Here is a 57,671-nt window from a genome sequence, read left to right on the forward strand (position 1 = left end):
AACAAGTGGAGACTGGCTGAAGGTCAACTATGCCGGAGGAACGGCATATGTATCCGGCGATTATGTACAAAAGCCTGATAGTGCCTCGGATAACTCCGGCAACTCGGATTCGTCAGGTACACAAACAACAGAAACCAGTGGGTTAATCACTACTGGAGTAAATTTCCGTCAAGGACCGGGAACATCATATAAGAGCTATGAAGTATTAAAGGCAGGAACACTTGTTGAAATACTTGCTGATGCTCCTGACGGATGGGTTAAGGTCAGTTATAACGGTCAAGACGGTTATGTATACGGGGACTATGTAAAAAAAGAAACAACAACAACCATTCAAGACGGTAATGCTGCATATATCACAACAAATTATTCAATTTCATTCGGTCAGGCACTGGCGGAAGAACAGAATGTAAACAGCAGTTCTTCTCTGGCTCAATACTTAAACCCGAAGAATTTTTCAAAGGGAAGTATAGAATATTACCAATTCTTACAGCTTTCCTCATTGGCCAATATTTCGCTTAGTGATATGAACACGATGCTGAAGGGCAAGGGGATTTTGGCCGGACAAGGTGCGGCTTTTATAAATGCGGCAAATGAGAGCAAAGTAAACGAGGTATATCTTGTTTCCCACGCGCTGCTTGAGACAGGAAACGGTAGTTCGACACTTGCTAATGGCGTCAACTATAATGGTACGACGGTCTATAATATGTTCGGCATCGGCGCTTACGACGGAAGTGCGGTGAACAGTGGAGCAAAGTATGCTTACGAACAAGGCTGGACAACGCCTGAAAAGGCAATCAAAGGCGGGGCTGCTTGGATCGCAAAATATTACGTTTATAATGCTACCTACCGCCAGGATACATTGTACAAAATGCGCTGGAATCCGGAAGCACTTGTTATGGGCAGTGCTGCTCATCAATATGCGACCGACGTCGCCTGGGCTGTGAAACAGACGCCAATGATCGATACATTGTACAGTGTGGTTTCTAAATATAACTTGATTTTTGATATTCCGGAATATGCGAACTAATCGATTGAAAAATAAAAAGGGCCGGAGAGATTTCTCTCCGGCTCTTTTTATACACTTAAGAAGATAATAGATAGTTATTAGAAGATCAGATAAAGCGCAAAAACCGCTGCGAGAATAAAACGATAAACGGCAAACGGTACAAGGGTAAAGCGGCGCAATAATTTAAGGAAAAAGACAATGGCGAGCATGGCTACAATAAATGCCGTAACAAAACCGACTACAAAGAGCGGAATGTCGCTGACATGCAGAAAATCGAGACTTTTGTAGAAGTCGTAGCCGCTTGCGCCGATCATCATCGGAACAGCAAGAATAAATGAAAATTCAGCCGCGGTTTTCCGTTCAACGCCTGCAATAAGTCCTCCGGCGATAGTTGATCCGGAACGGGAAAATCCGGACCAGAGCGACAAGCATTGGAACAGGCCGATGACAAAGGCCTGTCCATAGGACAATTCCTTTGTGCCTGCTCCTCCGCGATTTGCGGCGATTCGTTCAGCAATGATCATCAGGATGCCGCCGACAACAAGTGCAATTAATACACTTTGAGGCGAGAAAAGAACATTTTTAATAAAATCGCGCAAAAGCACGCCGAGGATGATGGCCGGAATGCCTGCGACAATGATGTGTAAAAGATTCAGATGTTCAGGGCCGTTCTTCGGTTCGTTCCGATAAAAACCGAAGAGACTCCACAGTCTTTTCCAGTAGAGGACAACCACAGCCATAATTGACCCAAGCTGAATAATGACTTCAAATGTTTTTGCGGTATCCCCATTAAAGTGAAGCAAGTCAGCCACGAGGATTAAGTGTCCTGTTGACGAAACCGGAGCAAATTCAGTCAATCCCTCAACGGCACCAAGAATAACCGCGATTAATAAATGAATCAAGAAGTTCACCAACCTTAAATAAGGAGTATTTTCGTTATTGAACAAGCTTTTTCATTATAGCATATTCACATTTCGCCACCCTAGATTCATCATTGGGGGCCGAAGAATAAACTATAAAAATTTTTTACTTCTATAGAGGAATGCTGCTGAATATATTGTTTGAGTAATCAGCTGCATTTTTATTTAATTAAAATTAAAATAAGGGTTGACTTATTAGTTGAGCAATGTATAATAAGTATCACACAAGTTAGAAATAACTAAAAATTGCTTATTGAAAATCGGTGAAGAAGAGAGTAACAGTAGAGCAATGCTTAAGCGAGCCGGGTTGGTGAGAGCCGGTGCAAGTAATACTGCGAACCGCACTTCGGAGATGACGGTCTGAATCACAGGTAGGATTGTCCGGGAACTCCCGTTACAGAGTCTCAAGCAGATTCCCTTTTTTGAACATTTTAATTTGGGAATAATCAGAGTGGTACCGCGGGCATAGTGATCAACGCTCGTCTCTTTTCAAATGAAAAGAGGCGGGCGTTTTTAATTTTCCGCAGAAAACATCTTTTGGGGATCAGTACTACTCTTTTGATTTAACTATCTGAAGTGTTAATGAGACACCGAACGAAAATATAACAAATTATTGGAGGCTTTCAGGTGAAGGCAGGTATTGTTGGGGCGAACGGGTACAGCGGCGTTGAATTGATCCGTTTGCTTCTGAATCATCCGCAAATCAAATTGGAGATGCTGGTTGCGCATACAACCGCGGGCACGGATATCCAGAGCATCTATCCTCATCTTGACGGTATTATTGAAAGAACATTGGAGGATTTTGATGCGGATGAGTTGGCGGCCAGGGTTGATGCTGTTTTCTTTGCAACGCCCGCCGGCATCAGCAAAGATCTGCTTCCCGAATGCTTGAAACGCGGTCTGATCTGTATCGATCTTTCCGGCGATTATCGCTTGAAAAATCCGCAGGACTATGCGGAATGGTATCATTTGGATCCTGCTGATCAGACATTGCTGAATGACGCAGTGTATGGACTGGCGGAGATTAACCGAAGGCAGATCGAGGGCGCAACCTTCATTTCAAATCCCGGATGCTATCCAACTGCTGCGTTGCTTGGCCTTGCACCGGTGCTGAAAAATGATGTGATCGATTTGACATCCATTATTATTGACGGAAAATCAGGAGTTTCCGGATCGGGAAAGAAAGCGGCGCTTGGCAATTTGTTTTGCGAAGTCAATGAGAACGTGAGGGCTTACAAGCTGGGTCAGCACCAGCACACACCGGAAATTGAACAGATGATCGCGCAGGAGAGCGGAGAACAGACCGCAATAACTTTTACCACTCATCTGATTCCGATGACACGCGGATTGATGTGCACGACGTATGCGAACTTGAAACAAGGCTTCTCAACACGAGAGCTGCTGGAACACTACGAAAATTATTACGAAAAATCGCCTTTTGTTCGGATCAGGCCCATTGGAACTTGGCCGGCTACAAAAGAAGTACTCGGCTCAAATTATTGCGACATTGGATTACATGTCGATGGCAGGACGAGGCGACTCACCATTGTTTCCGTCATCGACAATGTCGTCAAGGGCGCAGCCGGTCAGGCGGTCCAGAATTTGAATATTATCAAGGGCTGGGATGAACAGACAGGACTAGGGTTCACTCCGATCTATCCGTGAGAGGGCGAGATTAGTGGAAAAAACATATAATCAAACAGCAATTATTCCTATAGAAAACGGCAGTGTCGGGTCGCCCAAGGGCTTTCTTGCTGGAGGACAGAATATCGGACTCCGAATCGGCAGGCCGGATATGGGTTGGATTTATTCAGAGACTCCGGCCTCCGCGGCAGGGGTTTATACGACGAACGTGTTTCAAGCAGCACCACTGCAAGTGACACAGGATAGTATTGCTGAAGAAAAGAAACTTCAGGCGATTTTAGTGAATACGGTGAGTGCGAACTCATGCACAGGCCAAGAAGGCACTGACAATGCTTATACAACAAGAAAGTGGATGGCGGAGCACCTAAGCATCGCCGATCACCTCGTAGGTGTTGCTTCAACAGGTGTTATCGGCATGCAGCTTCCGATGGAAAAGATGGAAAAAGGCATTGCGGCCATTGAACTCGATGATGTGAAGGCACCTTTTGAAGAAGCGATTCTCACGACGGATACGAAGCCGAAGCATCTGGCTGTTCAAGTCGAAATTGATGGCAAAACAGTAACCATCGGCGGCGCGTGCAAGGGTTCAGGCATGATACACCCGAACATGGCGACAATGCTCGGATTTGTCACAACAGATGCCGCTGTTGCTCCTGATTCTCTCAGTCTTGCGCTGAAATCAGTGATTAATAAATCATTCAATTGCATTACCGTCGACGGTGATACAAGTACCAACGATATGGTCCTGCTTCTGGCAAATGGGCAAGCTGAAAATCAGTTGTTGAGTGAGCAGCATCCGGAATGGCAAACCTTCTTGAATGGACTGGAAATTGTCTGTCAAGGTCTTGCAAAGTTCATTGCCGGCGATGGCGAGGGAGCGACAAAGCTGATCGAAGTTCAAGTGAGCGGAGCTAAAGATGATCATTCCGCTGAAGTGATCAGTAAATCAATTGTCGGTTCGAGCCTTGTAAAGACAGCGGTATTCGGAAGTGATGCGAATTGGGGCAGAGTTGTTTGTGCCATGGGATACAGCGGAGAACGCTTCGATCCAAGTAAAGTGTCAATGGCGCTTGGCGACATAACTCTCTTTAAGAATGGTGTTCCGATTGACTTTGATGAGGAAAAAGCAAAGAACTATTTAGATGGTAACACCATTGTGATTAAAACAATCCTTGGCGAGGGGAACGGTCACGCGGTTGCCTGGGGCTGTGATTTAACTTATGACTACGTGAAAATAAACGCTTCTTATCGTTCGTGAGAAAAAGATGATGTCAGGAGGACAACAATGAACCGTTATCTGGTGATTAAATGTGGAGGAAGCGTCTTTGATAAACTGACTCCGGCCTTTTTTAACAGCATACAGGCGATTCAGGCAGAAGGCGAGTGGCTGCCGGTCATCGTACATGGCGGCGGTCCGGCAATTTCACAGATGCTGGAGAAAATGGCTATTCCGACTGTTTTTCACCACGGGCTTCGTGTGACAACTCAGGAAGTGCTTGACGTAGCGGAGATGGTGCTCAGCGGGACGATGAATAAACAAATTGTTTCCAAGATCAGCGCGTCCGGCGGTAAGGCATTTGGACTAAGCGGCATTGATGGCGGATTGTTTCATGCAAAGCCGCTTGCACTTTCCAAACTCGGCTATGTCGGTGAAATTACGGCTGTTGATCCGTCCGTGATTACCAATTTGTGCGGTCAAGGTTATATTCCTGTCATCTCTCCTATATCCATGGACGATAAGGGACAGCATTACAATATCAACGCTGATCAAGCGGCTGCGGCCATTGCTGCGACACTTAATGGAAAATTGTGCTTCATCAGTGATGTTCCTGGGATTCTTGTTGAAAAGGATGGAGAACTGACACGGCTGAAGCAGGTCTCCGATCTGGAAATTGAACGGTTGATTGAACTGAAGAAAATCAGCGGCGGCATGATTCCAAAAGCGAAGGCAGCAGTGGACAGTTTAAAGAAAAACGTTCAGGAAGTTGTCATTGTGAACGGTATGATGCCGGAATGTCTGGTTGATTATACTAAGGGCATTGAAGTCGGGACAAAAATTTTCCTTGAGGAGGAAGTACTCCATGCTTAACACAAAATCAGAAGAAACAATCGCGCCGGTTATGGCTGCATACGGACGCTTTCCAATAACTATTGAAAAAGGCAAGGGCAGTTATGTTTGGGACAGTGAAGGAACAAAATACTTGGATTTTACAGCCGGTATCGCAGTACTAGCACTTGGTCATGTACCGGATTCAGTAGAAGCAGCTTTGAAAAAGCAACTCGATACCCTTTGGCATTGTTCCAATTTGTATCATATTGGACCACAAGAGAAGCTTGCGAAAATGCTGACGGATCTCACATGCTGTGATCAAGTTTTCTTTGGGAACAGCGGGGCAGAAGCGAACGAAGGAGCCATTAAATTGGCGCGCCGGTACGCGAACTTAGTCCTGCATAAACCGGAGGGGCATATTGTTACCTTTGATCATTCCTTCCACGGCAGGACACTCGCAACAATGGCAGCAACGGCACAGGAAAAAATACACAACGGTTTTGGCTCTCTTGTTCCCGGATTTAAATACCTTCCTTATAATGATGCAGCAGATATCGAGGCTATCGCAGCTGATGAAGAATGTATTGCTGTCATGCTGGAAATGGTTCAAGGCGAAGGCGGAGTGATTCCCGCAGATAAAGTTTGGGTGCAGAAGCTCGCATCTGTGTGCAAGGAAAAAGGTATCCCAATGATTGTCGATGAAGTACAGTCGGGCATGGGCAGAACCGGTACGCTTTTTGCTTATGAGCAATATGGCATTGAACCGGACATTCTGACAGTAGCCAAAGCACTTGGTTCTGGGATCCCAATCGGCGCTTTCCTAGCAAAAAAACATATTTCCCAATTGCTGACACCGGGAACTCATGGATCGACATTCGGAGGCAATCCGTTCTCGACCGCAGCAGGGGTAGCTACCATTGAAGCATTTGAAAAACAAAATGTGATTGCGCAATGTGTGAAGAATGCAGATTATTTAAATCAAAAATTGAACGACCTTAAAGAAAAATACGCAAATCAATTAATCGATGTTCGAGGCCTGGGATTGTTAATCGGTGTTGAGACCACGGCACCCGCTATTGACATTGTCAACCAATTGAGAGAAAAACACCAAGTGCTGATCTTGACAGCCGGCAAGCATGTGCTGCGCATTTTGCCTCCGCTCGTCACGAATGAAACAGAAATTGATACATTTATTGCAGCACTTGACGATGTATTAAAGGAAAAATAATTAGGAGGCTGCTGATGATGAAAAAAGGATACTTGCTTCTGGAGTCGGGCCAATTATTCTCAGGCGTGCGCGTTGGCGCTCCTTCCTCAGTGATGGGCGAACTTGTCTTCAACACCAGCATGACCGGATACCAGGAAATCATGACCGATCCGTCTTATGCAGGTCAAATCATGACCTTTTGCTATCCTCTGATTGGGAATTACGGGGTCAATGCGAAAGATAATGAAAACGCCAAGATTCAAATGCAAGGCGTGCTTTTCAGTAATCTTTGCGAACTGCCAAGTCATTATCAATCAATTAAAACGGTAGATCAATGGTTAAAGCAGTCAGATGTGCCGGGTCTTGCCAACATAGACACGCGTGCTGTTGTCAAGGCAGTGCGCAAGAGCGGTACGATGAAGGCGATCATCAGCGATTCTCCTGATTTTTCACTGATCGATTGGAGTCAACCGCTGGATCAGGATATGGTTGCCAAGGTTTCTGCTAAGACAATGACCACCTATGAGGGAAAAGGGCCACATGTTGTTCTGATTGATTATGGATATAAGAAGTCAATGCTGAAGGCACTGCTCGATGAAGGCTGCAAGGTAACGGTTGTTCCTTATAACACCAACTCAGACGCTGTTGCTGCGTTGCATCCCGATGGTGTCATGCTCAGCAACGGCCCTGGGGACCCGATCCAGCTGCAGCCGCTGTTCGGCGAAATTAAAAAAATAGCATCTGCCTATCCGACTTTGGGCATCTGCCTTGGTCATCAGCTGATTGCACTTGCTTACGGAGCGAAAACTGGCAAATTGCTTTTCGGTCATCGCGGTGCCAACCATCCGGTCAAAGAATTAACCACCGGAAAAGTGTGGATGACCTCGCAAAATCATAGTTATGTGGTTGAAAAAGACAGCATCGATACGGAACAATTTTCGATCAGCTATCTTAATGTAAACGATCAATCAGTAGAAGGATTAAGCCATAATGACCTTCCGATTGAAACGGTTCAATTTCATCCGGAAGCCCATCCGGGTCCGGACGATACACATCCGATTTTCTTGAACTTTATGAATATGATTAAACAGAACAAAGGTGAAGTGACTCATGCCGTTACGTACTGACATTAAAAAAGTGCTTGTCATAGGTTCCGGCCCGATCGTGATTGGTCAGGCGGCTGAATTCGATTATGCCGGTACGCAGGCCTGCCTTGCTCTCAAAGAAGAGGGCATTGAGGTTGTCCTCATTAACAATAATCCGGCGACGATCATGACCGACGACCAGATTGCCGACCGAACCTATATCGAGCCTTTAACCATTGAAACAATAGAAAAAATTCTTATAAAAGAACGCCCTGACGGGATCATTGGCACACTGGGCGGACAAACCGGTCTAAACCTTGCTGTTGCTCTTTATGAGCAAGGAGTTCTGGAAAAATATGGTGTTGAGCTTCTTGGTACATCCGTTGATTCAATTCAGCATGGAGAGGATCGGGAGTTATTCAAGGATCTGATGCTTGAAATCAAGGAACCGATTCCCGATTCCAAAATTATTCGCTCTTATGAAGATGGTTTAGCCTTTATAAAGGAAGTCGGATATCCGGTCATCATTCGGCCGGCCTATACCCTCGGCGGATCCGGCGGAGGCTTTGCCTACAACGAAAAAGAATTAAATTTGGTCCTCCATCGAGGGTTAAAGCTCAGTCCGATTCACGAAGTCCTGATCGAGAAAAGCATCAAGGGTTGGAAAGAAATTGAGTATGAGGTCATGCGTGACGCAAACGATACATGCATTATCGTTTGCAACATGGAAAACATGGATCCCGTGGGTGTGCATACCGGAGACAGTATTGTAGTAGCACCTTCGCAGACCTTGTCTGATGTGCAGTACCAAATGCTCCGCAACGCATCGTTAAAAATCATTCGTGCTTTGAAGATTGTCGGAGGGTGCAACATTCAGTTCGCACTCAACCCGGCATCAGATGAATATGCCATTATTGAAGTTAATCCGCGTGTGAGCCGTTCATCAGCGCTTGCGTCCAAAGCGACCGGTTATCCGATCGCCCGTGTCGCCGCCAAATGTGCGATCGGTTTCTGTCTTGATGAAATTTTAAATCCGATTACGGGTACGACCTATGCATCCTTTGAACCGGCAATTGATTATATAGTCGTTAAAATTCCACGTTTTCCATTCGATAAATTTACGGAAGCTGACCGGAGTCTTGGAACACAGATGAAAGCGACCGGAGAAGTCATGGCTATTGACCGCACCTTTGAAGGCGCGCTGAATAAGGGCGTTCGTTCCATGGAAATGGGCTTTACCGGACTTGAAAGCAAGATGCTCGCTGCACAGCCGGACGATGTTCTGGAAGATCATTTGAAAAATACGACCGATTTGCGTCTGTTCGCAATCAGTGAACTGTTTCGAAGAGGGCGTACGGTTGCGGACGTTCATCAGGCAACCGAAATTGATTATTGGTTTCTCAACGCAATCTTTGGAATTGTTGCCTTTGAGAAAATGATCAAAGGAAAAAGCTTAGCGGAGTTATCCGATGCACAAATCGAACATGCGAAATGGATGAATATTGGTAATCAGCGGCTGGCTCAACTGCTCAATAGCTCTCTGAACGACATCGATGCTCGCGTTCGTGCCGCCGGTCTCGCTCCTTCCTATCATCTTGTTGATACGTGTGCGGGGGAATTCGAAGCCCAAACGCCTTATTATTATTCGACTTGGTTTGGTGCTGATGAGGCACCTGCAAGTGATAAGCCGAAAATTCTAATCATCGGTTCGGGTCCGATTCGTATCGGACAGGGGATTGAGTTCGATTATTGTTCCGTTCAGGCGACAATGGCAGTGAAGAAGAACGGTTTTGAAGCCATTGTGATTAACAACAACCCTGAAACCGTCAGCACCGATTATTCCATCGCCGATCGGTTATACTTCGAGCCGTTGGCAATTGAAGATATTTTGCATGTTGCGGAGAAGGAAAAGGTTCAAGGCGCGCTCGTTCAATTCGGCGGACAGACGGCAGTGAATGTAGCAAAGGCACTGGAACAAGCAGGAATCAAGGTGCTCGGCACGTCCACCGAGAGCATTGATCGAGTTGAAGATCGTGAACAATTTTATGAGCTTCTGCACTCGCTTGGTATTCCACATATTCAAGGCCGTACCGTTCATTGTCTTGAAGATTTGCCGGTCGCAGGAGAGAAACTCGGTTATCCGATTCTTGTTCGTCCGTCCTACGTCATTGGCGGTCAATCGATGTTCTTATTCCATCATCCTGAAGAACTTGATGCCTATATAAACAGTGAACGAAATCTGAATGAGCAATCTTTTCCTTTACTAGTTGACCGCTACATGCCGGGTATTGAATGCGAGGTGGATGCGATCAGCGACGGAGATGTGACCGCAATTCCGGGCATCTTTCAGCACATTGAACGTGCAGGCGTTCATTCAGGTGACAGCATTGCTGTATTTCCATCGTTCAGTCTTGATCAAGCAGCAAAGGATGAGATTGAAGAGGATACGCGCAAAATATGCCGCGCCTTGAATGTGAAGGGTTTGATCAACATTCAGTTTGTGATTGCCTCCGGAAAGGTGTTTGTTCTCGAGGTGAACCCGCGTGCTTCGCGAACAGTTCCAATCATCAGCAAAGTAACGGGAATGTCAATGGTTGAAAAGGCGGTAGGCGTTCAGCTCGGAAAAAGCCTGCCGGAACAAAATCTCAATGACGGCTACTGTCCTCGCCCGGGCTTTTATGCAGTAAAAGCGCCTGTATTTTCCTTCACGAAGCTGAAGGGTGTTGACCCTGTGCTCGGTCCGGAAATGAAATCGACAGGCGAGCAGCTCGGCTTGGGACAGTCTGTATCCGAGGCCTTTATGAAAGGTGTTTATCTGAATAAATCAAATCCGTTTTCAGCGATGTCGAAGAAGAAAGCAGTATTTTGCTCGATCACTTCAAATCAGAGAGACGAGAGCTTGAAACTCATCAAGAAGCTTGTAAAATTGGGATTCGACATTTTGGCAACACCGGGCACGGCGGATGAGTACACAAAAGCGGGTATTCCAGCGACAAGGGTGAACGAAGAAGAGGCTGACGTGGCTGCTCAAATGGCGAGTGGAAAAATTGCTGCCGTGTTCAACATTCCGACGGCGGGGCGCAACAGGAAGTCCTTTGGTTTCAAGATCAGAGAACTCGCGCTGCGCTATCAAGTGCCTGTGTATACATGTGTTGATACGCTTGAAGCGACGCTCTCATCAGCTAAGGGAGAACCTTCACCGGACGTGCACACATTGAATGAATATCGAGATTTAAGCTATATGACGAATAAAGGGAAGTGACTCATTTGACAAGTGAAACGGCATCAACATTACAAGGCAGAGATTTTCTAACCATTGCCGAATTTACGGAAGACGAGCTGAAAACGTTCTTACAGACGGCTGTTGCTCTGAAGGCAATGCAAAAGCAAGGCGTTACACACCATTTCTTAGAAGGACAGACGCTTGCAATGATTTTCGAGAAAGCATCGACTCGGACGCGCGTCGCATTCGAAGTAGGTATGTACCACCTCGGCGGTTCTGCGCTATACTTGAGCAGCAAGGATATCCAAATCGGTCGAGGCGAAACGATCGCTGATACGGCGAAAGTGCTCTCACGATTTGTCGATGGTATTATGATTCGTACGTTTGGCCACGAAGTGGTTGAGGAATTGGCGGCGAACGCTGATGTTCCGGTTATTAACGGCCTCACGGATACGCATCATCCGACACAGGTCATTGCCGATTTGTTGACCATTTTCGAGCACAAAGGCAAGCTTGGCGGCTTAAAAGCATGCTTCATCGGCGATGGCTATAACAATATGGCGCATTCACTGATGGAAGGCGCCGCGGCAGTCAGCATGGACATGACGGTCGCCAGTCCTGAAGGCTACGAGCCTGATGCGGCGATTCTCGAAGCCGCGAAAGCAAGAGGAGCGAAGAATGGTTGCACCATTGCATTCACCAATTCGCCTCAAGAGGCGGCTGAAGGCTGCGATGTCGTGATCACCGATACATGGCTGAGCATGGGCGATGAAGATGAAAAGGAAAAGCGACTGCATGATTTTCAAGGGTTCCAAGTTGACGATGCACTTGTCGCTTTAGCAAAACCGGATCATATCTTCATGCATTGTCTGCCTGCTCACCGCGGTGAAGAGGTCACGGAAAGCGTGATTGACGGTGCCCATTCCGTTGTGTTTGATGAAGCGGAAAACCGTCTGCACGCACATAAAGCAATTCTGAAATGCTTGATGGAAAAGAACGCATAAAAAACATACTCATTCTCAGGAGGGTTCACTAATGGCAAAAGAAAAAATCGTTTTAGCATATTCCGGCGGTCTTGATACTTCGGTCTGCATTAAGTATCTGCAAGACAAGTACAATTACGATGTTATCGCACTCAGCATTGATGTCGGCGAAGAAGGCAAAGACCTAGATAAAGTGAAGCAAAAGGCACTGGATGTCGGCGCAATCAAATCGTATGTCGTTGACGCAAAAGAATTGCTTGCTGAAGGATACCTTGCTCCGGCTCTCCAAGCAAACGCATTGTACGAGGGCGTTTACCCGCTTTCTTCAGGACTTTCACGTCCACTTATCGGCAAGTTGCTCGTTGACGTAGCACATAAAGAAGGCGCGACGGCAGTTGCCCATGGCTGCACCGGAAAAGGAAACGATCAAGTCCGCTTTGAAGTAGCCATTCAAGCGCTTGATCCTTCACTTAAAGTCGTCGCTCCGGTTCGTGAATGGGGCATGACGCGTGACGAGGAAATCAAATACGCAGCTAAGCATGGTATTCCGATTCCGGTAGATCTCGACAACCCATTCTCGATTGACGCGAATATTTGGGGACGCGCGTGCGAAGCCGGCGTTTTGGAAAACCCATGGAACGAAGCACCTGAAGAAGCGTTCGCTTGGACGAATCCGATCGAAAAAACTCCGGATGTACCGGAATATGTAGAAATCGAATTTGAAAAAGGTCTTCCGGTTGCTTTAAACGGAGTTAAAAAACCATTTATTGAAATTATTAAAGAACTGAACGCGCTTGGCGGACTTCACGGAGTCGGACGAATTGATCATATTGAAAACCGTCTTGTAGGCATCAAGTCGCGGGAAGTTTATGAAAATCCGGCTGCACTCATTCTGATCAATGCCCATCAGGGGCTTGAAACCATTACACTGACCAAGGAAGTTTCTAAGTTCAAGCCGTTGATCGACAAAGAAATTTCTCAAGTGATCTATGACGGTCTCTGGTACTCACCGATCCGGGAAGCACTGATGGCTTTTGTTAAGCAGACTCAGGAAGTCGTTACCGGGAAAGTTCGCGTGAAATTATTCAAGGGGAATCATGTTGTCGTCGGACGTGCATCGGAAAACAGCTTGTACAATGAAAAGTTAGCGACCTATACAACGGGCGACGCTTTTGATCACAACGCAGCCGTAGGTTTCATCAAGCTGTGGGGACTCCCGACCAAAGTGAATGCAGAAGTGCATAAGGAGGCAGATCATGGCGAAGCTGTGGGGCGGCCGGTTTACGAAGTCAACCAATAAACTGGTTGATGAATACACCGCGTCTATTTCTTACGATCAAGAACTAGCGAAAGAAGATATCGAGGGCAGTTTAGCACATGTCCAAATGCTCGGTGAATGCGGCGTTGTCACAGAAGAAGAGGCAAAGACCATTCAACAGGGGCTTCGAACCATTCTGAAAAAGATAGAGAACGGTGAAGCACATTTTTCGACAGACATGGAAGATATTCACATGAACATCGAGAAGATGCTCATTGATGAAATCGGCGCGGTCGGAGGCAAGCTCCATACCGGACGCAGCCGGAACGACCAGGTCGCAACGGATATGCATCTGTACATGCGGAAGAAGACTCAGGTTCTGATCGACTTGCTCGAAGATGTGCAATTTGCCCTTCTTGAGCAAGCTAAGATCAATGTGGACACGATCCTTCCCGGATATACACATCTTCAGCGTGCGCAGCCGATCTCCTTTGCCCACCACTTGCTCGCCTATTTTTGGATGTTTGAGCGGGATAAAGGGCGGTTGCGGGACAGTGTAAAGCGCATTAACATTTTACCGCTTGGCGCCGGTGCGTTGGCGGGAACAACCTTTCCGATCAATCGCCGTCGCGTTGCCGAACTGCTTGATTTCGATGATGTTTACCCGAACAGCATGGATGCCGTCAGCGACCGTGACTTTGTCGTCGAAGCACTTGCAGACTGCTCGCTGATCATGGTTCATCTCTCACGCTTGTCTGAAGAAATGGTGCTTTGGAGCAGCCAGGAATTCCAGTTTATTGAATTGGACGATGCATTTTGCACAGGTTCCAGCATCATGCCGCAGAAGAAAAATCCGGATGTATCCGAACTGCTGCGCGGTAAAACCGGACGCGTGTTTGGACATTTGGTCGGCTTGCTGACCGTGCTCAAGGGTCTTCCGCTTGCCTACAACAAAGACATGCAGGAAGATAAAGAAGGCATTTTCGACACCGTAAAAACGTTGGAAGGGGCGCTGAAATTACTTGCCCCAATCCTTGAAACGATGACGGTCAAGAAAGACCGGATGCGTCACGCTGTTGAAAAAGACTATTCAAATGCTACCGATATTGCAGATTACTTGGCAAAAAAAGGATTGCCGTTCCGTGATGCACATGCAGTCACCGGAAAAATGGTCCTTTATGCCATTGAAAATAAAAAGTATTTGCTTGATCTTAATCTGGAAGAGTACAAGCAATTCAGTCCTCTTTTTGAAGAGGATATCTTTACGGCTTTGCTCCCTGAAAATGTGATGCGTGCCCGGGAAAGTGAAGGCGGCACCGCGCCGCACCAAATTGAGAAACAATTGAAACTTGCGGAAACAAGACTGCATCAGAATGGATCATTCTGATCGGCTGTTTCATATAATCCTTGAGAATACCATAAAAGGTATTCTTACGCATAAGGTTTATTACCCCCTAAATTAGCTTATTATTTTAACTTGAAGCACCGGATACGTGTCATGCGTATCCGAATTTTTTTTAAATAGAATAGAGAGGAGTGCTCACCATGTATTCTGTTTATGTAGACGGCCAATATGGGACCACAGGTTTGAAAATCAGAGACTATTTGTCAAAGCATGACCATATTCGGCTTCTGAACATCGCGTATGAGGAAAGACGCGATATGGAGTTGCGGAAGAAGTGCATGAATGAAGCAGATATCGTTTTCTTGTGCCTTCCTGATCAAGCTGCCGAGGAAGCAGTAAAAATGGTTGAAAATGATAAGACCAAGGTCATTGATGCGAGTACAGCACACAGAATTGATGAAGAATGGACTTATGGAATTCCTGAACTGTTCCCACATCAGCGGGCTAAAATAAGAAATTCCAAACGTGTCAGTGTTCCCGGCTGTCATGCGACCGCAGCGTTGCTGGCCCTTGCTCCTTTAGTCGGTAAGGGAATCGTGCCTGCTAATTATCCTGTATCTATTTATTCAGTTACAGGGTACAGCGGGGGCGGCAAAAAGGTCATTGCAGATTATGAAAATAAGAAACGTGCCCCATTCTTTGCTGTTCCAAGACCTTATGCTCTGCAATTAGATCATAAGCATTTACCTGAATTGACGAAATATGCGGGACTCAAGGAGAAGCCGATTTTACTTCCGGTTATCTGTGACTATTACAAAGGATTGGCGGTCAGTATTCCGCTATATACAAATAAGCTGTCCGAGTACAAATCGCCTGAGGAGATCCGCCGCTTTTTAGTAAATTATTATTCCGAAGAACCATTTGTGAACATTATGTCTAATGAGACGGAAGGTCTTTTTGAAGATGGCAGCTTTGATATTACCGGGTGCAACGATACTAATAGAGCAGATCTATTCGTTTTGGGAAATGAAGACCGGATCGTGCTGATGACCCGATTAGATAATCTGGGCAAGGGGGCATCCGGTGCGGCGATTCAATGCATGAATATCATGCTTGGAGTCCCTGAACAGACGGGCCTTAATTAAGATTTTCTAATCAGTAATTTTAACTTAATGATTACAGCACTGAACGTCCTTATGAGCAAAGCTTCAGGTAAACGGATCTTTTTTCTGCTATGATAACGTCAGACACTTTAAAAGAGAATTTTTTGAGATGAGAAAGGCTGATTTAAAAGTGAAAGCTGCACAAACAGATTTAATGACGCGTCAAAGCAAAGGCGGCTATGTTCGTTTTGTACTCGTACTGGGAGCGCTCGGCGCGTTCGGTCCGCTTTCAATGGATATGTATCTTCCGTCATTGCCGTCTCTGACTCGGGATTTGCAAACGACAACATCTCTGGCACAATTAAGCATCACTGCATGCCTGATCGGACTCGCGGCGGGACAGCTTATTCTTGGGCCGCTCAGTGATAAATTCGGACGAAAGATTCCTCTGCTTTCCGGTTTGATTTTATTTACCCTGACCTCTTTTCTTTGCGCGATCACAACATCGATTGGCTTGCTTGTCATTCTGCGACTGATCCAGGGGATTGCTGGGGCAGCGGGTATGGTGATTTCACGAGCGATTGCTCGTGATTTGTATTCGGGATCAAAGTTGACAAAATTTTTCTCGATGCTGATGGCAGTCAACGGTATTTTTCCTATCTTGGCACCGATATTAGGCGGCTTTGTGCTTCGGTTTACGTCCTGGCACGGTGTTTTCGTTGTCCTTTGCGTGATTGGTTTTTTATTGTTTTTAAGTGCATTATTCTATATTCCCGAAACGCTCCCTGTTGAAAAACGTATTTCAGGCGGGCTTGGTACAACCATGTCGGCAATGGGACATATTTTCCGAGACAGCCGGTTCGTCGGTTACGCGCTTGTCCTTGGTCTCGTGATGGGTGCCATGTTCTGTTACATTTCGGCATCCTCTTTCGTGCTGCAAGATATGTTTGACGTATCGCCCCAGGGATTCAGTCTATTTTTTGCCACGAACGGTTTAGGTATTGTCTTGATGTCGCAGCTTGCCGGACTTCTTGCCGGACGTGTAGACGCACGGAAAATCATGCGAACCGGAATAGTTATAGCAGCGATTGGCAGTATTGCGCTTTTTGCCAGCTTGATGCTCGAACCGCCGCGCCTTGTCGCAATCATGATCCCGCTTTTTCTTGTTGTTTCAATGGTTGGTCTCGTCAATTCAACAGCCTTTTCACTGGCGATGCAAAGCCAGGCGAAGGCGGCCGGAAGCGCCTCAGCGATTCTGGGACTCGGCATGAATACAATTGGAGCACTTTTTTCGCCGCTCGTCGGATTAGGAGGCAGCCATACCTATTTCCCAATGGCGCTGATGATCCTATTCTGTGATGTTGGCGCACTTGTCGTCTATGTTCTTTTTATCAGGAAGAAAGCGCTGAAAATTGTTAAATGAAAGAAGATTGATGAAATGAAATCATTTTTAATGGACTTATACCAAATCCGTCCGAGCCAGCTATACTTAGATCAGGATAAAATTGATCGTCTCAAAGGCGTATTTGATCCGCTCAATGTACGCTTCAATGCGCCGCTTCCGATTAAGAAAAACGGGGGAGAAGCGTTTCTGACCGACGGCCATACGCGTGCGTTTCTCTATAGTGAGGAAAAAATATCGGTGATCCCTGTCTATTGGGATACAGATGATCTTGATATGGATCTCTACCAGACTTGTCTGAACTGGTGCCGACATGAGCGCGTAATGTTTATTGATGATTTGAAAGAGCGCATACTTCCACATGATCAATTTTTGCAAAAGTGGATGGATCGCTGCGAAGAAGCAATAAAAAAAGACAAATAAGGTACAAAAAAAGAACGGATGGCTTAGATGAGCCATCCGTTCTTTTTCACGAAATTATTAAGCGTTTAAGGTGAATTCAGCATCGACACTAATCTTAATTTTGTTGCCGACAACGAGATTGCCGTTTGCAAGCGATTGGCTCCAAACCAGACCGTAATCGCGGCGGTCAATGGCGAAATTGAGACTTGCAGCATTGCGCTTCAGGCCGTATGGATCATCGATCGGCGCACCAATTTCTGCTTCAAAGGTTACCGGTTTCTTCGTTTCTTTAATGGTGAGGTTGCCTTCGATGGTATAATCTCCACCATCTGCTGATGTTATTTTAGTTGATTCGAATTTAATTTCAGGATATTTTTCAGCATCGAAGAAGTCAGCGCTCTTCAAGTGAGCGTCACGATCTTTAATACGTGTTTCAATGCTTGCGACATCAATTGAAACGGCAACTGCCGTAATCTTTCCGCTTTCATCAGTTGTTACAGTACCTGAAGTTGTTTTGAAACTGCCCTTCACATTAGAAAGTCCCATGTGTTTTACAGAGAAACCTGTTTCTGTGTGTGCTGAATCGATTGTCCATTTTGCCATTTTCATCCACTCCCAATAAATTTTTCATGTATTTTTGAAATCAGCGTGGCAGAGCCATTGCCGATTTATTACCGCTTTTTCTTATTCCTTTTCTAAACTATTGATGTAACAAAAATAGTTACATCTAGATGTCAAAAAATCAAGCTTTATCAAAAAGCTGATGTAGGATGCCGTCGATTGTCTCACTGGATAGTTTGCGCTCTAATGCATCCTGAGCAGCGCCAAACGCTTCGTCCAGTGCGCGCCGAATACCTTTGCCAACCGGACAATGGGGATTCGGATTGCCGTGGACTGCAAAGAGATTGTCTTTAGGCTCAACCGCATGGAATACGTCGAGCAGCGAAATGTCGGCAGGATCACGTGTTAATGAGGCGCCAGCCTTGCCGGCAGTAGTCTGAATCAGTTCAGCTTTTTTCAGCATACCGAGCAGCCTTCGGATGACGACCGGATTGGTGTTCACACTTGATGCGATATAGTCCGACGTTAAATCATCATGAGGCTTGGAGGCGATTAAAGCAAGAATATGAACAGCAACTGCAACTCGAGTATTAATCATTTCCCTCACCTCTTGTAACCATTATAATTACAACTATACATCCTGTCAACCAAATAATTAAAAAAGAACACTATTTTTTGTGACTTAGCTAACTTACTAAGCATTAGAAGAGTACTGCGCAACATCGTATCAATTGAAAAAACACTTATAATATGAGAAAAGCTGAACCGAAGAGAAGGAGTTAGACCGAACGCTTGAAAATCTAGATCGAATCCATGGAAAGTTAGGCCAAATTCATAAAAAGTTAGACTGAAAAGCGGAGGTTTGGCCGAACCAATAAAAAATTAGACCGAACGCTCGAAAAGTTAGGCAGAATCCATGGAAAAATGGACCGAATCTAGTGAGAGTTAGACCGAATCTCCCCGTATTGCGCGGTCTGTCCTTACTGTGCAATATTAGAATAAACCCCCTATCTGCGCTTCAGATAGGGGGTTTAGGTGAGATTATTTGTTCAGAGTATCGGTATGTCCGTCGGGGTAGCCGACGATGACTTTGTCTGTCATACCGAGGAAAAGGCCGTGTTCGACGACTCCGGTGAGATGATCCAGTTCATTCGCCAATTGTTCGGGATTGGAAATGGACTGCAAGTGAAGGTCAAGAATGTAATGATGCGCATCGGTCACGTAAGGTTGTCCGTCCGCGGCGCATCGAAGTTCGGGGCGGTACCCTTTTTCAGACAGATAGGCATTGACATGCTTCCATCCGAAGGGAACGACTTCAACCGGTAGAGGAAAGGCGCCGAGCTGTTCAACCTTTTTCGTATTGTCGACGATCCAAATGCGGCGCGTGGATGCTTTGGCGACCAGCTTTTCATAGAGCAAAGCGCCGCCTCCGCCTTTGATCCCGTTTAATTCTGAATCTACTTCATCGGCTCCGTCGACCGTTACATCGATTTTTGCGACGTCATTCAACGCACGCATCGGAATTTTCCATTCGCTGGCAAGGTCAATGGTTTTTTGAGATGTCGCGACCCCGGTCATCGTAAATCCATTTGCTACTTTTTCAGCCAGTGCTTCAAGAAAGTAATAAACAGTTGATCCAGTACCAAGGCCGATGGTCATTCCCTCTTTAATTTCATCAACAGCGCCTCTGCCTGCTGATTGTTTTCCGTTCATACTCATCCCTCGTTTTCTATTCGATTAAGGCTCTGATTAGTTGTCCATTGAATGGTAACGTTCTCATTGTATTATAGCGAAAGTGCCGAGCAGTGCCAATGGTTCCGTGAGAACTTGCACCTTGCCCGACACTTCATTTCCGTATTATTTTGCGACCTTCTGAAAACTTTTCCGCAGGTCGAGAGCAGCCTCGGGATGATCGGTAATAATGGCGTCAAGACCCATTTCAAAAGCAAGCTGCATATTTTTCGGCTGATTGACTGTCCACGCGCGCACCTTGAGTCCGTGCTCTTGGAGCTGTGCTGCTGTCTCAGAAAAAGCAGTCGGCTGCCAGAGATGCTGAGCGGTCGCGCCGACCTGTTGGGTGTAGCGCCACGGTTCGACCAAACGCTCCCATAAAAGAAGTGCGATGTCTGCAGTTGGATTAATTTTCTTCAATCGGATCAACGATTCATGATTGAAGGATGAGTAGACAACGGGAAGATGCGGCCGATAATGATCGACGAGCTGCGCTACCCGCGCTTCGATACCGGGATAAACGTTGCGGTCGGTTTTAAACTCTATATTCAGAACGCCGGGATAATCGGCTAGAAGTTCAAGCACTTGAATAAGCGTAGGTACACGTGTTCCTTTGAATTTTGGCGAAAACCAAGATCCTGCGTCAAATTGCTTTAATTCTTCTAGAGTGTATGATTTAATCTGGCCCTTGCCATTAGTCGTTCGATCAATCTTTTCATCGTGCATAACCACGACCTGCTGATCCTTTGTCAAATGAACATCAAGCTCAATGCCATCGCTTCCGACACGCATCGCTTCTTCAAACGAATCAAGCGTATTCTCAGGACAATTGCATTTACTGCCGCGATGGGCATATACTGCTGTTTTCATAGATATCCTCCCTCATCCATAAAAAGAAAAACGGATTAGCTCCTCACATCTAATCATCGAAGGCATACATCTAAACCTGACTGTCGATAACTTAGCCTTTACCTAAAGTTTACCATGCACCGAGATTCCATTCATTCGTTACTTTATGATTCACCTGCTAAAGTAATGATGGAGATTATGCGGCGTATAAACCCAATAGCTCTCCATGATGAAACGACATAGCCGCCTTAAGGTTGAACGGCTGAATAAAGACGAACGCTTCTAAGAACATTCTCCAAAATATTCATACCTGCATTTTCTCCGAGGCTCATAATTGACTCGGGATGAAACTGGACAGCCGTGATCGGCAGGCTTCGATGCTCCACAGCCATAATGACATGATCGTCAGATTCTGCTGTAGCATTGAGCTCTGGCGGCAGCTGGTCGACATAAAGCGAGTGGTAGCGTCCTGCTTTAAAATTCCGAGGAACATTGTGAAATAAAGGACTGTCCTTGTGATGAATCACTGATGATTTGCCGTGCGTGGGTATTGGCAGGATTCCGAGTGATCCGCCAAAGTAATTGACAATACCCTGAAGGCCGAGACAGATGCCGAATAGTGGGAGCTGATGCTCCAAACAAAGGTCAATCGTTTCCTGCATGTTGAACCGTTCCGGACGACCCGGCCCGGGAGAAAGGACGACAAGATCAATGGGCTCGGACCCCGCTCGGATCATTTGCCGGGCTGCCGGACTTCGGCGAACGGTCACGATTGCGCCAAGCGATTGAAAATAGCCGGAAAGGGTATGCACAAAGGAATCTTCATGATCAACAAAAAGAACATGGAGAGGGTGCTGGTCCTCTTTTCCCGCGACTTGCTTAACAACGGACTCCTCTTTGGACGAGGATGGACGAAGTGCCTCAATTAATGCACCGGCTTTAGTCAATGTCTCTCTTTCTTCACTTTCCGGATCGGAATCATAGAGCAGCGTTGCACCGACTCGTATCTGGGCTTCCCCGTGCTGCAGCCGCAGGCAGCGCAGCGTAAGGCCTGTGTTCATGTCACCATTGAAACCGATCCAGCCGACCGCGCCGCCATACCAGCCGCGCGCGGTTTTTTCATGCTGTTCAATCCAGCGCATTGCCTCAAGCTTTGGTGCTCCTGTGATGGTGACCGCCCACATATGGCTGATAAAAGCATCGATGGCATCACAATCTTCCTTCAGCTGTCCTTTAATATGATCTACCGTATGAAAGAGATGGGAATACGTTTCGATCTGCCGTCTCCCGACCACTTCAACAGAACCGGGGATACAAATCCTCGATTTATCATTCCGATCGACATCGGTACACATCGTGAGTTCCGATTCTTCTTTTTTAGAACCAAGCAAGGTCTTGATTTGTTCGGCGTCTTCGATGACAGAGCCTTTTCTGCGGATCGTCCCAGAGATCGGGCATGTCTCCACTGTCGCGCCATCGACACGTACGTACATTTCCGGAGAGCAACCAATCAGAAACTCTTCATTATTTAAATGGATGAGGAAACCATAGGGGCTTGGATTAATGCACTGCAGTCGCTGAAAAACATGTGAAGGCCGACTTGAACAGTGCTGAGTCAGAACACGGCTTGGCACGACTTCAAACAGGTCGCCTTTTTTAAATGCTGCTTTTGCTTTGCGTACAAGTGCGGCATAATCCCCTTTTTGATCAGCGACACCGGATGAAGCACTCGATTTTTTGTCGAACCGGGCAACTGCACCGAAATGCGGTTTGTTTTCGGTAGAAAGCTTTCCGTAAGCAAATTCATAGGTTAATTGATACGCGTTGTTTTTCTCCCGATCAACAACAATCAGCTCATCGGGAAGGTAAAGCTGCAGATCATTTTGTTCCGAATTTCGATCTTTATTCAGAGTGTAGTGCTCAAACTGGAGGACAAGATCGAAACCAAAAGCACCATAAAGGCCGAGAAAATCATCATCAATGTGAAAAAGTGTTTCAATTTCTCGAAGCAATGTGAACAGTGAAGAACGCTTTGTTCGATTCTCTTCTTGAATCAATGCTTCATCGGTCACACGGATGTTGCCGATCAGAGCAGATGAATGACGGGACGTTATTTCTAAATCAGGATGGGTTAAGCGATCAGTCAGAAAGGCAATCAGTACCTTCCCGCGTTCATTGAGTGCTTTAATTTGAAAGGAATGGTTCTTTGATGTCAGTTCAAGCGGCGGGTTCACAAACCCGATATCCCAGCGCGAATAACGGCCCGGAAAACGGTAGGTACTGGAGAACAGTGCGCCTTTGTGTTCATCAAGGCGTTCTGCAAGATTTAAAATAGCCGGTTCACCAGAGATCGGTACCTGGCTGCGGGTAATGATCATACCCTTGTCAGTGGTGTAAAGAGTGGATGCTTGTGATTTGTCAATTTGTGATAAGATACTCATCTTATCAACCTCCTGTATAAATAGATTTATACAGAAGAGCAACTCTGAATCAGAAAGAGACGTCGAATAAAAGCGGCCGTCTGCAAGTCACTAAAAAATGTACGATTCTGTTCTCAACTCTGCTCTTCTTTACTCTGCTTAACTGTGCTAAACTAAACTTCTTATATCATACATGGGAACTCGTTTCTATTCAACTGAGAACCGGTTGACGGTCTCATTATAATAAGATGTGACGAAGAACACAGAGAGGAAGAAAAAAGTGGCAGAACTTGTGCGGCGCTTTGCTGCCACACGATCTTGGCAGCGGTCGATCGGTATGATGCTCGTGCTCTGCGGTGCGACATTATGGGGTGTTTCTGGAAATGTTGCCCAGTATTTATTTGAAGCTCAGCACATCAATGCCGGGTGGCTGACTTCTGTTCGTATGCTGACGGCAGGCATACTGCTGCTCATCTTGACGCAATTTGGAAAAGAACGTCATCTGACCTGGTCTGTTTGGAAAAATGGAAAAACAGTGTCAGGTATGCTTATTTTTGGATTAATCGGGATGATTGGTGCTCAATATACGTATTTTGAAGCGATTGCCGCAGGTAATGCGGCTACGGCAACGCTGCTGCAGTATCTTAGTCCGGTCCTGATCATGCTCTACTTAATGATCCGTTGGCGCAAAAAACCGTCCGGAGTAGAATTAGCGGCAATTTTAATGGCATTGCTTGGTGTTTTTTTAATAGCGACAAAAGGGCATCCGGATCAGTTGTCGATTGCTCCGCTTGCCGTTTTTTGGGGACTGATGTCGGCACTGGGCGGTGCCATCTATGCGACACAGCCTGGAAAACTACTGAAACAATTCGGTCCCGGAGTTGTTGTCGGCTGGGGGATGGTCATTGGTGGAATCGCAATGAGCGTACTGTATCCACCTTGGCATTTCAACGGAAATCTTTCCGTTCAATTAATAATGGGCATTGCTTTTGTCATTCTTTTTGGCACACTGCTTGCATTTTACTTGTATTTGGCCAGCCTGAAGTATTTAAAACCAATAGAAACCAGTCTGCTTGGCTGCGCCGAACCGCTGTCTGCAGCCATTGTCAGTGTTGCTTGGATGCATGTTCCACTCACAGTGTTTGATTGGATGGGAGCGGCATGCATTATTGGTACAGTCGTCATGCTGTCACTGACACGAAAAAAGCTGCGGTAAACATGGAAATAAAGGGAAATGATGTCGCTTGCTGATTATTACCTGGGAAATGATGACGAATGATGCGCTTTTATTCTTAAACTGTTGATTTTTGTTTCATAAAATAATAAAGAGTAAAGATAAGATATTAATGGCGCTGCCTTTATTAAAAAATAATTCAACTTATAATAGATAAGAACTTCCAGTTTCTGCACCTGTTCAGTAGATGTCTAAGACGTATCATTACCAAATTTTTCTGTGTTGCTTCATTCAAAAATGAGGCATACAATCAATCTGCACAAATCGAAGGAGTATAACGCAATAGATCTTGTGGAAGATTGCCAAAAATCTATTCTCATTCACTTCAAAGAGTTAAGTAATACTGCATGAAGAAGGGGCACATTTATGTTAACGAAATTAAAACGGCTGCTGATCGGCAGGCCGCTTAAGTCAAATGAATCGCACAATCAAAAATTAAATAAATTCAAAGCCTTGGCTGTTCTGTCCTCTGATGCACTTTCTTCGGTTGCTTATGGACCTGAGCAGATCCTAATAGTTTTGATGGCAGCAGGAAGCAGTGCACTCTGGTTTTCCTTACCGATTTCTCTTGGCGTTCTCATTCTTTTAATTGCACTCGTTTTGTCGTATCGACAGATTATTTTTGCCTATCCGCAAGGCGGCGGAGCCTATATGGTTGCAAAAGAAAACCTTGGCACTAACTTTGGTCTTACTGCAGGAGGAGCACTGCTCGTTGACTATATTTTGACGGTAGCAGTTAGTGTTTCAGCAGGTACGGATGCGATTACTTCAGCATTTCCATCGCTCCATGAGCATGCCGTTTTGGTTGCTGTCATTATCGTCATTTTGATCACGATTCTGAATTTGCGCGGATTAACGGATTCGGCAACACTATTGTCTTATCCGGTTTATTTCTTTGTACTCATGATGCTGCTGGTCATTGGCGGCGGACTTTTTGCTGCATTGACCGGACATACTGTTCCCATGCATCAACATGCGGCATTGGGTACGCCGGTGATGGGAGTCAGCCTGTTTCTTTTGCTGCGTGCCTTCTCGTCAGGATGCTCTGCGCTGACTGGTGTCGAGGCAATTTCTAATGCTATTCCGAGCTTTAAGGATCCCGCACCCAAGAATGCTGCTCGGACGCTTCTCATGATGGGCGGCGTGCTTGCGGTACTTCTGGCCGGAATCGTTTATCTTTCCTATTGGTACGGCGTTCATCCGGAAAGTGATCAGACGGTGCTTTCTCAGCTGGCGGGCAACTTGTTCGGACGCAATATTTTTTATTACATTATTCAAGTGTCCACAGCATTAATCTTGATTCTCGCCGCGAATACCGGTTACTCAGCATTTCCGCTGCTCGCATTTAATTTAGCGAGGGATAAATATATGCCGAGACCGTTTAAGGTTAAGGGAGATCGATTGGGTTTCTCCAACGGTATTTTAACTTTAGGTGCTCTTTCGATTGTGCTCATTATTATTTTTAATGGAAGAACGGAAAATCTGATTCCACTCTATGCAGTTGGTGTTTTCATTCCGTTTTCACTCTCACAGACGGGTATGATTGTCCACTGGCTTAAGAAACGTCCAAAGGGCTGGCAGGGCAAGCTGATGATCAATTTGCTCGGAGCGTTAATTTGTTACCTGATTCTTGCCATTTTCTTTTTGACGAAATTTCCGCAAATCTGGCCGGTACTGATTTTTGTGCCGATTGTGGTTGCTGTTTTTCATAAAATCCATGAACATTATATGCTTGTTGCCGAACAGCTGCGGGTTGATTTTTCCGAACCTGTGCCAATCGTTCATGCGTCCGATAATATAATTGTTGTGCCGGTCGCCGGAATCACAAAAGTCGTTGAGCAATCATTGACGTACGCTAAATCACTATCCGGTAATGTCATTGCCGTATTTGTCGGCGACAGTCCGGAAGCGATCAATAAAATGAATCGGGAATGGAATGAATGGAATCCGGGTGTCAGACTGATTGCGCTTCATTCGCCCTATCGAAGCATTGTCAGTCCGCTTGATAAATTTATCACCACCGTAAAATACAGAGCAGATAAGCAGGGAGCAACAGTAACCGTGGTATTCCCGCAGTTCTACACAAAAGAATGGTGGCAGAGCCTGCTGCATAACCAATCCGGTGTTCTGATCAAGGCGAGTCTGATCCGTCACAAAGATGTTGTTATTGCAACGGTTCCCTATCATTTTAAAAAATAAATCATTGATTTCCTTGGCGCGGCAGCAAACCGCGTCAATTTTTTAATTAAATGTGTTCATCAATCAGCGTGATAGAATATTGCTATACTAAGCTTTTAAAGAGGAGGAAGAAAATGAGGTCAAGCCTAGCATTAAGCGGAAGAAACCTAGTTTTTATCATGATTTGCAGCGCCGGAGGCTTGATGCTTACTTTGGCAGGACTTTCAATCGGATGGATGATTGGAACCTTGATCATGGCAGGCGCGCTTTCACTGTTGAATCCAAGGTGGATCAGGCGGCTTTGTACTGAAAAAGGGATGGAGAGTTATTGGTTGAAGGCCGGCCAGCTCCTGCTTGGTGTGCAGATCGGAATGCAAGTCAATGGATCAATCCTGGATGCATTGCGCCATGGATGGCTGCCGATTATCATCATGATCTTAACCTCCATTGCTTTATCTCTTGCAAGCGGATTTACTTTATTTCATTTCAGTAAGACGGATCTCAGTACAAGTCTCTATGGAACAACACCCGGAGGATTGTCTTCGATGGTGGGCATTGCGGCAGACAGCGGGGCGAACATGGCAGTTGTCAGCATTATCCAGACAATGAGGGTGATCCTAGTTGAAAGCACAGTGCCAGTCCTTGTATCCATTTGGAATGCACCGGTTCAAGCAAAGCCGGCGGCTGCTGAAGTTGTGAAAACGCTGAATCCGGCAACCGCTGCAGGACTCTTTCTGCTCATCATAATCGCTGTAATAAGTGCTTGGTTGGGGAAAAAAATAAAAATGCCCGCCCCTTGGCTGCTCGGAAGCATGATCGGTGCCGGTGCAGCGCAGATCGTGTTTGGCGTGGCAACAGCGAATACTTTGCCCGTGTGGCAGCCGCATCTTCTTGTGATCGTGGCTCAAATCACGATTGGTGCATGTGTCGGCGCACGGCTGAAGCGAAGTATGTTTTTGGACGTTGCTCGGATTGCTTTTGTGGGACTTATGGGCTCAATCGGACTGACGGCAGCCATGTTCCTCTGCGCTTTGCTCGTGTCGGGTCTAACCGGAATTGACCCGGTTACATCGATTCTGGCCTTTGCACCGGGCGGCATTGACGTAATGGCGGTAACATCGGAGGCACTCCATGCCAATTCTACTTTTGTGGTTGCAGTGCAGGTATTGAGAGTGCTTGCCATCTGTACACTTCTTCCGCCGTTTTTCAATTTGTTGAACCGTCACCGCGCACAAACAGAGCTGTCATCAAAAGCCTCATCAGAATGAAGCTGCTTTTTCCATATGAGACACCAATAGGGCTGCCGAAACCAAAAGGAACTGCTCAAGCTAGGTCTGCCCTCAGTTGCACGTATGGTGCAAAACGCCGAATCGAATTTGAAGACTTTACTTAATTCCGAGCCGCTTGAATCGAATAGGTTCTTCAGGACACCTTTCTTTACAGGTGATAATTTTTATCGTTTTTTCTTGCCGGGTACGGCGAGTATGTGTCAAGCTTTTCTCGGAACTCTTTGCTAGAGAAGAACTTCTTAATCTTTAATTTGTACCCCTTAGGTGTTAAACCACACTTCTTCAGGCAAGCGTAAGCACTCTGTTCAGTTTTCCTACTGCACTCGAGGAGGAAGCGTTTATTCCGATTCGACCATGATGTGCACCGATAGAAGGAACCGTCGGTTCCTTCAACAAGGATGCAATACGTATTGTTTTCTTCGTTAGGCGTTCGATGCGTTTGGATGGGAGGAACGAAGAAAGATACGCTGCTCTTAGCGTCCCATTACGTATCCCTTGAATAACTTTAACCATGCCTTCTTCCGACTCACCCCAATGCATGCCACGCTTTTTCATGCGGAACGTCAAATGCCTTTGATTCGATTCCATCGCACCCAATCTCCCGGCATTTTCGGGAAGATTTTCTTTCGCCATACTCTCTCGCCAATCAAACAAACGATCCCAGTGTTCCATGAGATAGTGCTTGACCTTTTCAACCTGCTCAATGCGCCCACCCTCGTCTTGATTACTTTCAAACGTATCCAGCAACAGGATGACCTCTGCACGATCTTTTCTTTGAATCGCCTTTTGTATACGCGTGATCCAAGACTTATCACCATGTAGAGAACGAGTTAGGGATTGAGCGACATGAAACGCATCCAGTTGAACCCAAATGCGCTTGTGTGACCCACAAAAGGCATCTTTAAAATGCGTTTCGTCATAACCTACGCCTCCGTCGCTATTAGCGACAATTTGTGTCTGCCATAAGCGATAACGCTGTTCGACTACGGCTTCAACCTGTTCCCAGAAGGTATCGAGTCCCTTGCTTGTCATAACCGCGTAGGGCTCTTTCAGAAGCCGTCTTTTTCCGTTCTTCACCCAACCCTCATACAAAATAAAATGCTTGATTTCAATGTGTTGCCGTTTCTTCAATCCACGGACAAAGGTTCCATCAGCCTCCGCAAAGAGAAAATTCGGTTGTCGTGTTCCATCCAACTCTCCATTGGCTGCTTGGATCACGCGCTCTTGATCCTGCTTTTCTTGAGCTTCGCCGACTGCTCGAACACAGTGCATGACCGTGGTGTGACTCATTTGAACCTGAGTCCAAGTGGCTAAGGTTTTCACGACCTCCCGGCAAGTCATACGGCTCGCTAAGGTCGCTGTTTCATATTCAACATTTGGCGAATAACGCATGTGTTTTCTCAATTTAAGCAGGTGATCCAATGGATAACAGGCATGTCCTTCCGGGTTAATCATACGCGTATGAGAGAAAGTCACCGGTCCAAATAAGAATTGGAGAACACGCTGGTCCTTATGACTATCTACTTTCCAGCCCTCCGCCTGTTTTTCACGGGTAATCGCTTGGTCAAGCAAAGAAAACACTTGTTCAACGCTATGCCTCATGAACTGATACATATAGGCAGTAGCCTCTTCCTCAAATGCCAACAAGCTCGTTTGATTCTTCCAAATTCCTAATAAATCCTCTATACTATCCATTGAGAAGGCCTCTATTCCTGATGTATTCCGTGGTGGGTATACATTTAGAATAAGGAGCCTTCTCCTTTTCGTCCAGTCAAAAAGGGGATACCAAAAGCATAATTCGAGCAGAAAGAGCTGCATGCTGCTCCATCCTCAAGCACTCACATCAAATTTATCCCCCCGAGAAACATTTTACACATAGGTACGGCGATAAGGGCATAAGATTCGGTTGGACGATCAGGTTAGCGCTCAATCTGAGAAATAAACGGAAAAATTTCGCTTAATTAGAAAACAAATGAAAAAAATGCTGAAATAGACGGAGAAATTCCGCTTATCGAATCGAAAAACGTGAAAATGGTGGCTTTTTTCTGTGCATAAGCGGAAAAATTACCCTTATAAACCGGGAAAACCATCGCCATGATGCAAATAACCGGAAAATTTCCGCTTATTTTTACGTTACTTAATTTAGGACTATGTCGGTTCAAACACAAGGTTGATGACTCAAAATGGCATTTGGAGTAAAGGAGCGTTCGCTAACGATAGAAGAACTTTCGCGCTAACAGCAAAGGAACTTTCGTATGTAAGGAACTTTCGCTAAATACGCATACGTCCTGTATGCAACGCGAAAGCCACCGCATCCTGCGGAAGTAAAGACCGGGCGCTTTTTGCCCGGCTTTTCTATCCTTAAGCAAATTTTAAGAATCCCCCCTTAAACTGAAGTCCATAACAAAACATCTGAAGTAGCGAAGGGGTTTGGATAATGAAGAAGATCTGGATTTTGATCATTGTTGTAGTACTTGCTATTGGAGGGGGAGGTGCATTCTGGTATTTTACAAGGGACAAGTCTTCGGATAATCAAACCATGATTCCGACAACCACCGTTCAAAAAGGAACGATTTCCACAGACGTGAGCGGATCAGGAACGCTAACAACAACCGTTGATAAGGATGTGACGATTGACGCGGATGACGCATCGAAAACGGTTTACAGCGTTTCCGTTGCAAAAAATGATAAAGTGGAGAAAGGTGATAAGCTTCTTACCTTTACAGACGGCACGACGCTTACAGCTCCTAAGTCGGGTACCTTAACAAGTTTTACGGTGTATAAAGGCGATCGCGTAAATAACGGACAGACGGTCGCTCATTTAAAGAGCTATGATGATCTGAGCACGGTGCTTTCTATTGACGAATTGGACATTCCGAAGATTAAAACCGGACAATCCGTTTCCGTTGTCGTTGCTGCTTATCCGAAAAAAACGTTCAGTGGGAAAGTGACGTCAATTGCTAAGGAAGGCAGTGATACAAACGGAACCTCTTCTTTTGATGTAACGGTGCATTTATCCAAATCAACCGGACTTAAACCAGGCATGACAACGACGGCGAATATCGTCCTTGAAAAGAAAACGAATGTTCTATACTTGCCATCGGGTGCTGTACATCAAAGCGGTGACGGCTATTATGTATATTTGTCTTCCTCAAATTCAAATAGCAGCGGCGAGGAAGCATCGGGCCGATTCAGCAATGTGGAAACAACAAGAGGCAAGCAGCAAACGGTGACTGTCGGTATTCATAATGATCAGTATATTGAAATTAAATCCGGGCTTCAGGAAGGACAAACTGTCCAATTAAATGCGATCACCAAATCATCCGGAACCTCTTCATCATCAAGTAGTCAAAGTAGTCAAAGTAGTCAAACTCAAATGATGCCTTCTATGAATGGCGGCGGCTTCGGAGGCGGACAAGGCAGTGGCAGCTTTGGCGGAAATCGTGGTGGAAACGGTGGTGGAACGCAGCCATGAGTGAAGTCATGATCTCGATGAGCAAGATTGAGAAGACCTATAAATTAGGCGACAATATCGTTCATGCTCTGGATCATATCGATCTTACTATTGAAGAAGGTGCCTTTGTTTCCATTGTCGGACCTTCCGGATCGGGTAAATCCACACTCATGAATATGATGGGCTGTCTCGACAAACCAGATGCAGGCGAATACACTCTGGGCGGCAGTCACATTGATCGCCTCAAGGATCGCGATTTAGCAGAAATCAGGAATCGAAAAATCGGCTTTATTTTTCAGAACTTCAATCTTCTTGGAAAATTGACTGCTGTTGAAAATGTGGAAATGCCTTTGCTCTATCGCGGCGTTAAGGCAAAAATTAGACGAACCCGCGCCTTGGAATGCTTGAAACTGGTCGGGCTTGAAGATCGCGCAACGCATCTTCCCAACCAGCTTTCAGGCGGTCAGCAGCAACGTGTGGCCATTGCACGCGCACTCGCCGGTGAACCGCAAATTTTACTTGCTGACGAACCGACGGGGGCTCTGGACAGCAAGACCAGTGAAGATATTATGAAGCTGTTGACCACTCTGAATAATAGCGGACGCACAATTGTGCTGATCACCCATGATTTGAATGTGGCAAGAAAAGCAAAACGAACAGTCAGCATCCGTGACGGCAGGCTTCAGGAAGGTGAGCATATCTGATGAATCTTTTTACTTCGATAAAAATGGCTGCTCGCAATATCCAGGGAAATAAAATGCGTTCTTTTTTGACCATGCTTGGTATTATTATCGGCGTTTCCTCGGTTATCGCTTTACTAGCCATAGGACAGGGTTCCAGCAAGTCGGTTGCCGACAGTGTCAATAGTCTTGGAACTAATCTTATTACGGTGAACATTACGAATACGGATACCCATTTTACAATGGATAATTTGAAAGAAGTCAAGCAGGCTACCGGCGTGAAATCGGTGGCACCGGTACTAAGCGGGAGAAGTACGCTGCGCAACGGCAGCACAACATCCCAGGTCAGTGTGACCGGGACAACCTCCAGCTATTTATCGATCCGACAGCTTACCGTCAAACAGGGACGATTTGTTTCCTCATTGGATAATAAATTCCGTCAGAAGGTTGTCGTTCTGGGCAGCGATCTGGCGACGACCCTTTTTGAAAATGAATCGCCGATTGATAAAAAAGTGTTGATTGACGGTGAAAGCTATCTAGTTGTCGGTGTCCTGAACAGCAAAGGCGGATCAATGGGATCGAGCAGTGATGACGCGGCTTTTCTCCCATTCTCGACTGCGCAGCGGCTGATCGGTACGACTTATATTACACAGTTTTATGCACAAGCTGAGAGTCAGGATTCTGTAAATTGGGCAATGGCGGGCATTTCTCGCGTGTTGAGCCAAACATACAGCGATTCAGATGATTACAGTGTTGTCAATCAGCAAGATGTTATGGAAGCGATGAGCTCGGTCTCAAGTACGATGACGATGCTGCTTGCCGGAATCGCAGGTATCTCACTGCTTGTCGGCGGCATCGGCATCATGAATATCATGCTCGTATCGGTTACGGAACGCACACGGGAGATCGGCATACGCAAAGCGATCGGAGCGAAAAGAAAAGATATTATGCTTCAGTTCCTGATTGAAGCAGCCGTCCTCAGTATGCTCGGCGGACTTTGCGGTGTCGGCATCGGCGTTCTGGCTGCGAAGATTTATGCGCTGGCTGTAGGAGGAACCATTGTCTATTCACTGCCAATTATGGCAGCCGCATTCCTGTTCTCGGCAGTTGTCGGCATTGTGTTTGGCGTATTTCCGGCATATAAAGCGTCAAAGCTTAATCCGATTGAGGCCCTTCGTATGGAGTGAGCCATTTTCAATAAAGGTTTGTTATGTTGTACAATAAGTGCAGGAATGAGAAATGTGAGGTGTTGACGATGCGACTGCTGGTTGTTGAGGATAATCACTATCTGCTTCAAGAAATTGTCCGCCTGCTTGAGGAGGAGTATACGGTCGACTCGGCAGAGGACGGCGACGATGCACTGTATCTAGCGGAGCAGAATATATATGACGCGATTGTTCTTGATGTGATGCTTCCTGGGATGAATGGTTTTGAGGTCACTGAGCGGATTCGAAAAAAAGGAGTAGCGACGCCGATTATTTTTCTTACGGCGCGCGATGCCGTCGATGACCGTGTGAAGGGGCTGAACTTGGGCGGCGATGATTATATGATTAAGCCATTTCAGAACCAGGAACTAAAGGCACGGGTGGCCGCAGTCTTGCGCCGCAGTTCGCCGATGGCACTTGACCATATCCTTCGCTATAAGGGCATTGAGATTGACAACAAACGCAAACAAATTAAAGTCGATGGAGAAATTCTTTCGTTTACGACAAAACAATATGATTTACTTGAATATCTGGTACAGAACGAAGATCAAATATTGACCCGGGAGCAGATTTTCGACCGAATCTGGGGCTTTGATTCCGACACAACGGTTGGCATTGTTGAAGTTTATATCCATCAACTGCGAAAAAAATTGAAAAAGTATGCGTATGACGCCGATATCCAAACCGTTCGAGGCATCGGCTATATGTTGACGGATAAGTGATCGCGTATGACACTTTTTCGGAAGACACTTATCAGATTAACGATTTTGAATTCGGCTTTGCTGATTCTGCTGCTCAGCTTATTAGGTGGCACGATTTATTTCTATGAGCAAGGCGTGACCTTTCGGGATAGTAATAAAATTTTGAGGGGTGCGGCATCGGGAGAAGTAAAGCCGTTTAACAGTCCCGCGCTGGGTCAAGGCCAGGGAGCAATAGATCGGCCTCAGCGCAATAACCAACGACTGATCTGGGTTGCCACGAACAGCAGCAATGCACAAATTAGTTCAAACATGGATACTTATCTGGGAGATGAAGGGGCAAAAACGTTTTTTAAACCTTTTTTAAATGTAACTCCGGGCGATATCATTGAAAAAAAAGCTAATGGCGCCTATTATCATCTGCTGGCCCAAAAAGGCAAACTAGAAAATGGGAAAGCAGTAAAGATTATTTTTGGCGTTGATGTGACTCCGGAAAAAAATCTTTTAAACACGCTAAGTATGATCATTGTTTATGGGCTTATTGGCGGAGCAATTGTCTCTGTTATTGTCGGCTATTTCCTTGCGAGGTATGCGCTTCGTCCGGTAGAAAAGGCGTGGGATCGGCAAAATCGTTTTGTAGCCGATGCTTCTCATGAACTGCGCACACCGCTGTCGATCATCCAGTTGAAAATTGAAGGCTTGCTCAGGCAGCCGCGCCAAAAGGTTCAGGAGGTCGGCGAGGATATTGCGGTCATGCTTGATGAGACGCGCAGGCTGTCCAAACTTGTCGGAAATCTGCTGACCTTGGCGCGTTCGGACGCGAACAGGCTCGAAGTGAGTCTGGCTCCGCTTGACTTGAGCGCGGTCTTGAAAAAAGTAACCGAACCCTTCTCGGAAATGGCAGAGTTCGAAGAGAAATCCTTCAGACTTGACGGAGCAGGCGATCCCATTTACATTAATGGTGATGAACAACGTGTGCATCAGCTGCTCGTCATCCTTTTGGATAACGCGATGAAATTTACGCCAAAGGGTGGAAAGATTGCGGTTAACTGCACGAGAGAAAACAAGTATGCCCGGCTGACCGTATCCGACAGCGGATGCGGAATATCAGAACAAGATGCCAAACACATTTTCGATCGGTTCTATCAAGTGGACAGCGCGCGTACCGGTCAAAAAGGTACCGGTCTCGGTCTATCGATTGCCGAATGGATCGTGGCAAAGCATCGCGGGAAGATTGATGTAGAAAGCGAGCTCGGTAAGGGGACGACATTCAATGTGCGGCTTCCCTTGGTGAAAAATGAGCCGGAGCAGCAAGAGGGAGAAAAAGCAGATGACAGTAAATCTTGATACGGCGACCTTTGCCGGAGGATGCTTTTGGTGCATGGTTAAGCCGTTCGATACATTGCCGGGAATTGAAAAAGTCGTTTCCGGCTATACAGGCGGTACGGTTGAAAATCCGTCCTATGAGCAGGTGAAAACTGGAACAACCGGCCATATGGAAGCCATTCAGATACTTTTTGATCCTGAATTGTTTCCGTACGAAAAGCTTCTCGAATTATATTGGACTCAGGTCGATCCGACCGATGACGGCGGGCAGTTTTTTGATCGCGGCGACAACTATCGGACCGCGATTTTCTATCACAATGAGGCGCAAAAGAAGGCGGCAGAGCAATCCAAAGCAGATTTAGCCGTGAGCGGACGTTTTATCAAACCGATCGTGACTCGAATTCTTCCTGCGGCACCGTTTTATCCAGCGGAAGAGGAGCACCAGAAGTTCTACCAAAAGCACCCGGACCGTTACAAGGCTGAACGTGTGGAATCCGGCCGCGATGCGTTTATTCATGAAACATGGGAAAAACGTTAATTACGAACAATTATATAAAATGAAAGAAACCTTCCATGTCTTAATGACAGGAAGGTTTTTTACTGCAATTGCATTTAATTTAATTAATGTGAAGCGCATTTTCTTTCTCAAGCAGTTGTTTCACCAATTTTTTAATTATAGTGGCTGATTTAACACGTAAAGACAGGTCATCCGATATATGAATGGCATAGGCGCCATTGCCTATTGCTGCTTTAAGCTGATCAATCGTCGTGCAGTCATCGCGTAATGTGTTGATCACCGTTCCGTATTGCATGAATTGGTGAGTGTCGCTGCCCCCGGTTACGGGCAGACCAAGTGAACGCGCGAACGGATAAACTTTATTTTGGTTCTCTTCGATGCCCAGCGTATACAGATCTTTTCCATTCAGATCCAGAGCGTCGAGCCGCTTGAGCTGCTGCGGTGCATGCTGAGTCAGAGGGGTCGCCGGGCGAAACGGATGCCCACCGATTTTCAGTACGTTATACTGTTCAGCTAGATCCATCAGCTCACTGAATGGCAGGAACTTGTCCTTGCTTAAATGATGCTTCAGCGTTTGAAACATGGAACGAAGGTTTTCGCGGCGGCTGATTAAGAGGATATGGCCGACTTCGCGAACATCCACTTCCATCCCCGGGAAAATCTTCAGACCGTCCGCGTCATAATAATCTTGAACGTAATCATAGTTTTCGTCCAGGTAGTTGTAGACCGTCTCAAGACTGGATGTATTGAAGTGCTCGGTTAGTGCGATGGCGTCAAGCCCGGCAAGCTTTGCCTCATGAATCATTTCTTTAAAATAGTCCGGGGAAAAATCGGACTTCTTTGCAACTTTAACATGGGTATGAAAATCAATATTCACGTACTCGGCCTCCTAAAATTGAACATAATGACTTGAAATGAAGATCGACATTAAATACAGAACAGAAATTAGCAAAAAGAAATAATCGTTTTTACCGATCCTCAATTTTGCCAGCTTAAGTTTTTTCACTGCTGGATTTCTAAATGCATATTGACCGCCCTTGGTTTCCAGTGCTTCAACGGTTGTCCGCGCACGCTTGGCCATGCTGAGCAGCAGTGGATAGAAGGACTTGACCGCCAGTTTAATAAAATAGATCACTGTTCGAAAGTAGAAAAGTCCATGTTTTTCGGGACTTTTTCCACGCAGGCGATAGGACATGAAAATGTGATTATATTCTTCAAACAAGGTCGGCAGCATTCGGTAGCCGTAGGAGATACTGAACGATACCTGACCCGGTACGCCGATGCGAAGCAGGCCCTCACCTAATCGCTCAGGACTCATCGAACAGAATGCGGTGATACTGGCGAGTGAAATGACTGATAGTTTCATGGTCAACGTGAGGAGTGGGACAATAATCCCCAAGTTGCCTCCGAAAAAAAACGATGCAATAAGCAGGTAGCCGCTTTCGCCAAGTAATCCCATGATTAAGATGAAAATAATGAGCCGACTGACTTTAGTCATAATCGTTGTGCCAATCACAAAGACCAGCATGCCGGCGAGTATCATTTTGCTATAGATGAACCACGGAGCGATCCCAAAAAAGGTGTACCAAAGGAACAAGGTCCGCGGATCCAGCTTTGCGATCAGCGTTCGGTCATTGCCATAGGCTGTATTCAGCAACTCAATCTTAATCTGTTCGAAGCTTAATTTATCTGCGAAGCTTTTTGCAGCGGCCATTCTTCTGGCACCTCCTTAAATCGATTGATAAAGGAATCAACCGAATAGTCAACCGGATCGACGTTCAATGCGAGACTGAGCGTAACGATTTGCGGGGGGACAAGTCCGGCTTTATCCATCAGCGCCGGGTTTGAAAAGAGTTCCTCTTTGCCGCCGTCAAAAATGATCTGCCCATGATGGAGCACAATAACGCGCGTCGCCCATTCGCTGACAAGCTGCATGTCATGGGTGGCGATCATGACAAGATCGATCTGTTCCTTTAATTTCAAGATGAATTGTGTCAGGTGCTTTCGTGTTGCCATATCAAGGCTGGCAGTCGGTTCATCAAGCAGAATGACCGACGGATTCATGGCGGCACCGATTGCAAGTGATGCCCGGCGCTGTTGTCCGCCACTCATCAGACGGCTGTCTTTGTCCTGCAGGTCGACTAAATCGAACTGCTCCAAAATCTCATCAATTTTGTTTTCATAGTCCTTGATTTTTCTCGCCTTTGGGAAAAAGGCAACGTCTTTTTTTACTGAATCGTCAATGAACATCTGCTCAGGATTCTGATAGATATAGGCGACGTGATCCGCCATTTTTTCCGGTGTGCATGAAGCGACGGATTGCGAGCGGACGGTGAGCGTACCGCTTTCCGGTTTTTTGACGCCGGTGATCAGCCGGAGCAAGGTTGACTTGCCCGCACCGTTGTTGCCGACAATGGCGACCTGTTCGCCTTTGAATAGTGAAAGATTAATATTCTTTAAAACCTGCGCTTGTTTCTTATTCATCGATTTATAAGAAAAGCCGACCTGATCAAATCGGATGACCGGCTCTTCCTGAGCCTGTACGGGCTCAGGCTTTGTGACAGATGGCGTGCTTCGCGGAATCATTTCTTTGAAAAAAGCAACCGCTTCGTTTAAGGTGATCGGCACGTGATCGGCACCGAGCCGGCTGGCAGCCTGGGCTGCCTGAGGCGGGTAAATGTTCAATTCTGTTAATAGATCGACTTCAGACAGCGCTTGACGCATCGGCCGTTTCCAAATGACTGATCCCTTATTCAGCAGAAGAACCGTATCGCAGTATTCAGCGATAAATTCGGTATGGTGTTCAATCGATATGATTGTTTTTCCATACTGTTTATTCAACTTTTTCAAAACCTCATAGATCTCTTTGGCATGATAAGGGTCCAGTTGCGCCGTTGGCTCATCGATGACAATGATGTCTGGATTCATTGCCAGACAGCCGGCGAGTGCGAGCAAATGCTTTTGTCCGCCGCTCAGTTGCCAAACAAATTCATCCGCCAAATGGGCGAGCCCGACGAGTTCCAGTGCCCGGCGACCACGCTGCAAGTAATCCTCCATGCCGAAATTAAGCGGAGCGAACGAGGCATCTTCCAAAACACGCGCCTGAACAAGCTGATTTTCAAAGTCCTGGAATACATAGCCGACATGGCAGGATAGATCGGCGACGCTGCTGTTGAGTATATTCAATCCGTTTACAGTTACGGAGCCCTCAAAATCTCCGGTGTAAAAATGGGGAATCAACCCGTTAAAGAGCTTGCACAGGGTTGATTTTCCACTTCCGTTGCTGCCGATTACCGCAAGAAACTCGCCTTTTTCAACGGATAAGTTCATTTTTTTTAAAACCGGATGTTCGGCGCCTGGGTATTGAAAGGTCACGTTCTCCACATGAATGAGTTCATTCATTGGCCATACTGCGCTTCGCTTTGTTTTTTCCTGTAACAAGTACAATGATGGTGATCAGGGCAACGACAGCGGCTGCGGCCAGACTGATCCAAATTGCCGTGTCTCCAAATTCTGCTTCCCATTCAAAGATATCAATCCCGGCTTCAGACAGGAACTCGCATCCCATCGCGACAGCCGAAAGCAGGACACCGATGATGATGAAACGTGGTTTAAGGATGCCGCTGATCGGATATTTGGTCTTGTTATCGCGCGGCTTCATGCCGAGCAGCGGTTCGATTTTTCCATACAAACGCGGAACAAGGTAGAGCGTTGGTAGGAGGGCAAATAGGATCCCTGAGAACAGCACGTCATTCAGAAAGGAGAAGCCTTCGATGGCAACCACACTTTGAGGAAGACCGGAAACAGCTTCAAAGTCATCCACACCGATCCAGACCTTGGTGATATCTGAGATCATATTGAGAAATTGATGAATGATCACACCGGTCATTGCGGCGATACCGACCTGAACCTTGTTTTTAGGGTTATTGACGATAATTCCGGCAACATACATTGCCAAGGTGAAGATGACCAGTTTCTCTATTTCTCCGAAACCGCTGAACTGACCGAGCATCACTTCGCCGAAAATAACTTCACCGATAGATGCGCCGATTGCGGCATAGAAAGGATGGAACAGGATGCACAGCGTCAAAGGAATAAACGCGAAGTACTCAATTGAGAAATTAACGGGTCCGATATTTACTTCCGGTACAAGTTCGGTAATCATGTTGGATAATCCGTATAAAGACATCGACAAGATAAAGACCATCATTTTCTGGGGCTGGGTCAGCGTGTAGCGTTCTTTGATTTGCGTCATTGGTGTCCCTCCTGAATTTTAACTTCTCTTGTAGTATAGAAAATCACTGTTAATGAACCGTGGGAATCATGTGAATCTAATGTAAATAAATTATTATTTTCTATAATAATGTAATTTTATTTTCATAGAACTGCGAAATCAGCGATGCCAATGCTATGATGAAAGCAAAAAAAGGTGATCTCATGAGTCGCAGTCCCATTAATATCAGCCTGCTTTCGCCGACACATCTGAAAATTGCACAATGGCTGCAGCACAATGAATCGGCAGTCATGCTGCTGACTGAAAAAGAGATTTCACAAGAAGCAGGTGTCAGCATCGCATCGGTTTCTCGATTTTGGATGATGATCGGGTTTAAAAATTTGAAAGACTACAAGCGGAAATTAAGAGAAGATCTTGAAATTACTCCGGCAAAAAAAATGATGAACACCATTGGCGATTTTGAACATACCAAATTGCAGATTCATCATTTGAATAAGAGCGTCCAGCTCCTGCAAGTGACGTTGAATCACTTCAACAAGGCTTATTTCGAGCGTGCGGTTGCTTTGATTCAGGAAGCAAAGAAGCTCTACATTTACGCTCCGGGACCATCGATCGGCCTTGCGGAACTGCTGAATTACCGACTGGCCCGGTTTGGCGTAACAGTTGTTATCCTGCGCAAATGGGGGAGCGAGCTGCTCGAGGATTTGGTCCATATTGACAAAAATTGCGTCGTGCTGATTTTTGCTTTTTCGCGAATATTAAAGGAAGGAGACGTGCTGCTGGATTATGGCGCGTCGGCAGGCTATCGGACGATTGTCATCACCGATCAGCCGGTGCTTCGGACGCACCACGCCTTCGATGCTCTTTTATTTGCGAGTCGCGGAGAACAGGATGAATTTCACTCCATGATTGCAGCGACTTACCTGGTTGAGAATCTGATCTTGTCGCTCAGTGAGAGACAGCAAGACAAAAATATGCAGAGATTGGATCAATTGAGTGCTTTGAGAAAAAAGTATAAGGATGATCTGCCGAGATAAAAGTGACTGGACGCTGCAGCGTTTTCGTTCAATCAGCTGGGAAATGAAAGCTCAGGTCAGGATTGAACAGCTGCTTTTCGGTGCGAATAAGGCCTTGAAAAATTGGGCGCACTAGTGTACACTAATCAACAACTGAATGAGACATTTTGATTCTTATCAAGAGAAGCCGAGGGACTGGCCCGATGACGCTTCAGCAACCGTCGCTGATTTACGAATGGCGACAAGGTGCTAATTCCAGCAGGCTGCGAGCGGCCTGAGGGATAAGAAGATACCGGCAAACCAAGCCTTCTTCTTATTGCGAAGAAGGCTTTTTATTTTACCATTTTTTGAAGTGTATAAGCGCCTCACAATCCATCTGGTGAACTTAAATGTATTTGTTTTGAAGGGAGAATGGCGACATGGCATCGTATAAGACAGAAACAAAATTAACACAAATCGGGAATGGTTTTGATGAATTGGGTGCAGTCAACGCCCCAATCTATCTATCTACCGCCTATAAACATGAGGGAATCGGCATCTCAAAAGGCTATGACTATACGCGCACGGGCAATCCGACACGATCTATTTTGGAGAAGGCAATTGCCGATATAGAAGGCGGTCAGGAGGGCTTTGCCTGCAGCTCAGGAATGAGCGCTATTCAGCTCGCTTTTTCATTATTCAGCTCGGGGGATCATATTATTGCTTCAAGAGATCTCTATGGCGGTACCTTCCGCTTTTTTGAGATTCTGAGTAAGCAGTACCATCTCTCATTCTCTTATTGGGACGGCGAAAATCTGGGTGAATTAGCTGATCTTGTCTGTCCGGAGACAAAAGCAATTTTCATTGAAACACCAACCAATCCGTTGATGCACGAGGTTGATCTATCGGCAATCGCAAAGATTACGAAAAAAAATGAATTGCTGCTTATCGTTGACAATACATTTTACACACCGATTCTGCAACGCCCGATTGAACAGGGAGCCGACATTGTCGTGCACAGTGCAACAAAATATTTGGCCGGACATAATGATGTGCTTGCAGGTCTTGTGATCTCAAATCGAACAAAAGTCACTGAGAAACTGCGACTCTATCATAATTCATGTGGCGTGGTTCTTGATCCGTTTGATTCGTGGCTTCTGATACGTGGCTTGAAAACGCTCGCCCTGCGTATGCGCCAGCATCAGGAGAACGCACGCAAGATTGTTGCCTATCTCGAGAAGCAGTCGCTTGTGACCAAGGTGCTTTATCCAGGCAAAGGCGGAATGGTCAGCTTTGAATTAACCGCGCCGGATTATGTCGAACCTTTTCTCAAATCGCTGCACTTGATCACCTTTGCCGAAAGTCTCGGTGGTGTTGAAAGTCTGATTACCTATCCGGCAACGCAGACTCATGCAGATATTCCCGAAGCTCTGCGTCTTGAATACGGCCTGTCTAATTCATTGCTTCGTCTTTCGACCGGTATTGAGCACCCGGACGATTTGATTAGCGATTTGAATCAAGCATTTCAGACGTTAAAAGAAGAGGTGACCGCACATGAGTGAATCGATTCATTTTTCTACCAAACTAATAAAAGAAACGGTTGCTGTCGATCCGCAAACAGGGGCGGCAAATGTGCCCGTTTATTTATCATCAACCTTTCATCAGAAGGACTTTGATCATTACGGTAAGTATGACTATACACGTTCCGGAAACCCAACGCGTGAAGCGCTTGAAGATGCGATCGCTGCCTTGGAAGGCGGCGCGCGCGGGTTTGCATTCGCATCTGGAATGGCTGCGATTTCCACGGCATTTTTACTTCTTTCTGCGGGTGATCACGCCATTGTTCCGAAGAATGTGTATGGAGGTACCTTTCGGATTCTGACCCAGGTGCTCGGTCGTTTCGGAATTGATCATACCTTTGTCGATACAACAAACCTTGATGAGGTAGAGCAGGCAATCCGTCCAAATACAAAGGTGATTTATGTGGAAACACCGTCCAATCCGACGCTAGCCGTGACGGATATTCGAGCTGTTGTCAAACTAGCCAAAGCGCATCGATGTTTGACTTTCGTTGATAACACCTTTATGACCCCTGTATTCCAGCGACCGCTCGAACTCGGGGCGGATCTTGTCCTGCACAGTGCGACGAAATTTATTTCCGGGCACAGTGATGTCATCGCCGGTCTTGCCGTTGCACGCACGGAAGAGCTTGCAGATAAAGTCTATTTTCTTCAAAATGCGCTTGGCGCCGTTCTCGGTGTTCAGGACTCCTGGCTGCTCCTCAGAGGCCTGAAAACCCTTGACGTCCGTATTCGCAAATCAGCAGATTCAGCGCAGCGTGTTGCCGAATTTTTCACGACACAATCGGAAGTACGCAACGTATTTTATCCAGGCCTGTCCAATCATCCCGGATCCGAACTCCACGCTGAGCAGGCAGCCTCAGGCGGTGCGGTTCTGTCGTTTGAACTGGAAGACGAGGCAGCAGCGCGCACCTTTGTCAATCATGTACAGCTGCCGGTGTTCGCGGTCAGTCTCGGTGCGGTGGAATCGATTCTCTCGTATCCGCCAAAAATGTCGCATGCAGAGTTGAATGAGGAAGAACGTGAAAAGGCAGGCATCGGAAGCGGACTTTTGCGCTTATCAGTAGGCCTTGAGGATGCTGAAGATCTTATTCGCGATTTCAGCAATGCACTTGATTTTGTGCGAAATCAAGAGAAGGTGACCGTGAGGAGCGTAGATTAATGAAGCAATCGATTCGTGATGAATTAAAAAAACGAATTTTGATCGGTGACGGCGCGATGGGCACGCTGCTTTACTCGTATGGAATTGACCGATGTTTTGAGGAACTCAATGTCTCTCAGGCTGAAGAAGTGAAGCATGTTCATGAAGCGTATATTAATGCAGGCGCCGATGTGATCCAGACGAATACCTATGGAGCAAATCAAATCAAGCTCGACCGATATGGGCTGAAGCATGAAGTCGCTGCCTTTAATCGCGCGGCGGTACAACTCGCTAAGGAAGCGGCAAAACCAGAAACCTATGTACTTGGCACAATCGGCGGTATTCGCGGGTTCCAAAAACAATCGCTGGCTATCAAAGACATTCGCGCGGGATTTAGTGAACAAGCATATGCATTGCTTGATGAAGGTGTCGACGGACTTTTACTTGAGACTTATTACGACTTTGATGAACTGCGGGAAATGCTGAAGATTGCACGCAAGATGACCGATCAGCCGATCATTACGCATGTGTCGATGCAGGAGCCGGGCGTATTGTTAAACGGAATGGCACTTTCAGAAGCATTAAGTGAATTGGAAGCACTCGGCGCAGATGTTGTAGGCACGAACTGCAGGCTTGGCCCATTCCATATGATTGAAGCGCTGCGCGGTATTCCGCTGCCGAAAAAAGCATTCCTTTCTGCATATCCGAACAGCAGTCTTCCTGATTACCGCGAAGGCAAGCTGCATTATGAAAATGAGCCTGAGTATTTCAAAAAATACGCGGTCGATTTTCGTAATGAAGGTGTTCGGCTGCTTGGCGGCTGCTGCGGCACGACACCGGTGCAGATCCAAGCCTTCAAACAAGGCATTGCGGCGCTTGAACCTCTGGAGTCGAAACGGGTTGCAGAACGGCCTGAAGTAATTAAAGTGAGTGGCCATGATGCGGTTCCTGATTCGCCGCTTTATAAAAAGGTCATGAGCGGACGATCCATATTTGTTGAATTTGATACCCCGCGTCACCTGAATACCGATCACTTTTTTAAAGGAGTCAAAGCACTTGAGGAGGCGGGAGCAGACGCGATTACAATGGCCGACAACTCGCTTGCCTCGCCGCGAATCAGCAATGCTGCAGTCGGCAAGCTGATTAAAGAACGGTTCAGTGTTTCTCCGCTTGTACACCTTACCTGCCGAGATCGGAATCTGATCGGGTTGCAGTCGCATTTGCTCGGCTTGCACGTGCTCGGTTTGCATGATCTTTTGGTGGTCACCGGTGATCCGACGAAAATCGGAGACTTCCCCGGTGCAACCTCGGTATACGATGTGTCGTCAATGGAACTGATTAAGCTGGTCAAACAGTTCAATCGCGGTATTTCATACTCTGGAAAAAGTCTGAAGCAACCGACTCATTTCCGGGTGGCGGCAGCCTTCAATCCAAATGTGCGTAATTTGGATCGTGCCGTTCAGCGTTTGGAACGCAAAGTGGAATGCGGTGCCGATTACTTTATCTCACAGCCTGTTTTCGATAAGGAGCGAATCATCGAAATCAGTGAAGCAACGCGAAATCTCGCTGCACCGATCTATATTGGCATTATGCCGCTGACCTCAAGCCGCAATGCTGAATTTCTTCACAATGAAGTGCCGGGAATTCGACTGCCTGACGATGTTCGTGCTCGAATGGCTGCTGCTCAAGGAAAAGAAGGGGCGCGCCGCGTAAGTCTGGAAATTTGCTGTGAATTGATTGATACTGCCATGGAACATTTCAGAGGCATTTATTTGATCACGCCGATGACCCATTACTCAATGACCGTTGAATTGGTTCGATATATTAAGGAAAAAGAACAGAAACGCGCAGTACAAGGCAAAGGCGCAAGTGCAATTCTTTAAGATTCAATACTGAAATTCTTAAACAAATGATGAGAAGAAGACATGATCTGAGCAATCACCATGTTTTCTTTTTTTTGTTTGCCTGAAAAAAAGAAAAAATCATTCATCTGTGTGAAGATCTTTAAAATAAGCATGTACAGATGAAAAAATGCTATCATAGGAACAGACGAGTGTTAGAGAACATGTTGAAGAGAGGGTTATTGATGATTGAACATATTGTGCTTTTCAAATTCAGTGACGAAACAACCGAAGCGCAAAAAGAAGAAGGCGCACGCAGACTGCGCGAATTAAAGGATAAACTGCCGGGTATTCTTGATATCCAATCCGGACAGAATTACTCGACACGCGGCAAAGGCTATTCAATGGCGCTGACCACGCGTTTTCGTTCCAAGAAAGACCATGAGTTCTATACACCGTCACCTGAGCATCAGGCTTGTGTTTCATACCTGAAAGAAGTCGGACTTGTGGATTCTCTTGCGATTGATTTCGAAATTGCGGAATAAGTGAACTTTTGTTTCGAATGTGAGCCTGAAAGGAGTAGACAAGACTTGTTTCGGGCTCGATTTTTGCGGTTCATGAGGCAGATTTGTCGGTTGATCCGGCAGTAGTTAAGCAGGCACATTTTCTAATATGACGTTCAAATAGAATGGATTGCAGCGAATAGAATTAGGATAGATCTTTTGGGAGCGGGCCAACTTCGTTCTCGCATCCCGGAAAGGAATTCATGATGAATATGAAAAAAATGAGTATGATTGTTTTTGCGGCGATACTCGCAATTTCAGTTTTTATGCCGGCGAAGGCATCTGCAGATGCTGTGACCGGTGACGTCGTGGTGACCCTAGGTGCAAATTTAACGGCGGCACAGAAACAGTCGATTTTGAATGAGATGGGCGTGGATCCTGATTCTGCTCAGATCATTACGGTCAATAACAGTGAAGAACATAAATATCTTGATAACTATTTATCTTCGGCACAAATCGGCACACGTGCACTCAGCTCGTCGAAGATTACGATTGGGAAATCAGGCTCGGGTTTGACCGCGAGCACGCATAATATTACTTATGTATCTAAAGATATGTACATCAATGCACTCGCGACAGCCGGCGTGAAGGATGCCGATGTTTATGTGACGGCGCCGTTTCCTGTGTCAGGAACTGCTGCACTGACCGGTCTGATCAAGGCATATGAAGCCAAGACCGGTGAAGTGATTCCTGAAGCGAAAAAACAGGTTGCTAATGAGGAAGTCGTTACAACGGCCGAACTTGCAAATCAAGACGGAGTCGGCAAACAAAAGGCTGCAGATCTCGTCACAGCCATAAAGGATAACCTTGCTAAGAACAAACCGCAATCAAGAGCAGATGTCGAACAAGCGGTACGCGACTCGGCTAACCAAGTAAATGTGAAGCTGAGCGACGCGGATATCCAGAAGCTTGTGGATCTTTTCGATAAAATGCGCACCTTGCATATTGACTGGGGTCAGGTTGGAAGTCAGATGCAGCAGCTCAAGGATAAAGTCAATCAGCTTGCGAATTCCGGCGAGACCAAAGGATTTTTAGCAAAGGTGTTTCAAGCGATTGGCGACTTTTTCTCCTCCATTTTTAATGCGATCGCATCGTTGTTTCAATGATTAATCGTGCAAAATAAGTGGCCTTTACATCGGCCGCTTATTTTTTCTTTTTAAATTGTATGATCGTAATAATGATAAATCCGACGAATAGAACAACGCCGACTAAAATAAAATGGAACAAGCCTAAACCAAGAAAGTGGTGAATCTGATTGCCCATAAAGTAGCCGAGCATGAGAAAAAGAGATGACCAAATTAGAGCTCCGAGCACGGATGCGGGAAGGTACGACGCAAAACGCGCACGACTGAGTCCGGCTAAATAAGGATTAATCTGGCGGATGCCGGGAATAAAATAACCGGCAATAATAGCGAGAACAGTGTGACGCTGGAACCGATCCTGAGCAACTTTCCACCGTTTCGGAGTCAGACCGATATATTTCCCGTACCTCATCATAAACGGTTCGCCAATGTAATAACCGATGAGGTAGGCACTGACCATTCCCGAGGAGGCACCCAGAACCGCCATGAGAATGCAGAGTGTGAGGCTGAGCTGGTAATCAGTAGCGGAAATCTGAGAAAGGGTTACGCCGACAAAGAGCAGGAATGATTCTTCTGCAGCGGGAATGCCGATCAATCCGCAAAACAGAAAAAGAAAAACAAAAAAATATCCGTATGTATAAAATAATGTCTGAATGTGTTCCATAATGTGTCCCCGCTTAATGATCTGAAGTCACTGATGACACGTTTCATCAACAGCATGGTCAACACCTGCAATTATTATAGCAACTTTTAACAATCTCAATGGTTTCAAATTAGAGGATTGGGAAATAAATGAAACTGATTACTAGCTGAATGGACAGGCGACCTGTTATCATAAAGTATCGAAGACGTTTCCCATTGAATGTCGGCAGACAGCCAATAACAGGAAACAAATTAAAGATACATAATCATCCGCAGACATCCGGCGAATAGAACTATGAGAGGTGAGACAATGTCAGACACTAAGCGTCCCTCAAAAGGGACCAATGATCCAAAGAAAGGTCGAATTGTCATTTTCAGTTCGATCGTTGTCATTGTTTTGATTGCGGCAATTGCAGTCATGATCTTCAGTAATCTGAGTCACAAAGAGGCGAAACCGAAAAAACAGCCGACGCACCGCACGGAACAGACGACGCGCATTGACTATCAAGGTCAGCCCTTTATCGGCAGCAGTAATGCCCCTGTGAAAGTGACGGTATTTTCGGACTATCGTTGTCCTTACTGTAAGCAATTTGAGGAAACGGTGGTTCCTAAGCTTGAAAAAGAGTATATAAAAACTGGAAAAATCAGCTTGTACTTTATCAATTATACGGTACTTGGTTCCGGATCCGTTTTGGCCGCAAATGCTTCTGAGGAAGTGTATCATCAAAATCCGAAAGCGTTCTGGGCATTCCATAAAGCGGTTTTTGATGCGCAAAAGAGTGAGAAGGAACAATGGGTAACAAAGAAACTGCTCACCGACATTGCCAAGAAGACGGTTCCATCCATAGATTTAAAGGCATTCCAAAATGCCTTGGATACTAAATCACGCCAAGATGATGTGGACAAAGATGAAGCGATTGCCGAATCACTAGGTGTCCCGGGGACCCCGGCCATTTTTGTCGGCGACAAGATGCTTGAAGACGGACTGAATTATGATCTTTTGAAGCAGTCAATAGACAGCGCGCTGGAAAGCAGTAAATAACCATACAGAGCCCTGAGAGACGATCACGCGTTTCTCAGGGTTTTTAATTTTCTTACTGAAAAGTCGATGGAAGATATGCAGGCAGACATTAAAATTGTAACGAACCTAGGGAAATCATAACGTATTTCGACTCACCTGCTGAATAACGGCCTCACCTGCTAGATAATCGATTCACCTGTTTAACTTTTCCCGTTCTATGATGAGCAGTTTGTATTCACTATGCACTCCCACAATGATTAGTTCTCGTGGTCAGATGGTTCCTATCTTTTGATGCTTCATCCCGGCAAAACGTCGTACTTTGAACAAGCTGAGACGTGCAAATGGCCAGTCCTGTCATCTAAATGTAAAGTATGTTCCTCAGGCCCAGTTCATAGTAGTAAAGAAGAGGTCAAAGATGGGGGGAGACATCAATGTATTATAGCGGGACTGCACTTGCAAAAAGCGTTGCCGTGGCGACAACCTTTACATCCACATTCATTATCCTGCCGCCTTTTGCAGCTGCACACCTGAACAATGACACCGTTCTCACGAAAGGGATGCACAGTGATGAAGTGAAGACCATACAGTCGATCTTAAAAGCGACAGGTGAATATCCTCTGACTAAAACGAACGGGTATTTTGGATCTAATACGGAAAAAGCAGTGGAGCAATTCCAAAAAAATAATGATCTCAATGTCGATGGCGTGGTTGGGACTCAGACGAAAGCAGCACTTATTGAGTATATTAATAAGAATATGGATCTATTATCGAGAGGCTCGAAAGGTAATGAAGTCGCCTATCTTCAACAGATGCTGAAAGCTGTCGGATTCAATGATCTGCCTGTTGACGGCTATTTTGGCGAGAAGACAGAAAATGCTGTGCGCACACTGCAAAAGGTGAAGGAAATTAATATTGATGGTATTGTTGGACCGGAAACCTGGGGAAGCATTGAGAAGCTGCTTCGCAACCCGCAGCCGTTGCCAAAACCGGTTAAAGCAGCACCTGTGAAAACGGAAAACGTGCAACAGCCTGAGAAAATCCAAAGCAAATCGGCACAGGCACCTAAGGCGAAGCAGACACGCGTGATCCGAAAGTCGGAGACGGTTGCTGCGGTTAAGGAGTTCTATGCGAACAGTACCGCTTATACGGCACGCTGTAACGGCTGCTCCGGAACGACAGCGACAGGAATCAATTTGCTGCAAAATCCGAACGCCAAGGTGATCGCTGTCGATCCGTCCGTTATTCCGCTTGGAACAAAGCTCTATGTGGAAGGCTACGGATACGCCGTTGCCGGAGATACCGGGGGAGCAATTAAAGGCAGAAAAATTGATGTATTCTTCAATGATAATTCATCGGCTCTCCAATGGGGGCGCCGCACGGTTAAAGTTAAAATTCTTGAATAATGATCGGATACAATTGAAAGAAGGCGTTGCCGTTACTGGTAACGTCTTTTTTCAGGTTCGCACAAACCTATTGAGTGAATTTTTGCGCTGAAGAGGAAATCCAAGCCGCCTACTGCCCCTTTTAAAATGTATCCTAAGAGCCATATATCCAGTCTGGTACCTTTTTAGGTTTCTGCGTGTCCCTGGATAGCTGATCCGCTAATTAAAGGGTTGATATCATCAAAGAAAAAAATACTGGAATATAATACCAAATTATCTTGAGCGAGCTTTAGTTGTGTGCTACGATTCGGTGGTAGAGCAATATGTCTTTTTTACGTGCAAACATATGATTTTGTTTGATGAAAGAAGGATTAACCATGAATGCAGTACATAATGTCATGGAAGCGGCGGTAGAGGATCTTTTGGATCAACAGTGGGAGAATTTATCAATTTCATGCCACTGCGAGACATGTAAACTTGATGTATACGCATTGAGCCTGAATCGGCTCAAGCCTCATTATGTCAGAGATCAGTCAGGAAGAATGTATGCGAAAGCAAGTTTGATGACCACTCAGGCACGGGCAACAATTTTAACGGCAATCACGGAAAGTGCCAAAGTAGTGTCCGCTTATCCGCATCATTAACGGTCGCATCCGCAAATCATTGTCATAGGATTGGGCTTCTTAAACGCTATGTCTTGAACTCATAGTTATGGATTGGCTCGATCCCCATGTGCTTATCCCAACTAAATAAATAGTTCGTTGAATGATAAAAAGCAAAACCCCCGCTGCGTATGAAGAGCAGCGGGGGTTTCGTATCTGAGGATCAAGATCTCGATTTGAAGAAATCGCGATTGATCTGAATGTACTTCTGTTCGCTTTCCGGAACTTCGTCTTCCGGATAAATGGCTTCTACAGGGCAGACTGCTTCGCAAGCGCCGCAATCGATGCAGACATCCGGATCAATATACATTTGTGTGTTGTCTTCAACAATACAGTCAACAGGGCATGTTTCGATACATTCGCCGGCTTTTTCATTCTCGCAGGCAGAAGTAATTACGAAAGCCATGAAAAGGAACTCCTTTCAGAATAGAAATCATGATAAATGGACTACTTCCATTATTATGAACAATTTTTGAACAAAAAACAATCGTTTTCATAGATGATGCAGTATAAAATGATAGGATTCTTTACTCGGTTCTATTAAAAAAGAACAGTGGAGCGAGTATCAATCCTGACAGAAAACCGATCAAATGCCCCATCACATCAATATCTGCACCGATGAATGAACTGATCAAGCTGATGAGAACGATGACGAAGACGACCGTCTGATCCTGTCTTGAAATGCTCTCTCTCTTGAAAATAACAAGAAAAATGTAGATGCCCAAAAGTCCGAACAGCGCACCGCTTGCCCCATAATGGCTGAAGCCCACGGGTTCAAGGAACAGCGCGGCGATATTCGCAATGATCCCTGTCGCCAAAAAGGCGGTTGCGTATCGCCATTTTCCCAACATCACTTCGAGCGCGGGTCCAAAAATAAAAAGAGAGAACGCGTTGAATAAGATGTGTGAAAAATGAATATGAAGGAAAATGGGTGTTACAAGCTGCCACCACGCACCTTGATTCAAAATCGCATCATTGGATCCAGCGGAAAACACAAACATACGCAGTGCAAATTCCGGTGCAACATGCCATGTTCCGGTGATTAAAAACAGAAGATAAATGAAAAGATCGACAGCCAGAATGATCGTGGTGATTGGGTAAAGCTTTATAAAGAGCTTGAATGGTTCGTTTCTGATAAACAAAGCAGTATAAAACCCCCTTGAGGAATGATCTTGTACTAAGTATAGGGTAAAATAGAAATCAGTGGTAGCGAAAAAGTGGTTCGCCGAATAGGCGGATCATGACGAACAGGTATCGTTCATCCATTTTAACCGCCATTGAGAGCTTTTACACATAGACAATCGAGAAATAAATACTTGTCAACTCAATTGATCGAGCGATGTGCATGTAACCTTTTTCATCTATTTTTTAATAGAGGTTCATTAACCGAAATTTACAGATACTGCAAAAATAAGGCGGGAGCATTCCATGATTAAAGGAATCGGTGTTGATCTGATCGAACTGGATCGAGTAGCCAAACAGATTCATCAGGACGCGTTTATCAATCGTGTCCTGACTGAGAAGGAACGCAAACAATTCGACATGCTCAGCGACAAGCGCAAACTGGAATTTCTGGCGGGTCGCTTTTCTGCAAAAGAGGCATATGCGAAAGCATGCGGTACAGGAATCGGAAAATCCGTTTCCTTTCAGGACCTGACCATCATCAACGACTCCCTTGGCAGACCGCTGCTTGAGGATCGAACCGCTTCCGGCGACACCGTCCACGTATCAATTACACATACAGATCACACGGCGGCTGCTTTTGTTATTATTGAAAGCTTGTCATGCTAGTCTGCATATTAAAGAACCTTGTCTCATATAGTTTATTACGCTAGGAGGGACTATTGTGCACGTTGTTTCGAGAGAAGAAATGCAGAACATTGATCAGTACACCATAACACATATCGGGCTGGGAGGACCGGTGCTTATGGAGAATGCGGGTCGCGCCGTTTATGCGGCGATCGAGCCGGAACTGACACCAGGAAAACAAGTCATGGTCATTATCGGAAAAGGAAATAATGGGGGCGATGGATTTGTCGTAGCTCGTCTGCTTCTGGACAGCGAAGTATGCGTCAGCACATGGCTTGTAGCAGATCCGCAGCGAATTATAGGAGATGCCGCGTACCATATGAACGCTTATTTAGCTTGCGGGGGAACAATCTTTCAAGTAAAAGATGATCCCAAACGCTTTGCGAGACAATTGGATCGGTCGGAACTGATTGTTGACGCTTTGCTGGGGACAGGCGTTCATGGAACACCGTATCCAGAATATGGTGAGGTGATCAAGCAAATCAACCATTCGAAGGCAGAGGTTGTTTCAATTGACCTTCCAAGCGGAATCCCTGCTAACGGTGAGTCATTCACACACCCAACTGTCGCCGCCGACCGGACCCTAACCTTGGAATGTCCCAAGCTGGCTCAGTTTGTCTTGCCTGCCGCCAGATCATTTGGAACCGTTCAGGTGCTTCCGATCGGAATTCCGAGCCTCGCGTATCGTGAGGTAGGAATTCGCCGTGAACTGCGGATGCGATCGGACGTTGTTCGAACACTTCCGCAGCGCGATCCGTTTTCACATAAAGGGTCGCATGGCAAAGGGCTGCTGATTGCAGGCAGCACCGATATGTCGGGCGCAGCCTTTTTCTCAGCCAAGTCTGCACTTCGTTCCGGTATCGGATTGCTGAAAGTTAGTGTTCCGAATGCGATTAAACCTCTAATTGCCGGGCGTCTGCCGGAGACAATGTTTATGCCAAGAGATGGGATCAGCCTTGATGGCGTGACCGGAGTCGCGATTGGGCCGGGACTTGGAAGGGATTCTCATGAGGAGGCTCTTGTTTGCCGCGTTGTTGAAGAAAGCAGCGCGATGCCCTGCGTCATCGATGCGGATGGGCTCATTCATTTGAAGCACCATCTGGATCTGCTCACTCGGCGCAGCGTTCCTGCTGTGCTATCGCCGCATCCGGGTGAAATGGCGGCTCTGACAGGCAATACCGTTAAGGAAATCGAAAGCGACCGATTTAATTGTTCCAAGGCTTTTGCGGAAAAGTATCATGTTTATCTGGTACTCAAAGGCAAGTATACGATCATTACAGCTCCGGACGGACGGCAGGTCGTTAACCCGACCGGAAATGCCGCCATGGCTAAGGGCGGTTCAGGCGACATTCTGACCGGCATCCTGCTTGCTTTTCTGCTGCAGCACGAACAAATGATGGATGCGATATGTAACGCAGTCTATGTGCACGGCGCGACTGCAGACTATCTGGTTGAGCACGGTCATTCTCTGCTCGACGTACTGGCTACTGATGTTATTGAAGCGATTCCTCCTGTTCTGCATCACTTTTACAGCGAAACAGCGCACCTTTAAGCAGTTCCTCCTTTGTCACCGAATAGAGGCAAAGGGGTTGGAGATACATGAAAAAGTGGTCGGCATTATGGCTTGGCGCGATCCTGGTTTTGGCGTTATTAACCGGATGCGGCACCAAATCGGAAAAAGATGTCATTAATGATCTGAACAAGCGCTATGAAAATATCAACAGCTACTCAACCGATGCAGTCATGACGTTCCAGCATAATGGGAAGAAACAAACGTACCAAGTTAATGTCATGTATAAGAAACCAAACTATTACAAAGTTGCGCTCAGTGATGGGAAAAAAGAGAACAAGCAAATGATCTTACGCAATAAAGAAGGCGTCTTTGTCCTGACTCCGGAATTAAATAAGAGCTACCGGTTTGAAAGCGACTGGCCGAATAATCGAAGCCAAGCTTACCTGTACCACTCGCTGGCAAAGGATATTTTGAATGATCCGAATCCGGGATTCACGGCAAAAGATAATCAGTACGTTTTTAAAACCAAAACCAATTACAATACCACACAGCTGGCCAATCAAACGATCTCTTTGAAAAAGGATCTGACTCCAAAAAATGTTCAGATCAAGGATAAGGATGAGAATGTCGTGGTAACGGTCAAATTCAAATCCTTTAAAGTGAATCCGTCACTGAATAACAAAACATTTGATGTAAAAACGAACATGACGGCGGCCCGTATTACAAAAACACAAACGACAACGGCGGAAAATGCCTCGTTCAAGCTTTTGTATCCGACGGCCATGCTTTCAGGAACCAAGCTTGCGACCGTGAAACCGCAAACCACTCAAGTCGGCGATCGTTATGTTTTAAAATATGAGGGCAAGAAACCGTTCACGCTCATTGAATCAAAAAGTCGGACCTCAGTAAGTTCCGTACCGACGATTGCAACCGGGAGCCCTGAAAATCTTGGATTTGCCATTGGTTCCAGCGGAGATAAATCATTATACTGGTCTTATGGGGGAACGGATTACTTCCTCGCTTCAGATAAATTGACACAAGATGAAATGATGACCATTGCTCAGTCTGTCAACGGACTTGCAACGAAATAACAAATAACTGCCGGCGCTCCGCTCCTCGTGATCGGGCGCTTTTTTGCTTGCATAACAGCACTTCGTCTGGCTGAGAAAACCAAATCGAGGTGCGTGTTTTATTATAAAAGCTTTAGGGCAAACGGATTACAAAATCATCTTTCGTTTTTTTGCGAGAAGTGCTTAAATAGGAATAGAAAACCTTGTCGAAACAAGGCGATGAGGAAGGCTTATTTACTTGCTTCACTTGTTTGTGATGAGCGAATGGCGAGCGGAAAACCTTCCTGTAAATTTTATTCAATGGATTGGGTGGTTGAGCCAGCGATGACAGCTACATCTTTTTATAGAGAAACATGGGCGGATATTGATCTGGACGCGGTAGCGAACAACGTCCGAAATATGAAGACACGTATTCCGGAGGATGTTGCTTTGCTTGCAGTCGTTAAAGCAAACGGATATGGACATGGCGCGTTGCAGGTCGCACGAACCGCGCTGGATAACGGCGCATCCTGGCTTGCAGTTGCTCTGTTCGATGAGGCACTTGCCCTTCGTAAGCAAGGTATTGAAGCGCCAATCCTAGTGTTGTCGCCTATTCCGCCCCAGCATGTCAACCATGCGGCCAAGTATCATATCGCTCTGACTGTGTCTGACGGAGAATGGGTTAAACGCGCCCGGGAAAACTATACTGCTGAACAGTCCGTGTCCCTGCATATTTCCTGTGACACCGGCATGGGCAGAATCGGTATCCGCAACAAGGACGAAGCATCCACACTTGTCAGCGAAATCAGGCGGGATCCCCGTTTTGTCATTGAGGGAATGTTTACGCACTTCGCTACAGCCGATCAGGATGACGAAGCTTACTTTAATGAACAGTACGGACGTTTTGAAATGATGGTAGACTGGATTCAGGAGCTTGGTGCACGTCCTGCAGTGATTCATTGCGGGAACAGCGCGACAACCTTGAAGTATCCTGCGGAAAGACGTCACTTGTTTAACATGGTTCGCTATGGAATCGCGATGTACGGCCTGTCTCCTTCCCCTGAAATGGTCAAACAGCTGCCCTTTGTATTGAAACGCGCCATGTCGCTGCACAGCCGATTGACCTACGTAAAACAAGTGGAAAAAGGGTCGTTTATCGGATACGGTGCAACGTACCAAGCCCCTGATGATGAATGGATCGGCACTGTGCCGATTGGCTACGCAGACGGCTGGCTCCGGGGATTTCACGATACCGATGTTCTGATCGACGGTCAAAGATGTCCGATTGTCGGACGGATTTGCATGGATCAATTCATGTGCCGGCTTCCGCACGCATACCCTGAAGGAACAGAGGTAACCTTAATCGGGAAAAATGGCGCTGAGGAAATCACGGCAGACGAGAGGGCTCAGCAGCTGCAAACAATAAATTATGAAGTAACCTGCACGATTCACCCCCGCGTTCCACGGGTTTATTGGAAAAACGGAAAGAAAATAGCGACAAGCAATCCGATTCTAACTGCCGCAGATGAAACATGATCAATAAATCAGCAAAAAAATGAAAAAAATAACACAATTAAGCATAGAAGTACTCGATTTTTGGCGAAAATAGCTTTGCAAAACAATTTTGAAATGGTAACATGAATTTTAGATCAAAAAAAGATATATTCTGACGAAAGTGGTGGGGGTGCAGGCATGTCGGAATCAAAGATAAAGGAAATCATGCTGAGTTTGCCGCAACATTTATTGAACGAAATTGATGGAATGGCGAGTCGGGACAAGATGAATCGCAGTGAATTTCTCCATCGCGCCATCAGACTGTATCTGCGTGAGCGTAACAGGGGCTATGTCCGTGAAATTATGCGTCAGGGCTACATGGAAATGGCTAAAATCAACCTTAACATTGCTTCTGAAGCATTCCTCGCTGAGGAGGAGGCAGAGATCACTATGGAACGCTCCGTCAGCGGGGTGTAACTGGTGATTGTTAAGCGCGGCGACGTCTACTTTGCAGATCTTTCACCAGTCGTTGGATCAGAACAAGGCGGTGTACGCCCGGTCCTGATCATACAGAACGACATTGGCAATCGCTTTAGCCCAACGGTTGTAGTAGCGGCCATCACCGCACAAATTCAAAAAGCCAAATTGCCGACTCATGTGGAGATCGATGCGAAAAAATACGGCTTTGATCGTGACTCGGTCATCCTGCTCGAGCAGATCAGAACCATTGACAAGCAGCGACTGACGGATAAAATCACGCATTTGGATGAAGAAATGATGAGTCGAGTAAACAAAGCGATTCAAATCAGTCTCAGTTTGATTGATTTTTGAATCGCATACATACACATAAATGAACGAAGAGCGCCTTTCCCATCAGAAAGTCGCTTTTTTTG

The 57,671-nt window shown here is 46.0% G+C and carries 51 protein-coding genes, 1 riboswitch and 1 other annotated feature; of the genes, 37 read left to right on the forward strand and 14 right to left on the reverse strand.

The genetic code is table 11. The features are described 5' to 3' along the window. On the forward strand, positions 1-1,027 hold a 1,027-nt coding region (locus tag NOM01_RS13340; RefSeq protein WP_255748999.1), incomplete at its 5' end, for an N-acetylglucosaminidase. Between the two features lie 77 nt (positions 1,028-1,104). Here NOM01_RS13340 and bacA read toward each other — a convergent pair. Then, complete coding sequence (gene bacA, locus NOM01_RS13345; RefSeq protein WP_255749000.1) at positions 1,105-1,908, reverse strand: undecaprenyl-diphosphate phosphatase; 804 nt, start codon at positions 1,906-1,908, stop codon at positions 1,105-1,107. A 272-nt stretch (positions 1,909-2,180) separates the two neighbouring features. Further along, positions 2,181-2,416 (forward strand) — a binding site (T-box leader). Positions 2,417-2,553: 137 nt separating this feature from the next. On the opposite strand from bacA, the gene argC (NOM01_RS13350) reads away from it, so the two are divergent. From argC (NOM01_RS13350) to NOM01_RS13405, 12 genes are all read left to right on the forward strand, one after another. Continuing rightward, complete coding sequence (argC, locus tag NOM01_RS13350) at positions 2,554-3,591, forward strand: N-acetyl-gamma-glutamyl-phosphate reductase (protein WP_255749001.1); 1,038 nt, start codon at positions 2,554-2,556, stop codon at positions 3,589-3,591. Between the two features lie 13 nt (positions 3,592-3,604). Beyond that, a complete protein-coding gene (gene argJ / locus NOM01_RS13355) occupies positions 3,605-4,828 on the forward strand; it encodes a bifunctional ornithine acetyltransferase/N-acetylglutamate synthase (RefSeq protein WP_255749002.1) in 1,224 nt (407 codons plus the stop codon). A gap of 27 nt (positions 4,829-4,855) precedes the next feature. Further along, complete coding sequence (argB, locus tag NOM01_RS13360) at positions 4,856-5,659, forward strand: acetylglutamate kinase (protein ID WP_255749003.1); 804 nt, start codon at positions 4,856-4,858, stop codon at positions 5,657-5,659. Continuing rightward, complete coding sequence (locus NOM01_RS13365) at positions 5,652-6,848, forward strand: aspartate aminotransferase family protein (protein WP_255749004.1); 1,197 nt, start codon at positions 5,652-5,654, stop codon at positions 6,846-6,848. The genes argB and NOM01_RS13365 overlap by 8 nt, the downstream gene beginning before the upstream one ends. A 17-nt stretch (positions 6,849-6,865) precedes the next feature. Continuing rightward, the gene (locus NOM01_RS13370; protein WP_255749058.1) at positions 6,866-7,954 is read left to right on the forward strand and encodes a carbamoyl phosphate synthase small subunit; all 1,089 of its coding nucleotides are present in this window, start codon (positions 6,866-6,868) and stop codon (positions 7,952-7,954) included. Beyond that, on the forward strand, positions 7,938-11,174 hold the full coding sequence (gene carB, locus NOM01_RS13375) for a carbamoyl-phosphate synthase (glutamine-hydrolyzing) large subunit (RefSeq protein ID WP_255749006.1): 3,237 nt from the start codon (positions 7,938-7,940) through the stop codon (positions 11,172-11,174). Before NOM01_RS13370 ends, carB begins: the two co-directional genes overlap by 17 nt. Positions 11,175-11,179: 5 nt before the next feature. Next, complete coding sequence (gene argF / locus NOM01_RS13380; protein ID WP_255749007.1) at positions 11,180-12,139, forward strand: ornithine carbamoyltransferase; 960 nt, start codon at positions 11,180-11,182, stop codon at positions 12,137-12,139. Positions 12,140-12,170: 31 nt separating this feature from the next. Then, positions 12,171-13,418 carry an argininosuccinate synthase gene (locus tag NOM01_RS13385; RefSeq protein ID WP_255749008.1) on the forward strand — a complete coding sequence of 416 codons (1,248 nt, stop codon included), beginning with the start codon at positions 12,171-12,173 and terminating at the stop codon, positions 13,416-13,418. Continuing rightward, positions 13,375-14,763, forward strand: a complete 1,389-nt coding sequence (argH, locus tag NOM01_RS13390; RefSeq protein WP_255749009.1) for an argininosuccinate lyase — start codon at positions 13,375-13,377, stop codon at positions 14,761-14,763. Before NOM01_RS13385 ends, argH begins: the two co-directional genes overlap by 44 nt. A 158-nt stretch (positions 14,764-14,921) precedes the next feature. Further along, the gene (gene argC, locus NOM01_RS13395) at positions 14,922-15,866 is read left to right on the forward strand and encodes an N-acetyl-gamma-glutamyl-phosphate reductase (protein WP_255749010.1); all 945 of its coding nucleotides are present in this window, start codon (positions 14,922-14,924) and stop codon (positions 15,864-15,866) included. Positions 15,867-15,993: 127 nt separating this feature from the next. After that, positions 15,994-17,247 (forward strand): multidrug effflux MFS transporter, encoded by a 1,254-nt coding sequence (locus tag NOM01_RS13400; RefSeq protein WP_255749011.1) that lies wholly within the window; start codon positions 15,994-15,996, stop codon positions 17,245-17,247. A 15-nt stretch (positions 17,248-17,262) separates the two neighbouring features. After that, the gene (locus NOM01_RS13405) at positions 17,263-17,649 is read left to right on the forward strand and encodes a hypothetical protein (protein WP_255749013.1); all 387 of its coding nucleotides are present in this window, start codon (positions 17,263-17,265) and stop codon (positions 17,647-17,649) included. Positions 17,650-17,706: 57 nt separating this feature from the next. Here the strand turns inward: NOM01_RS13405 and NOM01_RS13410 are convergent, their stop codons facing one another. From NOM01_RS13410 to NOM01_RS13430, 5 genes are all read right to left on the reverse strand, one after another. Then, the gene (locus tag NOM01_RS13410) at positions 17,707-18,231 is read right to left on the reverse strand and encodes a YceI family protein (RefSeq protein WP_255749014.1); all 525 of its coding nucleotides are present in this window, start codon (positions 18,229-18,231) and stop codon (positions 17,707-17,709) included. Positions 18,232-18,370: 139 nt separating this feature from the next. After that, the gene (locus tag NOM01_RS13415) at positions 18,371-18,787 is read right to left on the reverse strand and encodes an Rrf2 family transcriptional regulator (RefSeq protein WP_255749015.1); all 417 of its coding nucleotides are present in this window, start codon (positions 18,785-18,787) and stop codon (positions 18,371-18,373) included. A 443-nt stretch (positions 18,788-19,230) separates the two neighbouring features. Next, on the reverse strand, positions 19,231-19,902 hold the full coding sequence (rpiA, locus tag NOM01_RS13420) for a ribose-5-phosphate isomerase RpiA (protein WP_255749016.1): 672 nt from the start codon (positions 19,900-19,902) through the stop codon (positions 19,231-19,233). Between the two features lie 144 nt (positions 19,903-20,046). After that, positions 20,047-20,790: a glycerophosphodiester phosphodiesterase gene (locus NOM01_RS13425; RefSeq protein WP_255749017.1), complete on the reverse strand. Its 744-nt coding sequence runs from the start codon at positions 20,788-20,790 to the stop codon at positions 20,047-20,049. A gap of 227 nt (positions 20,791-21,017) precedes the next feature. After that, a complete protein-coding gene (locus NOM01_RS13430) occupies positions 21,018-23,210 on the reverse strand; it encodes an anthranilate synthase component I (RefSeq protein ID WP_255749018.1) in 2,193 nt (730 codons plus the stop codon). A gap of 316 nt (positions 23,211-23,526) precedes the next feature. On the opposite strand from NOM01_RS13430, the gene NOM01_RS13435 reads away from it, so the two are divergent. The 3 genes from NOM01_RS13435 to NOM01_RS13445 all read left to right on the forward strand — a co-directional run bounded on the left by NOM01_RS13435 (position 23,527) and on the right by NOM01_RS13445 (position 27,869). Then, positions 23,527-24,405, forward strand: a complete 879-nt coding sequence (locus NOM01_RS13435; protein ID WP_255749059.1) for an EamA family transporter — start codon at positions 23,527-23,529, stop codon at positions 24,403-24,405. 384 nt (positions 24,406-24,789) lie between these two features. After that, entirely contained in the window at positions 24,790-26,622 is a 1,833-nt protein-coding gene (locus NOM01_RS13440; protein ID WP_255749019.1) for an APC family permease, read from the forward strand. A 113-nt stretch (positions 26,623-26,735) separates the two neighbouring features. After that, complete coding sequence (locus NOM01_RS13445) at positions 26,736-27,869, forward strand: AbrB family transcriptional regulator (RefSeq protein ID WP_255749020.1); 1,134 nt, start codon at positions 26,736-26,738, stop codon at positions 27,867-27,869. 303 nt (positions 27,870-28,172) lie between these two features. Here NOM01_RS13445 and NOM01_RS13450 read toward each other — a convergent pair whose 3' ends face one another. Then, a complete protein-coding gene (locus NOM01_RS13450; protein WP_255749021.1) occupies positions 28,173-29,585 on the reverse strand; it encodes an ISLre2 family transposase in 1,413 nt (470 codons plus the stop codon). 742 nt (positions 29,586-30,327) lie between these two features. Between NOM01_RS13450 and NOM01_RS13455 the strand changes: the two genes are divergently transcribed. From NOM01_RS13455 to msrA, 6 genes are all read left to right on the forward strand, one after another. Next, positions 30,328-31,365 carry an efflux RND transporter periplasmic adaptor subunit gene (locus NOM01_RS13455; protein ID WP_255749022.1) on the forward strand — a complete coding sequence of 346 codons (1,038 nt, stop codon included), beginning with the start codon at positions 30,328-30,330 and terminating at the stop codon, positions 31,363-31,365. Then, positions 31,362-32,048 carry an ABC transporter ATP-binding protein gene (locus NOM01_RS13460; protein WP_304654899.1) on the forward strand — a complete coding sequence of 229 codons (687 nt, stop codon included), beginning with the start codon at positions 31,362-31,364 and terminating at the stop codon, positions 32,046-32,048. Before NOM01_RS13455 ends, NOM01_RS13460 begins: the two co-directional genes overlap by 4 nt. Next, positions 32,048-33,211, forward strand: coding sequence for an ABC transporter permease (locus NOM01_RS13465; protein WP_255749023.1), 1,164 nt, complete (start codon positions 32,048-32,050; stop codon positions 33,209-33,211). Before NOM01_RS13460 ends, NOM01_RS13465 begins: the two co-directional genes overlap by 1 nt. A 68-nt stretch (positions 33,212-33,279) precedes the next feature. Further along, positions 33,280-33,951 (forward strand): response regulator transcription factor, encoded by a 672-nt coding sequence (locus NOM01_RS13470; protein WP_255749024.1) that lies wholly within the window; start codon positions 33,280-33,282, stop codon positions 33,949-33,951. 6 nt (positions 33,952-33,957) lie between these two features. Next, positions 33,958-35,274: a sensor histidine kinase gene (locus tag NOM01_RS13475; protein WP_255749025.1), complete on the forward strand. Its 1,317-nt coding sequence runs from the start codon at positions 33,958-33,960 to the stop codon at positions 35,272-35,274. Further along, a complete protein-coding gene (gene msrA / locus NOM01_RS13480) occupies positions 35,258-35,791 on the forward strand; it encodes a peptide-methionine (S)-S-oxide reductase MsrA (RefSeq protein WP_255749026.1) in 534 nt (177 codons plus the stop codon). The genes NOM01_RS13475 and msrA overlap by 17 nt, the downstream gene beginning before the upstream one ends. A 79-nt stretch (positions 35,792-35,870) precedes the next feature. Here the strand turns inward: msrA and NOM01_RS13485 are convergent, their stop codons facing one another. From NOM01_RS13485 to NOM01_RS13500, 4 genes are read right to left on the reverse strand one after another with little or no spacing between them, the layout of a single operon-like run. Continuing rightward, positions 35,871-36,647 carry a PHP domain-containing protein gene (locus tag NOM01_RS13485; RefSeq protein WP_255749027.1) on the reverse strand — a complete coding sequence of 259 codons (777 nt, stop codon included), beginning with the start codon at positions 36,645-36,647 and terminating at the stop codon, positions 35,871-35,873. 12 nt (positions 36,648-36,659) lie between these two features. Next, a complete protein-coding gene (locus NOM01_RS13490; protein WP_255749029.1) occupies positions 36,660-37,484 on the reverse strand; it encodes an energy-coupling factor transporter transmembrane component T family protein in 825 nt (274 codons plus the stop codon). Further along, positions 37,451-39,172: an ABC transporter ATP-binding protein gene (locus NOM01_RS13495; protein WP_255749031.1), complete on the reverse strand. Its 1,722-nt coding sequence runs from the start codon at positions 39,170-39,172 to the stop codon at positions 37,451-37,453. Before NOM01_RS13495 ends, NOM01_RS13490 begins: the two co-directional genes overlap by 34 nt. Beyond that, the gene (locus NOM01_RS13500; RefSeq protein WP_255749032.1) at positions 39,165-40,025 is read right to left on the reverse strand and encodes a DUF8171 family membrane protein; all 861 of its coding nucleotides are present in this window, start codon (positions 40,023-40,025) and stop codon (positions 39,165-39,167) included. Before NOM01_RS13500 ends, NOM01_RS13495 begins: the two co-directional genes overlap by 8 nt. A gap of 182 nt (positions 40,026-40,207) precedes the next feature. Between NOM01_RS13500 and NOM01_RS13505 the strand changes: the two genes are divergently transcribed. From NOM01_RS13505 to NOM01_RS13530, 6 genes are all read left to right on the forward strand, one after another. After that, the gene (locus tag NOM01_RS13505) at positions 40,208-41,041 is read left to right on the forward strand and encodes a MurR/RpiR family transcriptional regulator (protein WP_255749033.1); all 834 of its coding nucleotides are present in this window, start codon (positions 40,208-40,210) and stop codon (positions 41,039-41,041) included. Between the two features lie 150 nt (positions 41,042-41,191). Beyond that, a riboswitch (SAM riboswitch) is annotated at positions 41,192-41,308 on the forward strand. 131 nt (positions 41,309-41,439) lie between these two features. Continuing rightward, positions 41,440-42,561 carry a PLP-dependent transferase gene (locus tag NOM01_RS13510; RefSeq protein WP_255749034.1) on the forward strand — a complete coding sequence of 374 codons (1,122 nt, stop codon included), beginning with the start codon at positions 41,440-41,442 and terminating at the stop codon, positions 42,559-42,561. Continuing rightward, complete coding sequence (metC, locus tag NOM01_RS13515; protein WP_255749035.1) at positions 42,554-43,741, forward strand: cystathionine beta-lyase; 1,188 nt, start codon at positions 42,554-42,556, stop codon at positions 43,739-43,741. Before NOM01_RS13510 ends, metC begins: the two co-directional genes overlap by 8 nt. Next, positions 43,741-45,603: a bifunctional homocysteine S-methyltransferase/methylenetetrahydrofolate reductase gene (locus NOM01_RS13520; protein ID WP_255749036.1), complete on the forward strand. Its 1,863-nt coding sequence runs from the start codon at positions 43,741-43,743 to the stop codon at positions 45,601-45,603. Before metC ends, NOM01_RS13520 begins: the two co-directional genes overlap by 1 nt. 203 nt (positions 45,604-45,806) lie before the next feature. After that, positions 45,807-46,106: a Dabb family protein gene (locus NOM01_RS13525; RefSeq protein WP_255749037.1), complete on the forward strand. Its 300-nt coding sequence runs from the start codon at positions 45,807-45,809 to the stop codon at positions 46,104-46,106. Positions 46,107-46,336: 230 nt separating this feature from the next. Further along, on the forward strand, positions 46,337-47,230 hold the full coding sequence (locus tag NOM01_RS13530; protein ID WP_255749061.1) for a DUF1002 domain-containing protein: 894 nt from the start codon (positions 46,337-46,339) through the stop codon (positions 47,228-47,230). Between the two features lie 37 nt (positions 47,231-47,267). Here NOM01_RS13530 and NOM01_RS13535 read toward each other — a convergent pair whose 3' ends face one another. Next, on the reverse strand, positions 47,268-47,870 hold the full coding sequence (locus tag NOM01_RS13535; protein ID WP_255749038.1) for a DedA family protein: 603 nt from the start codon (positions 47,868-47,870) through the stop codon (positions 47,268-47,270). 288 nt (positions 47,871-48,158) lie between these two features. Between NOM01_RS13535 and NOM01_RS13540 the strand changes: the two genes are divergently transcribed. From NOM01_RS13540 to NOM01_RS13555, 3 genes are all read left to right on the forward strand, one after another. Next, on the forward strand, positions 48,159-48,890 hold the full coding sequence (locus NOM01_RS13540; protein WP_255749040.1) for a DsbA family protein: 732 nt from the start codon (positions 48,159-48,161) through the stop codon (positions 48,888-48,890). A 410-nt stretch (positions 48,891-49,300) separates the two neighbouring features. Beyond that, positions 49,301-50,272: a peptidoglycan-binding protein gene (locus NOM01_RS17145; protein ID WP_304654900.1), complete on the forward strand. Its 972-nt coding sequence runs from the start codon at positions 49,301-49,303 to the stop codon at positions 50,270-50,272. Positions 50,273-50,628: 356 nt separating this feature from the next. Next, the gene (locus tag NOM01_RS13555; protein ID WP_255749042.1) at positions 50,629-50,895 is read left to right on the forward strand and encodes a late competence development ComFB family protein; all 267 of its coding nucleotides are present in this window, start codon (positions 50,629-50,631) and stop codon (positions 50,893-50,895) included. Positions 50,896-51,076: 181 nt separating this feature from the next. Here NOM01_RS13555 and NOM01_RS13560 read toward each other — a convergent pair whose 3' ends face one another. Together NOM01_RS13560 and NOM01_RS13565 are read right to left on the reverse strand one after the other, a co-directional pair. Beyond that, complete coding sequence (locus NOM01_RS13560) at positions 51,077-51,319, reverse strand: ferredoxin family protein (protein ID WP_253065419.1); 243 nt, start codon at positions 51,317-51,319, stop codon at positions 51,077-51,079. A 121-nt stretch (positions 51,320-51,440) separates the two neighbouring features. Next, complete coding sequence (locus NOM01_RS13565; RefSeq protein WP_255749045.1) at positions 51,441-52,055, reverse strand: rhomboid family intramembrane serine protease; 615 nt, start codon at positions 52,053-52,055, stop codon at positions 51,441-51,443. A gap of 286 nt (positions 52,056-52,341) precedes the next feature. Here NOM01_RS13565 and acpS point away from each other — a divergent pair, with 286 nt between their 5' ends. The 6 genes from acpS to NOM01_RS13595 all read left to right on the forward strand — a co-directional run bounded on the left by acpS (position 52,342) and on the right by NOM01_RS13595 (position 57,609). Further along, positions 52,342-52,704 carry a holo-ACP synthase gene (gene acpS, locus NOM01_RS13570; RefSeq protein ID WP_255749047.1) on the forward strand — a complete coding sequence of 121 codons (363 nt, stop codon included), beginning with the start codon at positions 52,342-52,344 and terminating at the stop codon, positions 52,702-52,704. Between the two features lie 55 nt (positions 52,705-52,759). Beyond that, positions 52,760-54,274 (forward strand): NAD(P)H-hydrate dehydratase, encoded by a 1,515-nt coding sequence (locus tag NOM01_RS17275; protein ID WP_255749048.1) that lies wholly within the window; start codon positions 52,760-52,762, stop codon positions 54,272-54,274. 47 nt (positions 54,275-54,321) lie between these two features. Then, the gene (locus NOM01_RS13580; protein WP_255749049.1) at positions 54,322-55,326 is read left to right on the forward strand and encodes a LolA family protein; all 1,005 of its coding nucleotides are present in this window, start codon (positions 54,322-54,324) and stop codon (positions 55,324-55,326) included. A gap of 303 nt (positions 55,327-55,629) precedes the next feature. Next, complete coding sequence (gene alr / locus NOM01_RS13585) at positions 55,630-56,820, forward strand: alanine racemase (protein ID WP_255749050.1); 1,191 nt, start codon at positions 55,630-55,632, stop codon at positions 56,818-56,820. Positions 56,821-56,976: 156 nt separating this feature from the next. Next, a complete protein-coding gene (locus tag NOM01_RS13590; RefSeq protein WP_023509569.1) occupies positions 56,977-57,255 on the forward strand; it encodes a CopG family ribbon-helix-helix protein in 279 nt (92 codons plus the stop codon). A gap of 3 nt (positions 57,256-57,258) precedes the next feature. After that, positions 57,259-57,609 carry a type II toxin-antitoxin system PemK/MazF family toxin gene (locus tag NOM01_RS13595; RefSeq protein WP_255749051.1) on the forward strand — a complete coding sequence of 117 codons (351 nt, stop codon included), beginning with the start codon at positions 57,259-57,261 and terminating at the stop codon, positions 57,607-57,609. Positions 57,610-57,671 lie beyond the last annotated feature (62 nt).

It is taken from the genome of Sporolactobacillus sp. STSJ-5, assembly GCF_024385605.1.
Taxonomy (GTDB): Bacteria; Bacillota; Bacilli; order Bacillales; family Sporolactobacillaceae; genus Sporolactobacillus.

Excerpts from the sequence above, each read along its gene's own strand:
- argB (WP_255749003.1), top strand. The coding sequence starts at position 4,856 with ATGAACCGTTATCTGGTGATTAAATGTGGAGGAAGCGTCTTTGATAAA.
- NOM01_RS13365 (WP_255749004.1), top strand. The coding sequence starts at position 5,652 with ATGCTTAACACAAAATCAGAAGAAACAATCGCGCCGGTTATGGCTGCA.
- NOM01_RS13370 (WP_255749058.1), top strand. The coding sequence starts at position 6,866 with ATGAAAAAAGGATACTTGCTTCTGGAGTCGGGCCAATTATTCTCAGGC.
- carB (WP_255749006.1), top strand. The coding sequence starts at position 7,938 with ATGCCGTTACGTACTGACATTAAAAAAGTGCTTGTCATAGGTTCCGGC.
- NOM01_RS13385 (WP_255749008.1), top strand. The coding sequence starts at position 12,171 with ATGGCAAAAGAAAAAATCGTTTTAGCATATTCCGGCGGTCTTGATACT.
- argH (WP_255749009.1), top strand. The coding sequence starts at position 13,375 with ATGGCGAAGCTGTGGGGCGGCCGGTTTACGAAGTCAACCAATAAACTG.
- argC (WP_255749010.1), top strand. The coding sequence starts at position 14,922 with ATGTATTCTGTTTATGTAGACGGCCAATATGGGACCACAGGTTTGAAA.
- NOM01_RS13400 (WP_255749011.1), top strand. The coding sequence starts at position 15,994 with ATGAGAAAGGCTGATTTAAAAGTGAAAGCTGCACAAACAGATTTAATG.
- NOM01_RS13405 (WP_255749013.1), top strand. The coding sequence starts at position 17,263 with ATGAAATCATTTTTAATGGACTTATACCAAATCCGTCCGAGCCAGCTA.
- NOM01_RS13410 (WP_255749014.1), bottom strand. The coding sequence starts at position 18,231 with ATGGCAAAATGGACAATCGATTCAGCACACACAGAAACAGGTTTCTCT.
- NOM01_RS13415 (WP_255749015.1), bottom strand. The coding sequence starts at position 18,787 with ATGATTAATACTCGAGTTGCAGTTGCTGTTCATATTCTTGCTTTAATC.
- rpiA (WP_255749016.1), bottom strand. The coding sequence starts at position 19,902 with ATGAACGGAAAACAATCAGCAGGCAGAGGCGCTGTTGATGAAATTAAA.
- NOM01_RS13425 (WP_255749017.1), bottom strand. The coding sequence starts at position 20,790 with ATGAAAACAGCAGTATATGCCCATCGCGGCAGTAAATGCAATTGTCCT.
- NOM01_RS13430 (WP_255749018.1), bottom strand. The coding sequence starts at position 23,210 with ATGAGTATCTTATCACAAATTGACAAATCACAAGCATCCACTCTTTAC.
- NOM01_RS13435 (WP_255749059.1), top strand. The coding sequence starts at position 23,527 with ATGATGCTCGTGCTCTGCGGTGCGACATTATGGGGTGTTTCTGGAAAT.
- NOM01_RS13440 (WP_255749019.1), top strand. The coding sequence starts at position 24,790 with ATGTTAACGAAATTAAAACGGCTGCTGATCGGCAGGCCGCTTAAGTCA.
- NOM01_RS13445 (WP_255749020.1), top strand. The coding sequence starts at position 26,736 with ATGAGGTCAAGCCTAGCATTAAGCGGAAGAAACCTAGTTTTTATCATG.
- NOM01_RS13450 (WP_255749021.1), bottom strand. The coding sequence starts at position 29,585 with ATGGATAGTATAGAGGATTTATTAGGAATTTGGAAGAATCAAACGAGC.
- NOM01_RS13455 (WP_255749022.1), top strand. The coding sequence starts at position 30,328 with ATGAAGAAGATCTGGATTTTGATCATTGTTGTAGTACTTGCTATTGGA.
- NOM01_RS13460 (WP_304654899.1), top strand. The coding sequence starts at position 31,362 with ATGAGTGAAGTCATGATCTCGATGAGCAAGATTGAGAAGACCTATAAA.
- NOM01_RS13465 (WP_255749023.1), top strand. The coding sequence starts at position 32,048 with ATGAATCTTTTTACTTCGATAAAAATGGCTGCTCGCAATATCCAGGGA.
- NOM01_RS13470 (WP_255749024.1), top strand. The coding sequence starts at position 33,280 with ATGCGACTGCTGGTTGTTGAGGATAATCACTATCTGCTTCAAGAAATT.
- NOM01_RS13475 (WP_255749025.1), top strand. The coding sequence starts at position 33,958 with ATGACACTTTTTCGGAAGACACTTATCAGATTAACGATTTTGAATTCG.
- msrA (WP_255749026.1), top strand. The coding sequence starts at position 35,258 with ATGACAGTAAATCTTGATACGGCGACCTTTGCCGGAGGATGCTTTTGG.
- NOM01_RS13490 (WP_255749029.1), bottom strand. The coding sequence starts at position 37,484 with ATGGCCGCTGCAAAAAGCTTCGCAGATAAATTAAGCTTCGAACAGATT.
- NOM01_RS13495 (WP_255749031.1), bottom strand. The coding sequence starts at position 39,172 with ATGAATGAACTCATTCATGTGGAGAACGTGACCTTTCAATACCCAGGC.
- NOM01_RS13500 (WP_255749032.1), bottom strand. The coding sequence starts at position 40,025 with ATGACGCAAATCAAAGAACGCTACACGCTGACCCAGCCCCAGAAAATG.
- NOM01_RS13505 (WP_255749033.1), top strand. The coding sequence starts at position 40,208 with ATGAGTCGCAGTCCCATTAATATCAGCCTGCTTTCGCCGACACATCTG.
- NOM01_RS13510 (WP_255749034.1), top strand. The coding sequence starts at position 41,440 with ATGGCATCGTATAAGACAGAAACAAAATTAACACAAATCGGGAATGGT.
- metC (WP_255749035.1), top strand. The coding sequence starts at position 42,554 with ATGAGTGAATCGATTCATTTTTCTACCAAACTAATAAAAGAAACGGTT.
- NOM01_RS13520 (WP_255749036.1), top strand. The coding sequence starts at position 43,741 with ATGAAGCAATCGATTCGTGATGAATTAAAAAAACGAATTTTGATCGGT.
- NOM01_RS13525 (WP_255749037.1), top strand. The coding sequence starts at position 45,807 with ATGATTGAACATATTGTGCTTTTCAAATTCAGTGACGAAACAACCGAA.
- NOM01_RS13530 (WP_255749061.1), top strand. The coding sequence starts at position 46,337 with ATGAAAAAAATGAGTATGATTGTTTTTGCGGCGATACTCGCAATTTCA.
- NOM01_RS13535 (WP_255749038.1), bottom strand. The coding sequence starts at position 47,870 with ATGGAACACATTCAGACATTATTTTATACATACGGATATTTTTTTGTT.
- NOM01_RS13540 (WP_255749040.1), top strand. The coding sequence starts at position 48,159 with ATGTCAGACACTAAGCGTCCCTCAAAAGGGACCAATGATCCAAAGAAA.
- NOM01_RS17145 (WP_304654900.1), top strand. The coding sequence starts at position 49,301 with ATGTATTATAGCGGGACTGCACTTGCAAAAAGCGTTGCCGTGGCGACA.
- NOM01_RS13555 (WP_255749042.1), top strand. The coding sequence starts at position 50,629 with ATGAATGCAGTACATAATGTCATGGAAGCGGCGGTAGAGGATCTTTTG.
- NOM01_RS13560 (WP_253065419.1), bottom strand. The coding sequence starts at position 51,319 with ATGGCTTTCGTAATTACTTCTGCCTGCGAGAATGAAAAAGCCGGCGAA.
- acpS (WP_255749047.1), top strand. The coding sequence starts at position 52,342 with ATGATTAAAGGAATCGGTGTTGATCTGATCGAACTGGATCGAGTAGCC.
- NOM01_RS13580 (WP_255749049.1), top strand. The coding sequence starts at position 54,322 with ATGAAAAAGTGGTCGGCATTATGGCTTGGCGCGATCCTGGTTTTGGCG.
- alr (WP_255749050.1), top strand. The coding sequence starts at position 55,630 with ATGACAGCTACATCTTTTTATAGAGAAACATGGGCGGATATTGATCTG.
- NOM01_RS13590 (WP_023509569.1), top strand. The coding sequence starts at position 56,977 with ATGTCGGAATCAAAGATAAAGGAAATCATGCTGAGTTTGCCGCAACAT.